Source organism: Bacillus sp. YH3-2-B2 (genome assembly GCF_053663335.1).
Window position 1 is genome coordinate 1 of sequence record NZ_JBSJQE010000002.1, and the last position, 57015, is coordinate 57015.

General features: G+C 44.8%; 57 protein-coding genes and 3 pseudogenes (1 of these 60 only partly in view). 37 read left to right on the forward strand and 23 right to left on the reverse strand.

Translation table 11 applies throughout. The features are described 5' to 3' along the window. Positions 1-349: 349 nt before the first annotated feature. The 7 genes from gyrA to dnaA all read right to left on the reverse strand — a co-directional run bounded on the left by gyrA (position 350) and on the right by dnaA (position 9403). Complete coding sequence (gene gyrA / locus ACWJJX_RS04905) at positions 350-2809, reverse strand: DNA gyrase subunit A (protein WP_004392898.1); 2460 nt, start codon at positions 2807-2809, stop codon at positions 350-352. Positions 2810-3024: 215 nt separating this feature from the next. Next, positions 3025-4941 (reverse strand): DNA topoisomerase (ATP-hydrolyzing) subunit B, encoded by a 1917-nt coding sequence (gene gyrB / locus ACWJJX_RS04910; RefSeq protein WP_004392900.1) that lies wholly within the window; start codon positions 4939-4941, stop codon positions 3025-3027. 59 nt (positions 4942-5000) lie between these two features. Further along, the gene (gene remB / locus ACWJJX_RS04915; RefSeq protein WP_004392908.1) at positions 5001-5246 is read right to left on the reverse strand and encodes an extracellular matrix regulator RemB; all 246 of its coding nucleotides are present in this window, start codon (positions 5244-5246) and stop codon (positions 5001-5003) included. 17 nt (positions 5247-5263) lie between these two features. After that, positions 5264-6376: a DNA replication/repair protein RecF gene (gene recF / locus ACWJJX_RS04920; RefSeq protein ID WP_024084783.1), complete on the reverse strand. Its 1113-nt coding sequence runs from the start codon at positions 6374-6376 to the stop codon at positions 5264-5266. Positions 6377-6391: 15 nt separating this feature from the next. Then, positions 6392-6607, reverse strand: a complete 216-nt coding sequence (rlbA, locus tag ACWJJX_RS04925; protein ID WP_004392910.1) for a ribosome maturation protein RlbA — start codon at positions 6605-6607, stop codon at positions 6392-6394. 134 nt (positions 6608-6741) lie between these two features. Next, a complete protein-coding gene (gene dnaN, locus ACWJJX_RS04930; protein WP_326374944.1) occupies positions 6742-7878 on the reverse strand; it encodes a DNA polymerase III subunit beta in 1137 nt (378 codons plus the stop codon). A gap of 184 nt (positions 7879-8062) precedes the next feature. Next, positions 8063-9403: a chromosomal replication initiator protein DnaA gene (gene dnaA, locus ACWJJX_RS04935; RefSeq protein ID WP_004392913.1), complete on the reverse strand. Its 1341-nt coding sequence runs from the start codon at positions 9401-9403 to the stop codon at positions 8063-8065. Positions 9404-10024: 621 nt separating this feature from the next. Here dnaA and rpmH point away from each other — a divergent pair. From rpmH to ACWJJX_RS04985, 10 genes are all read left to right on the forward strand, one after another. Next, complete coding sequence (gene rpmH, locus ACWJJX_RS04940; protein ID WP_003178075.1) at positions 10025-10159, forward strand: 50S ribosomal protein L34; 135 nt, start codon at positions 10025-10027, stop codon at positions 10157-10159. Between the two features lie 154 nt (positions 10160-10313). Next, positions 10314-10664 carry a ribonuclease P protein component gene (rnpA, locus tag ACWJJX_RS04945; RefSeq protein WP_146283888.1) on the forward strand — a complete coding sequence of 117 codons (351 nt, stop codon included), beginning with the start codon at positions 10314-10316 and terminating at the stop codon, positions 10662-10664. Positions 10665-10824: 160 nt separating this feature from the next. After that, a complete protein-coding gene (spoIIIJ, locus tag ACWJJX_RS04950; RefSeq protein ID WP_007409906.1) occupies positions 10825-11574 on the forward strand; it encodes a YidC family membrane integrase SpoIIIJ in 750 nt (249 codons plus the stop codon). Further along, positions 11571-12212, forward strand: a complete 642-nt coding sequence (gene jag / locus ACWJJX_RS04955) for an RNA-binding cell elongation regulator Jag/EloR (protein ID WP_017418434.1) — start codon at positions 11571-11573, stop codon at positions 12210-12212. The genes spoIIIJ and jag overlap by 4 nt, the downstream gene beginning before the upstream one ends. Before the next feature lie 289 nt (positions 12213-12501). Next, positions 12502-13881 carry a tRNA uridine-5-carboxymethylaminomethyl(34) synthesis GTPase MnmE gene (gene mnmE, locus ACWJJX_RS04960; RefSeq protein WP_004392954.1) on the forward strand — a complete coding sequence of 460 codons (1380 nt, stop codon included), beginning with the start codon at positions 12502-12504 and terminating at the stop codon, positions 13879-13881. Positions 13882-13897: 16 nt separating this feature from the next. Next, the gene (gene mnmG, locus ACWJJX_RS04965) at positions 13898-15784 is read left to right on the forward strand and encodes a tRNA uridine-5-carboxymethylaminomethyl(34) synthesis enzyme MnmG (protein ID WP_004392959.1); all 1887 of its coding nucleotides are present in this window, start codon (positions 13898-13900) and stop codon (positions 15782-15784) included. A gap of 13 nt (positions 15785-15797) precedes the next feature. After that, the gene (gene rsmG / locus ACWJJX_RS04970; protein ID WP_454022790.1) at positions 15798-16517 is read left to right on the forward strand and encodes a 16S rRNA (guanine(527)-N(7))-methyltransferase RsmG; all 720 of its coding nucleotides are present in this window, start codon (positions 15798-15800) and stop codon (positions 16515-16517) included. Between the two features lie 121 nt (positions 16518-16638). Then, entirely contained in the window at positions 16639-17490 is an 852-nt protein-coding gene (noc, locus tag ACWJJX_RS04975) for a nucleoid occlusion protein (protein WP_007409900.1), read from the forward strand. A 298-nt stretch (positions 17491-17788) separates the two neighbouring features. Then, a complete protein-coding gene (gene soj / locus ACWJJX_RS04980) occupies positions 17789-18550 on the forward strand; it encodes a sporulation initiation inhibitor protein Soj (protein ID WP_007409899.1) in 762 nt (253 codons plus the stop codon). Next, positions 18543-19394, forward strand: coding sequence for a ParB/RepB/Spo0J family partition protein (locus ACWJJX_RS04985; protein ID WP_004392966.1), 852 nt, complete (start codon positions 18543-18545; stop codon positions 19392-19394). The genes soj and ACWJJX_RS04985 overlap by 8 nt, the downstream gene beginning before the upstream one ends. Positions 19395-19423: 29 nt before the next feature. Here the strand turns inward: ACWJJX_RS04985 and yyaC are convergent, their stop codons facing one another. Beyond that, a complete protein-coding gene (gene yyaC, locus ACWJJX_RS04990) occupies positions 19424-20038 on the reverse strand; it encodes a spore protease YyaC (protein WP_278071479.1) in 615 nt (204 codons plus the stop codon). Positions 20039-20211: 173 nt separating this feature from the next. After that, positions 20212-20715, reverse strand: a complete 504-nt coding sequence (locus ACWJJX_RS04995) for an N-acetyltransferase family protein (RefSeq protein ID WP_454022791.1) — start codon at positions 20713-20715, stop codon at positions 20212-20214. 142 nt (positions 20716-20857) lie between these two features. On the opposite strand from ACWJJX_RS04995, the gene ACWJJX_RS05000 reads away from it, so the two are divergent. From ACWJJX_RS05000 to ACWJJX_RS05055, 12 genes are all read left to right on the forward strand, one after another. Next, the gene (locus ACWJJX_RS05000; protein ID WP_088005468.1) at positions 20858-21883 is read left to right on the forward strand and encodes a YkvI family membrane protein; all 1026 of its coding nucleotides are present in this window, start codon (positions 20858-20860) and stop codon (positions 21881-21883) included. Positions 21884-21968: 85 nt separating this feature from the next. Further along, positions 21969-22175 (forward strand): DUF951 domain-containing protein, encoded by a 207-nt coding sequence (locus ACWJJX_RS05005; RefSeq protein ID WP_004392973.1) that lies wholly within the window; start codon positions 21969-21971, stop codon positions 22173-22175. Between the two features lie 46 nt (positions 22176-22221). After that, complete coding sequence (locus ACWJJX_RS05010) at positions 22222-24225, forward strand: molybdopterin-dependent oxidoreductase (protein WP_146275982.1); 2004 nt, start codon at positions 22222-22224, stop codon at positions 24223-24225. Positions 24226-24351: 126 nt separating this feature from the next. After that, a complete protein-coding gene (ychF, locus tag ACWJJX_RS05015) occupies positions 24352-25452 on the forward strand; it encodes a redox-regulated ATPase YchF (protein WP_454022792.1) in 1101 nt (366 codons plus the stop codon). Positions 25453-25563: 111 nt separating this feature from the next. After that, the gene (gene rpsF / locus ACWJJX_RS05020; RefSeq protein WP_004392977.1) at positions 25564-25851 is read left to right on the forward strand and encodes a 30S ribosomal protein S6; all 288 of its coding nucleotides are present in this window, start codon (positions 25564-25566) and stop codon (positions 25849-25851) included. 39 nt (positions 25852-25890) lie between these two features. Continuing rightward, positions 25891-26409, forward strand: coding sequence for a single-stranded DNA-binding protein SsbA (ssbA, locus tag ACWJJX_RS05025; protein ID WP_004392979.1), 519 nt, complete (start codon positions 25891-25893; stop codon positions 26407-26409). Between the two features lie 43 nt (positions 26410-26452). Then, positions 26453-26692 (forward strand): 30S ribosomal protein S18, encoded by a 240-nt coding sequence (gene rpsR / locus ACWJJX_RS05030; protein ID WP_004392983.1) that lies wholly within the window; start codon positions 26453-26455, stop codon positions 26690-26692. 187 nt (positions 26693-26879) lie between these two features. After that, positions 26880-27461: a bifunctional transcriptional activator/DNA repair enzyme AdaA gene (locus tag ACWJJX_RS05035; protein WP_173612867.1), complete on the forward strand. Its 582-nt coding sequence runs from the start codon at positions 26880-26882 to the stop codon at positions 27459-27461. Further along, positions 27458-27985 (forward strand): methylated-DNA--[protein]-cysteine S-methyltransferase, encoded by a 528-nt coding sequence (locus ACWJJX_RS05040; protein ID WP_448197544.1) that lies wholly within the window; start codon positions 27458-27460, stop codon positions 27983-27985. Before ACWJJX_RS05035 ends, ACWJJX_RS05040 begins: the two co-directional genes overlap by 4 nt. 26 nt (positions 27986-28011) lie before the next feature. After that, the gene (gene xth, locus ACWJJX_RS05045; protein WP_448197543.1) at positions 28012-28770 is read left to right on the forward strand and encodes an exodeoxyribonuclease III; all 759 of its coding nucleotides are present in this window, start codon (positions 28012-28014) and stop codon (positions 28768-28770) included. Positions 28771-28832: 62 nt separating this feature from the next. Further along, positions 28833-29771 carry a LacI family DNA-binding transcriptional regulator gene (locus ACWJJX_RS05050; RefSeq protein WP_070082670.1) on the forward strand — a complete coding sequence of 313 codons (939 nt, stop codon included), beginning with the start codon at positions 28833-28835 and terminating at the stop codon, positions 29769-29771. A gap of 55 nt (positions 29772-29826) precedes the next feature. After that, a complete protein-coding gene (locus ACWJJX_RS05055; protein ID WP_004392999.1) occupies positions 29827-30207 on the forward strand; it encodes a VOC family protein in 381 nt (126 codons plus the stop codon). Positions 30208-30238: 31 nt separating this feature from the next. On the opposite strand, the gene ACWJJX_RS05060 is transcribed toward ACWJJX_RS05055, so the two are convergent. After that, complete coding sequence (locus ACWJJX_RS05060) at positions 30239-31570, reverse strand: MFS transporter (protein WP_004393001.1); 1332 nt, start codon at positions 31568-31570, stop codon at positions 30239-30241. Positions 31571-31784: 214 nt separating this feature from the next. Between ACWJJX_RS05060 and ACWJJX_RS05065 the strand changes: the two genes are divergently transcribed. Continuing rightward, the gene (locus tag ACWJJX_RS05065) at positions 31785-32681 is read left to right on the forward strand and encodes a CPBP family intramembrane glutamic endopeptidase (RefSeq protein WP_326374943.1); all 897 of its coding nucleotides are present in this window, start codon (positions 31785-31787) and stop codon (positions 32679-32681) included. On the opposite strand, the gene ACWJJX_RS05070 is transcribed toward ACWJJX_RS05065, so the two are convergent. The 6 genes and pseudogenes from ACWJJX_RS05070 to ACWJJX_RS05095 all read right to left on the reverse strand — a co-directional run bounded on the left by ACWJJX_RS05070 (position 32678) and on the right by ACWJJX_RS05095 (position 37855). Next, the gene (locus tag ACWJJX_RS05070) at positions 32678-34567 is read right to left on the reverse strand and encodes a thioredoxin domain-containing protein (protein ID WP_454022793.1); all 1890 of its coding nucleotides are present in this window, start codon (positions 34565-34567) and stop codon (positions 32678-32680) included. The two genes, ACWJJX_RS05065 and ACWJJX_RS05070, sit on opposite strands and share 4 nt — an antisense overlap. Before the next feature lie 35 nt (positions 34568-34602). Next, positions 34603-34758 (reverse strand): annotated as a pseudogene (locus tag ACWJJX_RS05075) (DUF255 domain-containing protein); the annotation flags it as partial. 146 nt (positions 34759-34904) lie between these two features. After that, positions 34905-35594, reverse strand: coding sequence for a DUF554 domain-containing protein (locus ACWJJX_RS05080; RefSeq protein ID WP_014306201.1), 690 nt, complete (start codon positions 35592-35594; stop codon positions 34905-34907). A 68-nt stretch (positions 35595-35662) separates the two neighbouring features. Then, complete coding sequence (locus ACWJJX_RS05085) at positions 35663-36475, reverse strand: MerR family transcriptional regulator (protein WP_014306200.1); 813 nt, start codon at positions 36473-36475, stop codon at positions 35663-35665. Positions 36476-36636: 161 nt separating this feature from the next. Continuing rightward, positions 36637-36794 (reverse strand): annotated as a pseudogene (locus tag ACWJJX_RS05090) (DUF255 domain-containing protein); the annotation flags it as partial. Positions 36795-36943: 149 nt separating this feature from the next. Next, positions 36944-37855 (reverse strand): DMT family transporter, encoded by a 912-nt coding sequence (locus ACWJJX_RS05095; protein WP_326374941.1) that lies wholly within the window; start codon positions 37853-37855, stop codon positions 36944-36946. A gap of 128 nt (positions 37856-37983) precedes the next feature. Between ACWJJX_RS05095 and pdxR the strand changes: the two genes are divergently transcribed. Then, positions 37984-39432, forward strand: coding sequence for a MocR-like pyridoxine biosynthesis transcription factor PdxR (pdxR, locus tag ACWJJX_RS05100; RefSeq protein ID WP_326374940.1), 1449 nt, complete (start codon positions 37984-37986; stop codon positions 39430-39432). Between the two features lie 205 nt (positions 39433-39637). On the opposite strand, the gene ACWJJX_RS05105 is transcribed toward pdxR, so the two are convergent. Next, the gene (locus tag ACWJJX_RS05105) at positions 39638-40072 is read right to left on the reverse strand and encodes a GNAT family N-acetyltransferase (RefSeq protein ID WP_166705967.1); all 435 of its coding nucleotides are present in this window, start codon (positions 40070-40072) and stop codon (positions 39638-39640) included. Positions 40073-40192: 120 nt separating this feature from the next. Here ACWJJX_RS05105 and ACWJJX_RS05110 point away from each other — a divergent pair, with 120 nt between their 5' ends. The 7 genes and pseudogenes from ACWJJX_RS05110 to ACWJJX_RS05140 all read left to right on the forward strand — a co-directional run. Then, positions 40193-40645: a MarR family winged helix-turn-helix transcriptional regulator gene (locus tag ACWJJX_RS05110; protein ID WP_014306189.1), complete on the forward strand. Its 453-nt coding sequence runs from the start codon at positions 40193-40195 to the stop codon at positions 40643-40645. Between the two features lie 181 nt (positions 40646-40826). After that, positions 40827-41705 (forward strand): YitT family protein, encoded by an 879-nt coding sequence (locus ACWJJX_RS05115; protein WP_014306188.1) that lies wholly within the window; start codon positions 40827-40829, stop codon positions 41703-41705. 137 nt (positions 41706-41842) lie between these two features. Next, the gene (locus ACWJJX_RS05120; protein WP_004393037.1) at positions 41843-42277 is read left to right on the forward strand and encodes a MarR family winged helix-turn-helix transcriptional regulator; all 435 of its coding nucleotides are present in this window, start codon (positions 41843-41845) and stop codon (positions 42275-42277) included. A gap of 13 nt (positions 42278-42290) precedes the next feature. Then, the gene (locus ACWJJX_RS05125; protein ID WP_004393039.1) at positions 42291-42929 is read left to right on the forward strand and encodes a nitroreductase family protein; all 639 of its coding nucleotides are present in this window, start codon (positions 42291-42293) and stop codon (positions 42927-42929) included. A gap of 30 nt (positions 42930-42959) precedes the next feature. After that, positions 42960-43328: a DUF1304 domain-containing protein gene (locus tag ACWJJX_RS05130; RefSeq protein WP_004393040.1), complete on the forward strand. Its 369-nt coding sequence runs from the start codon at positions 42960-42962 to the stop codon at positions 43326-43328. A gap of 347 nt (positions 43329-43675) precedes the next feature. After that, complete coding sequence (locus tag ACWJJX_RS05135) at positions 43676-44893, forward strand: MFS transporter (RefSeq protein WP_146283892.1); 1218 nt, start codon at positions 43676-43678, stop codon at positions 44891-44893. A gap of 30 nt (positions 44894-44923) precedes the next feature. Further along, positions 44924-45430 (forward strand): annotated as a pseudogene (locus tag ACWJJX_RS05140) (DinB family protein); the annotation flags it as partial. A gap of 77 nt (positions 45431-45507) precedes the next feature. Here the strand turns inward: ACWJJX_RS05140 and ACWJJX_RS05145 are convergent. The 5 genes from ACWJJX_RS05145 to ACWJJX_RS05165 all read right to left on the reverse strand — a co-directional run bounded on the left by ACWJJX_RS05145 (position 45508) and on the right by ACWJJX_RS05165 (position 51668). Continuing rightward, positions 45508-46170 (reverse strand): GntR family transcriptional regulator, encoded by a 663-nt coding sequence (locus ACWJJX_RS05145; protein WP_014306186.1) that lies wholly within the window; start codon positions 46168-46170, stop codon positions 45508-45510. 79 nt (positions 46171-46249) lie between these two features. Then, positions 46250-47806 carry a glycoside hydrolase family 32 protein gene (locus ACWJJX_RS05150; protein WP_454022794.1) on the reverse strand — a complete coding sequence of 519 codons (1557 nt, stop codon included), beginning with the start codon at positions 47804-47806 and terminating at the stop codon, positions 46250-46252. Positions 47807-47867: 61 nt separating this feature from the next. Beyond that, the gene (locus ACWJJX_RS05155) at positions 47868-49289 is read right to left on the reverse strand and encodes a glycoside hydrolase family 68 protein (RefSeq protein WP_326374938.1); all 1422 of its coding nucleotides are present in this window, start codon (positions 49287-49289) and stop codon (positions 47868-47870) included. Between the two features lie 347 nt (positions 49290-49636). After that, the gene (locus ACWJJX_RS05160) at positions 49637-50554 is read right to left on the reverse strand and encodes an EamA family transporter (RefSeq protein ID WP_326374937.1); all 918 of its coding nucleotides are present in this window, start codon (positions 50552-50554) and stop codon (positions 49637-49639) included. A 184-nt stretch (positions 50555-50738) separates the two neighbouring features. Then, positions 50739-51668: a manganese-dependent inorganic pyrophosphatase gene (locus ACWJJX_RS05165; protein ID WP_004393053.1), complete on the reverse strand. Its 930-nt coding sequence runs from the start codon at positions 51666-51668 to the stop codon at positions 50739-50741. Between the two features lie 206 nt (positions 51669-51874). Here ACWJJX_RS05165 and ACWJJX_RS05170 point away from each other — a divergent pair, with 206 nt between their 5' ends. Beyond that, positions 51875-52246 carry a winged helix-turn-helix transcriptional regulator gene (locus ACWJJX_RS05170; RefSeq protein ID WP_007615010.1) on the forward strand — a complete coding sequence of 124 codons (372 nt, stop codon included), beginning with the start codon at positions 51875-51877 and terminating at the stop codon, positions 52244-52246. Positions 52247-52282: 36 nt separating this feature from the next. Here ACWJJX_RS05170 and ACWJJX_RS05175 read toward each other — a convergent pair whose 3' ends face one another. Further along, positions 52283-52768, reverse strand: a complete 486-nt coding sequence (locus ACWJJX_RS05175) for a spore coat protein (protein WP_017418488.1) — start codon at positions 52766-52768, stop codon at positions 52283-52285. A gap of 133 nt (positions 52769-52901) precedes the next feature. Here ACWJJX_RS05175 and ACWJJX_RS05180 point away from each other — a divergent pair, with 133 nt between their 5' ends. From ACWJJX_RS05180 to ACWJJX_RS05200, 5 genes are all read left to right on the forward strand, one after another. Next, a complete protein-coding gene (locus ACWJJX_RS05180; protein ID WP_004393059.1) occupies positions 52902-53054 on the forward strand; it encodes a hypothetical protein in 153 nt (50 codons plus the stop codon). A 243-nt stretch (positions 53055-53297) separates the two neighbouring features. Continuing rightward, positions 53298-54233, forward strand: coding sequence for a YybS family protein (locus ACWJJX_RS05185; protein WP_070082661.1), 936 nt, complete (start codon positions 53298-53300; stop codon positions 54231-54233). 30 nt (positions 54234-54263) lie between these two features. Next, positions 54264-56243, forward strand: coding sequence for a DHH family phosphoesterase (locus tag ACWJJX_RS05190; protein ID WP_014306180.1), 1980 nt, complete (start codon positions 54264-54266; stop codon positions 56241-56243). Then, positions 56240-56689 carry a 50S ribosomal protein L9 gene (rplI, locus tag ACWJJX_RS05195; RefSeq protein ID WP_004393063.1) on the forward strand — a complete coding sequence of 150 codons (450 nt, stop codon included), beginning with the start codon at positions 56240-56242 and terminating at the stop codon, positions 56687-56689. The genes ACWJJX_RS05190 and rplI overlap by 4 nt, the downstream gene beginning before the upstream one ends. A gap of 142 nt (positions 56690-56831) precedes the next feature. Then, positions 56832-57015: the beginning of a protein kinase family protein gene (locus ACWJJX_RS05200; RefSeq protein ID WP_032858248.1), read on the forward strand. 380 nt of this gene lie beyond the right edge of the window; 184 of the gene's 564 nt are visible here — the first part of the coding sequence; the start codon lies at positions 56832-56834; its stop codon lies off the right edge, out of view.

A 57015-nucleotide genomic window follows, 5' to 3' on the forward strand; every position in this document is an offset into this window, starting at 1 on the left:
TTAGGCACGCCGCCAGCGTTCGTCCTGAGCCAGGATCAAACTCTCCGATAAAGTAGTTTGACTGACTACGCACATCGCTGTGCGATTTATTTAAAACTTTGAATTAACAGGTACGTTTTGTCTTGTTTAGTTTTCAAAGAACTTTTTCGCCTCTCTCGAAGCGACCTCTTAATCATAACATTTTCAGTTTGCTAGGTCAATACTTTTTTAAAAAATATTTTCGCTAGGCTTGCCTTTCTATTAAAAAGACAACAAAAAGAATTATATCAGCATCATCACTATGTGTCAAAGCTTTTTTTCATTTCTTTATATAGTAAAAGCGCAGCCTGTTGCAGCTGCGCTTTTACGTTTATACTTCTTCCGTTTCTTCCGGCTCTTCTTCATTCTTTTCCACAAGCGCCACAGTGGCTACATGCTCTTGATCAGACATGCGGATCAGACGGACGCCTTGAGTTACGCGTCCCGTAGTGGAGATATCATTAATATCCATTCTGATTAACACGCCGCTTGCCGTAATAATCATTAAGTCCTCTTCGCCTTTTGTTGCTTTCACGGTTACTAACGGACCGTTGCTGTCAGTGATTTTACATGTTTTAAGACCTTTTCCGCCCCGGCTTTGAACTCTGTATTCTGAAGCCGGTGTGCGTTTGCCGTAGCCGTTTTCTGTCACTATGAGGACATGGGAGTCTTCTTCAAGAATCTCCATACCTACAACGACATCATCGTCTGTCAGCGTGATGCCTTTAACACCCGCAGCTGTGCGTCCCATTTGTCTTACATCTTCTTCAGGGAAACGGATCAGTAAACCGTTCTTCGTTCCGATGATGATTTGTTTCTTGCCGTCAGTCAGGCGGACGGCCATCAGTTCATCGTCTTCCCGGAGACCTAGGGCGATCAGCCCGTTATTCCGTATATTCGCAAACTGGGACAGTGCCGTACGTTTCGACACCCCTTGTTTGGTCGTAAAGAAGAGGTATTGCTCCTCATCAAACGTGCTGACCGGAATAATGGCATTAATCCATTCGCCTTTTTCAACTTCCAGAAGGTTAATAATCGGAATGCCTTTTGCCGTTCGGCCGTATTCAGGGATTTCATATCCTTTAGAACGGTATACCTTCCCTTTATTAGAGAAGAACAGAATCGTATCGTGCGTTGATGTGGAAATTAAGTGTTCCACAAAGTCATCTTCATTCGTTCCCATTCCCTGTACGCCTTTTCCGCCCCGTTTTTGGCTGCGGTATGTGGACGCCGGGAGACGTTTAACATAGCCGTTATGGGTCAGTGTGATGACGATATTTTCTCTCTCGATAAGATCTTCATCTTCAATTGTTTCAAGACCGGACGTCACAATTTCAGTGCGTCTCTCATCATTGAAACGCTCTTTGATTTCATTAAGTTCTTCACGGATGATCTCAAGAACTCTTTCTTCATTGGCTAAAATATCTTTCAGCTCAGCGATAAGCGCAACAAGTGATTGATATTCCTCTTCAATCTTTTCGCGCTCCAGACCGGTTAATCGCTGAAGGCGCATATCCAGAATGGCTTGCGCTTGTTTTTCAGTCAGTGAGAATTGTTCGATCAAACCCGTTCTCGCAATTTCAGCCGTCTGGGAATTGCGGATAAGAGAAATAACGGCATCTAAATGATCGAGAGCAATTCTTAAACCTTCCAAAATGTGAGCTCTCGCTTCCGCTTTGCGGAGTTCGTAAGCCGTTCTGCGCCGGATCACAACCTTTTGGTGATCAAGATAATGCTCCAGACATTGTTTCAGGCTTAGTACCTTCGGCTGTCCGTCAACGAGCGCCAGCAGGTTGATTCCGAAAGACGTCTGCAGGGCCGTTTGTTTGTACAGGTTATTCAAAATGACGTGAGCATTGGCGTCACGGCGGATCTCAATGACAATTCTCATTCCGTTACGGTCGGATTCGTCTCGCAGATCGGTAATTCCTTCGATTTTTTTGTCCCGGACAAGATCCGCGATTTTTTCAATTAATCTCGCTTTGTTCACCTGATAAGGAAGTTCCGTGACAATAATTCTTTCTTTTCCCGATGAAGTCTCTTCGATTTCAGCCTTAGCCCGGATTGTGATTGATCCCCGTCCGGATTCATATGCCTTGCGGATGCCGCTCCGGCCCAAAATCTGACCTGCAGTCGGAAAATCCGGGCCCGGGATGTACTCCATCAGCTCCTGGTTTGTAATCTCAGGATTCTCACTTACGGCAAGCACGCCTTCAATGACTTCCCCAAGCTGATGCGGGGGAATGTTTGTCGCCATTCCGACCGCAATACCGGCAGCCCCGTTTACGAGCAGATTCGGAAATCTCGAAGGCATGACGGCAGGCTCTCTTTCTGAACCGTCATAGTTATCTTGATAGTCAATCGTGTCTTTCGTAATGTCACGCAGAATTTCCATTGCGATTTTTGACATTCTCGCTTCTGTGTAACGCATCGCGGCCGCTGAGTCGCCGTCAACCGAACCGAAGTTGCCGTGTCCGTCAACAAGCATGTAGCGGTAGTTAAAATCCTGCGCCATTCTGACCATTGATTCGTAAACCGCTGAGTCACCGTGCGGGTGGTACTTACCGATAACTTCACCGACGATACGGGCAGATTTTTTATATGGTTTGTCACTGGTCATGCCTAAATCATTCATTGCGTACAAAATCCGTCTGTGAACCGGCTTCAGACCGTCACGCACATCCGGAAGCGCCCGGGAAACGATAACGCTCATTGCATAGTCCAGGAAGGATGTCCGCATTTCCTGACTGATATTGACTTCACGTACTTGTGGTGTGTTTTGTTCACTCATTAAAAAAACCTCCCTGAAGTATCACATGAAATAATGTGGGAGTAGATTGTCCATTATGATCTTCAATACGATTTCACTATTCTCCATTATATCAATAAACTTGTGTTTATACACATTAATTTAGTAGAATATACGGGTTTTGCGGGTTTTCAGAGGCTTTAGAAGCCGCTTTGAGAAAAAAGCCTTATTTCTTAACGAAAATAAGGCTTTCTTGGTTAAATATCAAGATTTTTCACGTATCTGGCGTTTGCTTCTATGAAGTTTCTCCGCGGTTCTACTTTGTCACCCATCAGCATTTCAAAAGTCTCGTCAGCGTCCATTGCATCTTCAAGATTGACTTGCAGAAGCGTTCTGGTCGCAGGGTCCATTGTCGTTTCCCAAAGCTGAGTCGCGTTCATTTCTCCAAGACCTTTATAACGCTGGAGGCCGGGCTTAGGTGATTGCGGAAGCTCTTTTAACAGCTCATCAAGCTGCTTATCGTTATAAGCGTATTCCACCCGTTTTCCCTGCTGCACTTTATAAAGCGGCGGCTGGGCAATGTAGACATAGCCGTTTTCGATGATTTCCCGCATGTATCTGTAGAAGAACGTTAATAAAAGCGTTCTGATATGGGCGCCGTCAACATCGGCATCCGTCATGATGACCACTTTATGATAACGCGCTTTTTCAAGATTAAAATCTTCTCCGATCCCTGTTCCGAGGGCCGTGATCATTGATCTGACCTCATTGTTTGAGAGAATCTTATCAAGTCTGGCTTTCTCAACGTTCAGAATCTTACCGCGCAGCGGCAGAATGGCTTGGAAATGACGGTCCCGTCCCTGTTTCGCTGATCCGCCCGCAGAGTCACCCTCTACGATATACAGCTCGGAAATGCTCGGATCTTTAGAAGAACAGTCCGCCAGTTTGCCCGGCAGATTGGAAATCTCAAGCGCACTTTTGCGCCGGGTCAATTCCCGGGCTTTTTTCGCCGCCATCCGCGCTCTTGCGGCCATTAAACCTTTTTCAACGATTTTGCGGGCTGAGTCCGGATTTTCAAGAAGGAATGTTTCCAGCGCAGAAGAAAACAGCGTATCAGTGATCGTTCTCGCTTCGGAGTTGCCGAGCTTCGTTTTCGTCTGCCCTTCGAATTGCGGATCAGGGTGCTTAATTGAAATAATGGCAGTCAGCCCTTCTCTCACATCATCCCCGCTTAAATTCGGATCATTTTCTTTGAAAATCCCTTTTCTTCTTGCATAGTCGTTTATGACACGGGTCAGACCGGTTTTAAATCCGGCCTCGTGCGTGCCGCCTTCGTATGTGTTGATATTATTTGTGAAAGAATAAATATTGCTTGTATAGCTGTCGTTGTATTGCAATGCAACTTCAACCGTTATGCCGTCTTTCTCGCCTTCGATATAAATCGGCTCTTCATGAACGACTTCTTTGGAACGGTTTAAGTACTCAACATAGCTTTTGATTCCGCCTTCGTAGTGGTACTCGTTTTTCCGTTCTTGTCCTTCACGTTTGTCTTCAATCGTGATGTTTACGCCTTTTGTCAGGAAGGCCAATTCCCGGACACGGTTTGAAAGCAGATCATAGTCATATACGGTTGTTTCTTTGAAAATTTCCGGATCCGGAACGAAGTGCGTAATCGTTCCGGTCTTATCAGTTTCGCCGATCACTTCAAGATCAGCCACAGGTACACCGCGCTCGTACGCCTGATAGTGGATTTTCCCGTCACGATGAACCGTAACGTCAAGAGTGGTCGACAAGGCGTTTACGACGGACGCCCCTACACCGTGAAGACCGCCGGATACTTTATATCCGCTTCCGTCAAATTTACCGCCGGCGTGGAGAACGGTCATGATGACTTCAACCGCAGGGCGGCCCATCTTCTCCTGGATACCGACCGGAATTCCGCGCCCGTTGTCCTTAACGGTAATGCTGTTATCTTTTTCAATCTCGATGTTAATATCTGTACAATAACCGGCCAGGGCTTCGTCAATACTGTTGTCGACGATTTCCCACACCAAATGGTGAAGGCCTTTGCTGTTAGTTGATCCGATGTACATCCCCGGTCTCTTTCGAACAGCTTCCAAACCTTCTAATACCTGTATCTGATTCTCATCATAACTATTTTGCTGCTGTTCCATAGCCATGCACATTCACCTACACTTTTCTTAAACGATAATATATTCATTGTAAAGATCCGCTAAGAATCTATTTCTAACATAAATTGCGCACGTTTCTTCAGTGTGCCGGAAGATAAGGGAGAGTAATATATATTCTCAGTCGTGACTACGATAGACTTTGGCGTGCCGTTTACGGACGGCACTACTTTTTCTTTCTGTCTGTCCAGAAATTCTTCAACGATCGGCGATACATTGACCTTGCAGTCAAAAATGCCGACGATATCGCGGGTTGAAACGACAAAGTCGTCACCTAAATGAATATACAATCGCTCACCTCATTTCTTCACTTCACTAACGCACCGTTTTCCACACGGAACATTCCTGCTTGATGTAAGGTATCGTGGTCAATGCCATCCACGCTCGTCGTGGTGACAAATGTCTGCACACGGCCTTGGATCGTATGAAGCAAATGGGACTGTCGGTAATCATCCAGCTCGCTTAGTACATCATCCAAAAGTAAAATGGGGTATTCTCCGATTTCTTCATGAATCAAATCTATTTCAGCCAGCTTCAGAGACAAAGCCGTGGTACGCTGCTGTCCCTGCGAACCGTAAGTCTGCACATCGCGTCCGTTCACATAAAAAAGGACATCATCCCGATGCGGTCCGAATAATGTGACGCCTCGTTCTATTTCTTTTTCTTTTAATTTCGAAAAAGACTCCTGGTAGCTGTTACCTATTTTCGACAAATCTTTGGGATCTGATACATCAAGCGCCGTGTGATACTTAAGCGTCAGTTCTTCAAGTCCCCGGGAAATGCCGGAATGGATCGGCTGCGCCCATTTTTCAAGCTGCGCCGTAAACTGCAGACGTCTGGCGACAACTTTTGCGGCTGCTTCAATCAGCTGATCAGTGAGAACGTCAAGCATGGTCCGGTCAGTCTGTTTCCGGCTTTGCAGCTGTTTCAGAAAATGATTCCGCTGTGAAAGGATTTTTTGATAAAGAGATAAATCATACAGATAAACGGCAGAAACCTGCCCGATCTCCATATCGAGAAATCTTCTCCTCACCTGAGGGCTTCCTTTGACGAGATTTAAATCCTCAGGGGCAAACATAATGGTGTTCAGCGCTCCGACATACTGACTGAGTTTTTGCTGCTCTATATGATTGACCTTGCCCTTTTTACCTTTTTTGGAGATGACAAGCTGCATCGGGATGTCCCCGTTGCGCTTCATCACTCTTCCTTCTATTTTAGCATAGTCTTCGTCCCACCGTATAAGTTCTTTGTCATTTGAGGTGCGGTGTGATTTTGCCATCGAAAGGACATAGATAGCTTCCATCAGATTGGTTTTGCCCTGGGCATTTTCCCCGATGATCACATTCACCTTGTTTTCGAATTGAAGCTCAGCGCGCTCATAATTACGGTAGGATGTTAATTCTAAATTTTGGATATACAACCGCTGTCACCCGCTTTAATTGACGACTTGAAATGAACCAAATCCTTCAATCGCGACCACGTCTCCAACGTAAAGCTTTCTGCCGCGGCGATTGTCAGGTTCATTGTTGACAGTCACCTCATGCTCGCTCAGAAACCACTTCGCCATGCCGCCGGACTGAATCACATCAGCTAATTTTAAAAACTGGCCAAGCGTAATCATTTCTGTATCAATCGAAATCGGATTTGCCATAATATCGACCTCTTTCAAATATCACTAATATCTAATTGTACTAAAAAATCCTGAAATAAGGAAAGGGAAAACTTGAGGGAGCGGCTGATGAATAGAAAAGCTGCCGAACTAAGCCGGCAGCACATTCTGTTTGATTAATACGTTCTGACCGGAAGGATGAGCTGAACGATGGTCTCATCATTCGGCGTACGGATAAGAAACGGTCTCATCGCTCCCGTAAAGCTGATACGGATGTCCGCTCCTTCAAGTACTTTCAGTGCGTCCATCATATATTTTGGACTGAATGAAATATTTAATTCCTCGCCGTCAATCTTGTCTGCCAGCACAGCTTCGACCACTTTCCCGATTTCCGGAGAATTTGATGAAATCTCAAGCGAATCCGCCGGTTTGGCAGAAAGTTTTACAACGTTGTTGCGGCCTTCTCTCGCCAATAAAGAAGCACGGTCTATCGCCTGTAAAAATTCCTTCGTGTTCACGACGATTTCCGTTTTGCTTTCCTGCGGAATTAAGCTGGTCGTGTCCGGATAGTTTCCGTCAAGCAATCTTGAGAAGAACAATACGTTTTTCGCTTTGAACAGAACTTGGGTTTCTGTAATGACGATATCCACCAGCTCTTGGCTGTCATCAAGAATTTTGCTTAGCTCGGTTAAGCTTTTCCCGGGAATGACCACGTTATAAGTACTGTCTTCCGGAATATCAAGCTTCGCCTTTCTTAAAGCGAGTCGGTGGCTATCCGTGGCAGTGCATAATAATTCACCGTTTTCAACTTTCCAGTTTACACCTGTCAAGATAGGGCGTGTTTCTGAGGCGGACACAGCGAACACGGTTTGGCGGATCAGGTTTTTCAAAAGATCCGTCGGAATCTGAATGGCGTGATGCTCTTCGATTTGCGGTAGATGCGGATATTCATCTGCATCAAGGCCGTTTAAATTAAATTCGGCTTTTCCGGAACGGATAATCGTTAAATATTGATTTTGAACTTCGATTTCAACAGTCGCCATCGGCAGTTTTTTAACGATTTCGCTGAAGAAACGCGCTTGCAGCACGATACTTCCCGGCTGATCGATCGTCACGATTTCTTTATCATCTTCTTCTTTCGGAATGAATGACTCGATTGAAATATCAGAGTCACTTCCTGTGAAAGATACTCCTTCATCTGAGGCGACGATCTTAATACCGGTGAGAATGGGAATTGTGGTTCTGGATGAAACGGCTTTTAGAACGTCTTGTACACTTTCGACTAACCGATCTTTTTGAATCGTAAATTTCATGTTTATCCTCCTAACGGATAATATAATTAATATATTTTAAAAATAGCAGTAGTAATAGTAGGGCCTGTGGATTTGTGGATAAGTTGTGAAAAAGACAGGAAACACAGCCTATCCACATGTGGACAGACTGTGTATGGCTATGAAAAAGTTATTCACACTTTCCCCGATTCATCCGAGGACACTATTATTTAAGCAGTTCTTTTATTTCTTTCACCTGCTGCTGAAGCTGCTCGTCATCAATCAGCAGTTTTGAAATCTTTTCGTGGGCGTGAATGACGGTTGTATGGTCTCTCCCGCCAAATTCTTCCCCGATTTTAGGCAAAGAAGAATCCGTCATTTCTCTTGAAAGATACATTGCAATTTGTCTTGGGAAAGCCACTGATTTCGTACGCTTTTTCGCTTTGAAATCTTCAAGCTTAATGTTGAACTGCTGTCCGACAATCCGCTGAATCTCTTTTATCGTAATGACCTTCGGCTTAGAAGACGGAATAATATCTTTCAATGCTTCTGCTGCCAGGTCTGCGTTAATGTCTTTATTGATTAAGGATGAATAGGCGACAACCCGGATCAATGCCCCTTCCAGTTCGCGGATGTTGCTGTCAATCTGATTGGCGATGTAAAGCATGACCTCGTTCGGAATATCAAGGCCCTCCGCCTTCGCTTTCTTTCTCAGAATGGCAATCCGCGTTTCCAGATCCGGCGGTGTGATATCTGTAATCAATCCCCATTCGAACCGCGAACGCAGGCGGTCTTCAAGAGTCGGGATCTCTTTCGGCGGTCTGTCACTGGAAATCACGATTTGTTTGCTTTCTTCATGAAGCGTGTTGAATGTATGGAAAAACTCTTCCTGTGTTTGTTCTTTTCCGGCTAAAAATTGAATATCATCTATCAAAAGTACATCAACGTTCCGGTAGCGGTTGCGGAAATCAACGGCTTTATTATCGCGGATTGAGTTGATGAATTCATTTGTGAATTTTTCAGAAGACAGGTACACCACTTTGGCTGAAGGATTATGATCAATGACATAATGGCCGATCGCGTGCATTAAGTGGGTTTTTCCTAAACCGACTCCCCCGTATATAAATAAAGGGTTGTACGCTTTAGCGGGTGCTTCCGCCACAGCCAGTGATGCTGCATGGGCGAATCGGTTTCCCGATCCGATGACGAATGTGTCGAATGTATATTTCGGGTTGAGCATGCTTTGGGGAAAATCAGACGGTTCCTCTTTTGCCGCTTTTTTCACTTGCGGTTTCGGCAAAAAGTCTTCTTCGTCCTGATTTTGAGGAATGACAAATTTGACGCTCAATTCTTCCCCGGTTAATTCATATATGGTATCTGCAATGAGATGTAAGTACCTGGACTCCAGCCAGTCTCTGGCAAATTCATTGGGAGCGGTGATGGTTAAGGTATCTCCTTGCAGCGAATGGGCTTTCGTCGACTTCATCCAAGTTTCGAAACTCGGTTTGCTTAGCTTTTTCTCAATTTGAGCTAGAGCTTGATTCCAAAGATCCAATATATTCTCCATTATCCGGCACAGCCCTCCTTTTCTTTAAAAATCAGCGCCCTTCCCCTGTTATAGAACACAAAAAAAGAGCATATGGCTCTGACCATTCGTACACACGAAATGTTGAAAACATATAGTATAGTAGAAAAATAGCTTTTCGACAAATTCCACAAGTTGTGGACAACAATCTACACAAGCTGTGTGAAAACAATCCACAACTTATCCACAATTTGTGGATAAAGAGAATGGACTGGATAAGTAATTAAGAGTTAAAACACAAATATAATATCAAATTAAGCGAGGACTTGCAATGGTTCTCGTAATCTTATCCACAAACCTGACAACTTGTTGAAAAATCTTTGTCCACAGGGGTTAGCAATGTGAAAATGTTGTCGATAACGATTGTGGATATTAAAAAAAGACCGAAAAATTATCCACATGTCGTTTTTTCGGGGGAGCGCGGCTTTTTTTGTGCGTTAAAAAAAGGAATATGAAAAATAAGGTTTCTAATCTGGTTAAGGTATGTTATCCTATTATGGTTGTAAGAAATAAAAGCACTGCTGAAGTTGACAATGAATAGGCAGCACAAATATAATAAGTAAGACTGTCTTTAACAGCTATTCCTCGAGGGAGGTGTCATAAATGAAAAGAACATTCCAACCGAATAACCGTAAACGCAGTAAAGTTCATGGCTTCAGAAGCCGTATGAGTTCAAAAAACGGTCGTCTAGTATTAGCACGCCGTCGCCGCAAAGGCAGAAAAGTATTATCAGCTTAGGCCACTGAATAATGTCAGTGGTCTTTTTTCACATTAAGAGAAAAGAGATGTCATGCGTCGCCCGGTACTGGAGAAATTTCTTCAGTATTCCGGCGGCCCGTTTTTTTTAGATAGAAATAAAAGTTTCTGCGAGTGAATATCGGAGTGAATTAAAGTGAAGAAGCGAAATCGGTTAAAGAAAAATGAAGATTTTCAAAAAGTGTTTAAACGCGGAACGTCTATGGCAAACCGCCAGTTCGTGCTGTATACGCTTGATCAGCCGAAACAGGAAGAGCTCCGGGTAGGGCTTTCTGTCAGTAAAAAAATCGGCAATGCCGTCGTGCGCAATCGGGTGAAGCGGTTAATCAGGCAGGCGGTTCAGGAGGAAAAAGAGCTGCTCAAGCCGAAAGATTTTATTATTATCGCAAGAAAACCCGCCGGCGACCTCAGTTTTGAAGAAACAAAAAAGAGTCTGCAGCACTTATTCAGAAAAACCTCATTATATAAGAAATCTTCGTTAAAATAGCTCATATTTTGTTTTCTTCACGTTTTTAAAAGCGCTTCCTTTTATTTGGCGAAAAATGAACGCCATTTGAAACTGAAAGATGCTAAAATACATACAAGGTTTATAAAGATTGGTATAGGAGGAAACGTTCTTGAAAAGGAGAATATGGTTACTACTGAGTATGGTCGGTATGCTCGTGCTGCTGGCCGGGTGCTCGAGTGTGAAAGAGCCGATTACGGCGAATAGTCCGCATTTCTGGGACAAATATGTTGTGTATCCATTGTCAGAAGTCATTACGTACGTAGCGAAACTGACGGGCGATAACTATGGTTTGTCGATCATCATCGTTACGATTTTAATTCGTCTGCTGATTCTGCCGCTGATGATCAAGCAGCTTCGAAGCTCAAAAGCGATGCAGGCGCTGCAGCCTGAAATGCAGAAGCTCAGAGAAAAATACAGCTCTAAAGATCAAAAAACGCAGCAGAAGCTTCAGCAGGAAACAATGGCCCTGTTTTCAAAGCACGGGGTAAACCCGCTGGCGGGATGTTTCCCGATCCTGATTCAAATGCCGATTTTGATCGGATTCTACCACGCCATTATGCGTACGCAAGCCATTTCACAGCACAGCTTTTTATGGTTTGATTTAGGAGAGAAGGATCCTTACTATATTCTTCCTATCGTTGCCGGTGTGGCCACTTTTGTCCAGCAGAAGCTGATGATGGCGGGAAATCCGACTCAGAATCCTCAAATGGCAATGATGGTATGGATTATGCCGATCATGATCATCGTATTTGCGATCAACTTCCCGAGCGCGCTTTCTCTGTATTGGGTAGTCGGAAACCTGTTTATGATTGCTCAGACATTCCTTATTAAAGGACCTGACATTAAACACGATCCGGAAACGCAGAAAGCCGGAGGAAAGAAAAAGTGAAGAAGGTGACTGCTGCGGGACGGAATGTCGAAGAAGCAGTTCAATCAGGCCTTCAGGAACTTCAACTGACGAAAGATCAAGTAGAAATAACGGTGGTGCAAGAAGAATATAAAGGGTTTTTGGGTATTTTCGGAAAAAAGAATGCGATCGTAGAACTGGAAGAGAAAAGAAATCCTGTTCAGGAAGCGAAAGCGTATTTAGAAGAAATCATCCATTCCATTGCCGGGCCTTCTGAGATTGTTACGGAAGAAAACAAGAAAACAGTCTGTTTTCATATTAAAGGTGAAAAAGCGGCGCTGCTTATTGGCAAAAGAGGACAAACACTCAATGCCCTGGAAACATTGACGCAGCTTGTTTTGAACCGCGGCTCCGGCCAGTATCGCCAAGCCGTTGTCGACGCTGAGAATTATCGGCGGAAAAGAAGAGAAATTCTGGATCAGCTGGCAAACAGGCTGGCCAAGCAAGTGTCGAAAACGAAAAAAGATGTGCATTTAGAACCGATGCCGTCAGGTGAAAGAAAAATCATCCATGACGCGCTGTCAAAGCATCCAAATATCAAAACGTTTTCTACCGGTGAAGGCCGGTACCGCCATCTCGTTATTTCCCATAAAGATAGCAGAAAACCGAAGTCCGGGTAAAATCGGAACTTCGGTTTTTTTATTGGTAAAAATGGCTCTATTCCTAAGCAGAATCGCATTTTTTGCGTTTAAGTTTTTTCTTTTTCGGTCTATGCTGTTGATAAAAAAGGTTTTAGGAAATAAAATTAATTGTTATTCACATGTGGATAAGTTAAAGTAATAAGGGATGAATTTCTGCCTTTGTGGATAACGTATCTTCCACTTCAAACCAAACTATGTTATCTTTTAATTTTGGCGTAAATAAAATTTTTTATATAGATGGAAACAGAGATAAAGAGAGGTGAACAGCATGGATACAATTGCAGCGATTTCAACTCCGATGGGTGAAGGCGCGATTGCGATCGTTCGGCTGAGCGGCCCGGAAGCCGTAAAGATCGCCGACAAAATGTACAAGGGTCCGAAAGGCAAAACGCTCAGTTCGGCAGAATCGCATACCATTCATTACGGGCATATCGCGGACAGTACGACGGGACGGATTATTGAGGAAGTCATGGTGTCTGTTTTAAGAGCGCCCAGAACATTCACAAGGGAAGATGTCATTGAAATCAACTGTCACGGGGGTATTGTGACGGTTAATCAGGTGCTCCAGCTTGCTTTAAGAGAAGGTGCGAGACTGGCAGAACCCGGTGAGTTTACGAAGCGCGCATTTTTAAACGGACGGATTGACCTTTCACAGGCGGAAGCGGTGATGGATCTGATCAGGGCCAAAACGGACCGTGCCATGAATGTCGCCATGAACCAGATGGAAGGACGGCTTTCCGCGCTTGTCCGCCGTCTGCGTGATGAGTTGTTAGAAACACTTGCCCATGTTGAGGTGAATATAGATTATCCGGAATATGATGACGTCGAAGAAATGACGCATCAGCTTTTAGTGGAGAAGGCAAGCGGCGTGAAGAAAGAAATCGAGGCGCTGCTCCGTACGTCTGAGCAGGGGAAAATTTTGCGTGAGGGACTGTCTACCGTGATCATCGGCCGTCCGAACGTCGGGAAATCCTCTCTGCTTAACAGCCTTGTCCATGAAACGAAGGCGATTGTAACCGATATTCCGGGAACGACGCGTGATGTGATAGAGGAATATGTCAACGTGCGAGGCGTGCCGCTTCGGCTTGTCGATACCGCCGGAATCCGCGAGACAGAAGACATCGTCGAAAGAATCGGTGTGGAACGGTCACGGCAGGTTCTGAAGGAAGCGGATCTCATTTTGCTTGTGCTTAACCACAGCGAAGCGCTTTCTGAAGAAGATGTTAAATTGTTTGAAGCGGTTGAGGGAATGGACGTCATTGTCATTATGAATAAGACGGACCTTGAGGCTAAGATTGACGCTGAGCGCGTCAAGGAACTGGCGAAAGGCCGGCCTGTCGTCACGACCTCATTGCTGAAAGAAGAAGGCATTCAAGATTTAGAGGAAGCGATTCAGTCGCTATTTTATACAGGAGCGATCGAAAGCGGAGATCTCACCTATGTCAGCAACACCCGTCATATCTCGATTCTGCATCAGGCCAAGCAAGCGATTGATGATGCGCTGAACGGAATTGAACAGGATGTTCCGATTGATATGGTGCAAATTGATTTGACAAGGTGCTGGGAACTGCTGGGCGAAATCATCGGTGATGCCGTCCACGAAAGCTTAATTGATCAGCTCTTTTCACAATTTTGTTTAGGTAAATAAAAGGGAGGAAAAAACCATGGGGTATGAAGCAGGCCAATACGACGTGATTGTCATCGGCGCCGGGCATGCCGGTGTTGAGGCTGCCCTCGCATCCGCGCGCCAGGGAGCCAAAACGCTTGTTTTGACGATTAATCTTGATATGGTTGCGTTTATGCCATGTAATCCGTCTGTCGGCGGCCCCGCGAAAGGGATTGTCGTCCGCGAAATTGACGCGCTCGGCGGAGAAATGGCTAGAAATATAGATAAAACTCATATTCAAATGAGAATGCTGAATACAGGAAAAGGTCCGGCCGTACGGGCGCTGCGTGCGCAGGCGGATAAATTCCAATATCAGCACGAAATGAAGCATACGCTGGAAAAAACACCGAATTTGACACTTCTTCAAGGGATTGCCGAGCGTTTAATCATTGAAGACGGAGAGTGCCGCGGTGTCATTACGCAAACCGGTGCTGAATATAAGGCAAAAACGGTCGTGCTGACAACCGGAACGTATTTAAGAGGGCGGATCATTCTCGGTGATCTGTCTTACTCAAGCGGCCCGAATAACCAGCAGCCGTCTATTAAACTTTCTGAGCACTTAGAGGAGCTCGGTTTTGATCTCGTCCGTTTTAAAACGGGCACGCCTCCTCGTGTCTCAAGCGATTCCATTGATTACAGCAAAACAGAAATCCAGCCGGGGGACCCGGTTCCGCGCGCTTTCTCATATGAAACGGTTGAATACATTACCGATCAGCTGCCTTGCTGGCTGACTTACACGAGTCCTGAGACTCATGAGATCATCGACAGCAACCTGCATCGTTCGCCGATGTATTCCGGTATGATTAAAGGAACGGGACCGAGATACTGCCCTTCGATTGAAGATAAAGTCGTTCGGTTTAATGATAAACCGCGCCATCAGATTTTCCTTGAGCCGGAAGGCAGAAATACGCAGGAAGTATACGTTCAAGGTTTATCCACGAGTCTTCCTGAGGACGTGCAGCAGCGTATGCTGGCGACCATTCCGGGACTGGAAAAGGTGCAGATGATGAGAGCCGGATACGCGATTGAGTATGACGCGATTGTACCGACGCAGCTCTGGCCTACACTGGAGACGAAAAAAATCCCTAACCTGTACACAGCCGGTCAAATTAACGGTACATCAGGTTATGAGGAAGCAGCCGGGCAAGGAATTATGGCAGGGATCAACGCAGGCCGCAAAGCGCTTGGAAAAGAAGAAGTGATCCTCAGCCGTTCCGATGCTTATATCGGTGTATTGATTGATGATTTGGTAACGAAAGGAACCAATGAACCGTATCGTCTGCTGACTTCACGGGCGGAATACAGACTGCTGCTCCGTCACGATAACGCGGATCTTCGCCTGACGGAAATCGGCCACGAGATCGGCTTAATTTCTGATGAACGCTATGAAGCGTTTGAGAAGAAAAAAGCGGCGATCGAGGCAGAGAAAAAACGTCTCTGGTCTGTTATTATCAAGCCGTCTCCTGAGAATCAGGAATATATCCGTTCACTCGGCGGAAGCGAGCTGAAAGACGGAGTGCGCGGCACAGATTTAATGAAACGTCCGGAAATGAACTATGAAACAGTGACAAAACTTGCGCCTGCAGATTCTCCGGTTCCGCAAGATGTGGCGGAACAAGTGGAAATCCAAGTGAAATATGAAGGATATATCGAAAAATCCTTGCAGCAAGTGGAAAAGCTGAAGAAAATGGAAAACAAAAAAATCCCTGATCGGATTGATTATGACGCCATTAAAGGAATTGCTACTGAAGCCCGTCAAAAGCTGAAAGAAGTGCGTCCTTTATCAGTTGCTCAAGCGTCCCGTATTTCCGGCGTCAATCCGGCAGACATTTCAATCCTGCTGGTATACCTGGAGCAGGGCCGTATTGCCAAGGTAGCTGAATAGAAAGGATGACGGCATGAATATAGAGGAATTTACATCCAGTTTAGCGGAGAAAGGGATTTCCCTTTCTGACCGCCAGCTGGAGCAATTCGAGTTGTATTATCGGATGCTCGTGGAATGGAACGAAAAAATGAATCTGACATCCATCACTGAGAAAAAGGAAGTTTATCTCAAGCATTTTTATGATTCGATAACGGCGGCATTTTATATTGATTTTGAAAAGGTCACCACTCTTTGTGATGTCGGCGCCGGCGCCGGTTTTCCAAGCCTGCCCGTCAAAATCTGCTTCTCGCATCTGCATGTCACCATCGTCGATTCACTGAATAAGCGGATTACGTTTTTGGAAACTCTCTCTGATGCTTTACAATTAGAGCATACGACATTTGTCCATGACAGAGCGGAGACATTCGGACAGCGGAAAGACGTCCGGGAAAGCTTCGATCTCGTGACGGCCCGTGCGGTGGCGCGTCTGTCGGTCCTGAGTGAGCTTTGTCTGCCGCTGGCCAAGAAAAACGGTATATTTGCGGCACTAAAAGCTGCAGCCGCTGATGAAGAGCTGAAAGCGGGGCAAAAGGCGATTAAAGTATTGGGAGGAGAGCTTGAACAAGTTCATTCCTTTACACTTCCCGTTGAAGAAAGTGAACGGAACATTATGATCATTCGCAAGACGAAAAGCACTCCGAAAAAATATCCGAGAAAACCGGGTACTCCAAATAAATCGCCAATTGAAGGGTAATTTAGACAGCCTGATGTGACAATTCCATCATATTTTCTGCAAAATTGATGAAGATACAGCAGGAAAAACCATGAGAAAATAGAATTATAAAAATGGCAGTTTTTAAAGGTGGTGTAGGTAAATGAAGCATTCATTCTCTCGTTTCTTCGGGTTTGGTGAGAAGGAAGAGGAACCGGAGATAGCTGAGCATGATACAAACAAAGAAGAGATACTCGAAATACCGGTACATGCTATCGTTCCCAACCGTTTTCAGCCACGCACCATTTTCTCAGATGAAAAAATCAAAGAGTTAGCAATGACTATCCATACACACGGCATCATTCAGCCGATTGTTGTCAGACATACAGAAGATGAAGGACAATATGAGCTCATTGCGGGTGAAAGGCGCTGGAGAGCGGTACAGACGCTTGAATGGGAGAAGATTCCCGCAATTATTAAAGATTTTTCTGATACGGAAACAGCATCTGTCGCTTTGATTGAAAACCTGCAAAGGGAAGAATTGTCCTCCATTGAGGAAGCTCATGCGTACGCAAGGCTGTTAGAACTTCATGATTTAACACAGGAAGCCTTGGCGCAGCGCTTAGGAAAAGGCCAGTCAACGATTGCGAACAAGCTCCGATTGTTAAAGCTCCCGGAACCCGTCCAGGATGCGATTATGGAGAAAAAAATTACGGAACGTCATGCAAGAGCACTGATTCCGCTCAAACAGCCGGAGTTTCAGGTCACATTGCTTGCGGAAATCATTGAGAAAAGCTTAAACGTCAAGCAGACGGAAGACAGAGTGGTGAAAATGCTTGAACAGAATAAGCAGAAACCAAAGCCGAGACGCAAAGCGTTCAGCAGGGATACAAGAATTGCGATGAATACGATTCGTCAGTCACTGTCGATGGTAGAAGACAGTGGCGTCAGGCTGAACACTGAAGAAGAAGAATTCGAAGAGTACATCCAGCTTACCATTCGGATACCTAAATAAAAACTCTCCTGATCAGCAGGGGAGTTTTTATTTTAATCAAAAAACTATTTTGAGATAATGATAGATTTATTGTGCACTATACATTATATATGTAAAATTTTATCTTTTTGTGTCGTGAATTGTCTTTTTACAGTCAAAAAAGTCACTTTATCGGAGAACTTATATTAGAAAGTGTCTTTTTCGTTTACATTTTTTTCACTTGCTGATAAACAAATTATGAAAAAAATAAAACGCTTTACTCTTTTTTTGATAAGATAGAAACAAGACAGTACATGTTCATGTGAAGGTAGGTGACATCGTGGGAAAAATCATAGCAATTACGAACCAAAAAGGCGGAGTCGGGAAGACGACGACTTCTGTTAATCTGGGGGCTTGCTTGGCTTACATAGGTAAAAGGGTTCTTCTTGTTGATATTGATCCGCAGGGCAATGCAACGAGCGGATTAGGGATTGAAAAAGCCGATGTGGATCATTGTGTGTACGACATTTTAGTAGATGATGCAGATGTTACAGATATTATTAAACCGACTTCAGTAGAGAACTTAGATGTCATTCCGGCCACGATCCAGCTTGCGGGAGCGGAAATCGAATTGGTTCCGACGATCTCACGGGAGGTCAGGCTGAAAAGAGCATTAGAATCTGTGAAACAAAATTACGATTACATGATTATTGATTGTCCTCCGTCTCTCGGGTTATTAACGATTAATGCGCTTACCGCTTCAGATTCAGTCGTTATCCCGGTTCAGTGCGAATACTACGCTCTTGAAGGATTGAGTCAATTATTAAATACAGTTCGGCTTGTGCAAAAACATTTAAATACCGACTTAATGATAGAAGGAGTGCTTCTGACGATGCTTGACGCCAGAACGAACCTCGGCATTCAAGTGATAGAGGAGGTAAAGAAATACTTTAGAGATAAAGTGTATCAAACCATTATCCCTCGCAATGTCCGTTTAAGTGAGGCGCCGAGTCACGGCAAGCCGATCATATTATACGATCCGCGTTCGAGAGGTGCGGAAGTATATTTAGATTTAGCAAAGGAAGTGGCAGCGAATGGCTAAAGGCGGGCTCGGAAAAGGGATTAACGCGTTGTTTAATCAGGTTGATTTGTCTGAAGAGACAGTGGAAGAGATTAAAATCAGTGATTTACGCCCCAATCCTTATCAGCCAAGAAAACAATTTGATGATGAGTCATTAGCTGAACTGAAGGAATCCATCATTCAGCATGGCATTCTTCAGCCCATTATCGTGAGAAAATCATTGAAGGGCTATGATATTGTAGCCGGCGAACGCCGTTACCGCGCCGCAAAACTTGCCGGTAAAGAGACAGTGCCGGCTATCGTGCGGGATTTATCTGAATCGCTGATGCGGGAAATCGCTCTTTTGGAAAACCTTCAGCGTGAAGACTTATCACCGCTTGAAGAAGCTCTGGCATATGACTCACTGCTGAAGCATTTGGATTTAACCCAGGAACAGCTCGCTAAACGGCTCGGGAAAAGCAGGCCTCATATTGCCAACCATTTAAGACTGCTGACGCTGCCGGAAAGCATCCAGAACCTCATTGCAGAAGGTACGTTATCCATGGGACACGGCAGAACCTTGCTTGGCTTGAAAAATAAAAACAAGCTTGAACCGCTTGTGAAGAAAGTGGTTGAAGAACAGCTGAACGTCCGCCAGCTTGAGCAGCTGATTCAGCAGTTAAACAACAATGTTCCACGTGAAACAAAGAAAAAAGAACCTGTTCAAGATGTTGTGTTAAAAGAGCGGGAATCGTATTTGCAAAATTACTTCGGAACAACAGTCAATATTAAGAGACAAAAGAAAAAAGGGAAGATTGAGATTGAGTTTTTCTCAAATGAAGATCTTGAACGTATCCTGGAACTATTGTCCGAAAGAGAAGCGTAAAAACCATCTTTTTAAAAAAAGATGGTTTTTTATATACGTCTTGTCAGCTTATGAAACGGACTGAGCCGTTCCTGCCGGCCTTCTGATTTATCTGTCAGCTGTAACCCCTCTGCTAAAACATTTGCCATGCTCATAACAAGATGAAGCCTCGTATTCTGCAGGACAAAATACTCCATAAACCCGCTGACATTGACGATTCCATTGATATGGACGTCACCGATTTCAGGAAGGTCTTTTTGAACACCTGCTCCGGGCTTCAGCGGCCCATCGCCGATTTGAAATGACCCTACGCTTTTGACGCGGCCTAAACAAGCATCAACCGCTATAATAAACGGATTTTTATGTAGATGTTGAATATCTTTCAGCTTGTCTTTCATATTGACGGCGTGAACAGGATCTGACAGCGTGCCGTAAACGTGCAATCTGCCTAAATTCATTTTTTCTAACCTTGTTCCTACGAGCGGACCTAATGAATCTCCGGTCGACCGATCTGTACCGATACACACGGTGACTAACGGTCTGCCGGCTGCTTTACGTAAAGATGAAGTAAGGATCGCTTGTATTTGATTCGCAGCAGAAGAATCCGTATGAGAAACATATTGTTTTGCCCGTTCTTGAGAAAAAAGCCCGCCTTTTCGATTCATAAGGTTCACTTCCTTGTCATGTCATACGAGTAATACATTGTTGTTTTTGGAGTTGTATGGTTGTTTACAGTATATCCAGCGCTGCCTTTTTTTATGCTTATGTCATGATGAGCATGCCGGTTGTTTGAAAAGAGCGGATAGAAAAAAGAACTCAGAGCAGTTATTCTCTAAGTTCATGAAAGAAATAAGACCATTTGATCTACGTCGACATATTGCTGATGATCCAATTTCAGCGCTCTTTTTTCTGTAGAGAAGAGGATAAATCCTAATTGAGCGTAGAGTTTTTTTGCGGGTTCATTTGTTGAAGTAACAGAGAGATGGAGCTGTTCTGTGTCTTTCATCTTTTTTGCCCGGCTGATGGCTTCTGTCATTAAAGCTTTTCCCGCGCCTGATCCTCGGTGTTTGGGGGAAATATACATAGAACCGATAACCGCAATGTGTCTTAGTTTAAACAGCGGATGCTTGGAGATCTTGAGGATTCCTATCAGTCTGTCTTGTTCAAAGGCGCCAAGCACGATGGCATTGCCGGCTTCAAGCCTGGCTTTGAATTTTTCGGACGGCCATTCTTTCTCCTCCTCATAGCTGACGGCGAATGCGTCGGGGTGATCTTTTAAAGCTTTGAGCCTGATATCGGAGTAAGGCTGGGTATCACTTGCGGTTAAACGCCTGATGTACATGATTTGAGCTCCTTATATAAAAAAATTTTCTGAATAGTTAATCGTCGCTATCATACCATATTTGTCCCATTTGTATGAATGTTTGCCGCTGTCACTCAATATAGTAGCAATATGCGGAGATGATCAGAAATTTTATGAGGTGATGAGGGTGTGGAGAGCCGGGATGAAGTGGATGCTGCTCATATTAAGCAGCCAGATTGGGGCTGGATATGCAAGCGGGCAGGAAATATGGCAGTTTTTCGGCGTCGAAAGCGGACTGGCTATTGTATTGTTTACAGTCATGTTTACGATTTCGGCTTATATTGTGTTGAAGATCAGCTATCGGGTTCAATCAACGCACTTTTTACCTGTGCTTGAGCATTTGATGGGGCCGGCTCTTGCTAAAGTCTATGATGTGCTTATTATGTTTTATTTGTTTTCAATGACGATGGTTATGATTGCCGGCGGCGGTGTGACGCTGCAAATGTACAAGCTGCCGTTTTGGATCGGTATTTTTCTTCTTTGCATTGTGACCGTCGGTTTATTCTTTTGGGATATAAAAGGAATATTATCTCTGAATAGTATTTTGATACCGATTCTTGTAGCGGGGCTGTTATATGCATTGGTCTTTTTTCAGACAACCCATCATTACACGTGGACGATAGATTTGACCCGCCAGTATAATTGGCCGGCAAGCATTACCTTCACGTCCTTAAACATCCTTTCTGTTGTCGCTGTTCTTTCTTCAATCGGGAAAGATATGAAGGGACTGGGAGAAGCGAAAATCGCAAGCGTTGCAAGCGGGCTGATTTTCGGTATGATTTCATTTGTTTACAATGAAACGCTTGTACAGCTTTCAGGCAGTCTTACACAATATGAGATTCCTCTTTTCGCCGTCCTTGAAGGCGCTCCTTATCCGTTATTTCTTTGTATGGCCGCCGTGCTTTTTTTAGCCATCTATACGACAACGGTGACCGGTCTTTTCGGGCTGTCCAGCCGCATGCTTGCATTTGTGAAATTGCCGAGATGGACGCTCGTATCTCTTCTTTTAGCTGTGATGGTGCCTTTTACGACAATCGGTTTTTCAGATTTGATCGCCATTTTATATCCCATTTACGGGCTTTTAAGTCTTTATTTGCTGGTATGTCTTCTTCTTTACCCTATTTTAGGGAGATGGAAAAAAGTATAATGCTCATTTTGAGTGCGGCCGTTGCTCTTATCCTGTTTTTTTTTGTACAATAAATAAAGCAGTCTATGGAGAGAGGTGAAGGGTCTTGGCGGATAAAGACTTTGGCCTGAATGATATTGTTGAAATGAAGAAGCCGCATCCTTGCGGTGAAAACAGGTGGAAAATCATTCGGATGGGGATGGATATTCGGATCAAATGCACGGGTTGTTCCCACAGTGTCATGATTCCGAGAAGAGATTTTGAGAGAAAGCTGAAAAAAGTACTCGTCAAGCATGAGGAGCCTACATCATAAGGGCTGGCGCTCATGCTTTTTCATATAGAGGAGAGGAAGAGGCCCGATGAGCAAAGTGCATCAGTCAGCGTGCCCGCTGAATTGCTGGGACAGCTGCGGCTTTTTGGTGACAGTTGAGGATGGAAAGGTGACGAAAGTAGACGGAGACCCGAATCATCCCATTACGGAAGGGAAAATTTGCGGCCGGGGCAGAATGCTGGAGACGAAAACGAATGCGCCGGAACGGCTTCGTTTCCCTTTAAAAAAGAAAGACGGCGAATTTGTCCGCATTTCCTGGGAGCAGGCGTTAGATGAAATTGCTGAAAAAATGGCGGTGATTAAGGAGACGTTGGGCACTGCCGCAGTGCTGCACAGTCATGACTACGCCAATAACGGTCTTTTGAAGGCGCTCGACCAGCGTTTTTTCAATGGATACGGCGGTGTAACCGAGATTGCGGGCAGCATTTGCTGGGGTTCCGGCATTGAAGCGCAGCGCTGGGATTTCGGGCGTTCTTACGGGCATGGACCGCTTGATATTTATCACAGCAAGCATGTGATCGTATGGGGCAGAAACGTGTCCCGGACGAATATGCACCTCTATCATCATCTGCAGCAGGTGAAGAAAAAAGGAGCGACACTGACGGTCATTGATCCTATTTTTAACCCGACTGCAAAGCTTGCCGACCGGTATATATCCGTCAAACCCGGCATGGATGGCTGGCTTGCGGCGGGTGTTTTAAAAATATTATGCCAAACCGGCAGAACCGATTCTGATTTTATTCAAAAGCATTCGGTCGGTTTTGAGGAAATAGACAAGCTTCTGCAGACGATTTCTTTTGAGGAGATCATTGAGAAAACAGAAACGTCTTTAGAAGTGCTTGAATATCTTGCCGATTTATATGCTGACGGTCCCGCCTCCACTTTTATGGGTCTTGGGATGCAGAGATATAAAAACGGGGGCGGGACGATACGGTGGATTGACGCTCTAGCTGCGGCGAGCGGAAATGTCGGTATCAAAGGCGGCGGCGCAAACTTCGGAAATGTGCAAGTCGGTGAAAGCTTTGCAAAGGCCGAGCTCACTCGTCCTGATTTGAAGAAAAGTTCGAGAACGTTTTCGATGATGACTCAAGCTGAAGAGGCGCTGAATGCAGCCGACCCGCCGATTGAGATGATCATCGTGACGTGCGGCAATCCGCTGACACAGGTGCCGAATACAAAAAAAGTGAAGGAAGCGTTTGAAAAAACATCGGTCACAGTGGCCATTGATTCGGTCATGACCGATACGGCGAAGCTCTGTGACTATGTGCTGCCGACGGCCGTTGTTTTCGAAGAGGAAGATATTTATTATTCCAGCATGTATCATCACTATGTTCAATATGGCAAGAAGCTTGCGGAACCGCAGGGAGAGGCAAAATCAGACCGCTGGATCTGGACGGAACTCGCAAAGCGTCTCGGATTCGGGGAGCTGTTTGATTACAGTACGGAAGATTTCTTAAAAATGGGGCTCTCTTCTTTGGAGAAAGAAGGAATCACCCTTGAGCAATTAAAGGAAAAAGGACATATGCCGCTTCCGGTTAAACAGGTTCCATGGAGTGATTTTCAATTTTTAACCCCGAGCGGAAAATTTGAATTCGTCTCGTCACTGGCAGAAGAGAAAGGATACAGCGGCCTCCCTCAATTGGAAGTGCCGGAGGAGTCTGTTTATCACGACGCCGGACTGGCCGGGAAATATCCGTATACGCTGCTGTCCATTCACCCGCAGCGCTCCAATCATTCACAGCACGTGCCGTTTATTGAAAAGCTTCAGCAGATTCAGGTGGACCTGTCGCCGGATATCGCGGAAGAGCTTTCTCTTCAAGACGGAGATACGGCAGAGGTTTACAATGACCGCGGCCGTCTGCGCGGCAGGGTGAAAATCATGAAGCAGGCTCACCCGAAGACGGTGAATATAGATGAGGGCATGTGGGCGGCATTCGGAGGCTCCGTCAACATGCTCACAAAGGATTCAAATTCCGATAATGGAATGGGAAGTACGCTTTTTGACTGTCTGGTAGCGGTTAAAAAAGGATAATCTAAGGAGAGAGAGGGCGGGAAATGCTTTTTTCTCAGCTTGTCTTTTCCTATGAACCTCCTTATAATTGCTCTAGGTTTACAATACGTTTATACGATGATGGTTTGATATAGAGGAGATGAAAGAATGGCTTTAACTGCTGGAATTGTCGGTTTGCCGAATGTCGGAAAATCGACGTTATTTAATGCAATTACTCAGGCTGGTGCCGAATCAGCCAACTACCCGTTCTGTACAATCGATCCGAACGTGGGAATCGTGGAAGTGCCGGATGAACGTCTGCAAAAGCTGACTGAATTGGTGAACCCGAAAAAAACGGTGCCGACTGCGTTTGAATTCACTGATATCGCGGGGATCGTAAAAGGCGCATCTAAAGGTGAAGGACTCGGAAATAAGTTTCTTTCTCATATCCGTCAGGTTGATGCGATCTGCCACGTTGTACGTGCATTCGCTGATGACAATATTACGCACGTGTCAGGGAAAGTCGATCCGATTGACGATATTGAAACGATCAATCTTGAATTGATTCTTGCCGACATGGAGACAGTCGAAAAACGCATCACGCGTGTAAGCAAGCTTGCGAAGCAAAAAGACAAAGAAGCGGTTTTTGAATTTGACATTCTGTCTAAATTGAAAGAAGCTTTCGAACAAGAAAAGCCAGCCCGTTCCGTTGAATTTACGGAAGAACAGCAAAAGCTTGTGAAGCAGCTTCATCTGCTTACGTCAAAACCCGTGCTTTATGTGGCGAATGTAAGCGAGGATGAAGTGGCTGATCCTTCAGACAATGAATACGTTGCGAAAATCCGTGAGTACGCCGCGGGTGGAAATGCCGAAGTCATCGTCGTCTGCGCGAAAATTGAGTCTGAAATTGCTGAATTGGAAGGCGAAGAAAAGCAAATGTTCCTTGAGGAGCTCGGCATCGAAGAATCAGGTCTTGATCAGCTGATTAAAGCGTCATACTCTCTTCTCGGCCTTGCGACATACTTTACGGCGGGCGAACAGGAAGTGCGCGCATGGACATTCAGAAAAGGCATGAAAGCTCCTGAGTGTGCGGGTATCATCCACACTGACTTTGAACGCGGCTTTATCCGCGCTGAAACGGTTGCTTATGAAGACCTTTTGGCAGGCGGCGGAATGTCCGGAGCGAAAGAAGCCGGAAAAGTGCGTCTGGAAGGTAAGGAATATGTAGTCCAAGACGGAGATGTCATTCATTTCCGATTTAATGTATAGGACACAGTTGTAAAGGGACAAGAGCTTTGGTATAATATAAACTTGTGAGTAATAGAATTATTGCTCCTTGCCCATTATAGGGCCGCTTAGACCAAAAGGAGGTGCAAACAGATGAAAAAGTACGAAGTTATGTACATTATCCGTCCGAACATTGACGAAGAGTCAAAGAAGGCAGTTATCGAGCGTTTCAACAACGTATTGACTTCTAACGGAGCGGAGATCACTGGAACAAAAGATTGGGGTAAACGTCGTCTTGCTTACGAAATCAACGATTTCCGTGACGGTTTCTACCAAATCTTAAACGTTCAGTCTGAAGCTGCAGCGGTTGCTGAATTCGACCGTTTAGCTAAGATCAGTGACGATATCATTCGCCACATCGTTGTTAAAGAAGAAGAATAAGCAATTTGAAATATATAATGTTAAAAGGTGGTCTTTCATATGCTTAACCGAGTTGTATTAGTCGGAAGACTGACAAAAGACCCAGAGCTTCGTTATACGCCAAGCGGTGCGGCTGTCGCCACGTTTACTCTTGCTGTGAATCGTACATTCACGAACCAGTCCGGAGAACGTGAAGCCGATTTCATTAATTGTGTCACTTGGAGAAGACAAGCCGAAAACGTTGCAAACTTTCTTAAAAAAGGAAGCCTTGCCGGCGTAGACGGCCGACTCCAGACAAGAAATTATGAAAATCAGCAGGGACAGCGTGTCTTCGTGACAGAAGTCCAAGCTGAAAGTGTTCAATTTCTTGAGCCTAAAAACAGCGGCGGTTCTGGATCAGGCGGATACAACGAAGGAAACAGCGGCGGAGGCCAATACTTTGGCGGAGGCCAAAATGATAATCCGTTCGGCGGAAATCAGAACAACCAGAGACGAAATCAAGGGAACAGCTTTAATGATGATCCATTTGCCAACGACGGCAAGCCGATTGACATCTCGGATGATGATCTTCCGTTCTAATAGATTATCGCTATATTCATAACGAGAAAGGTGGGAAATGACAATGGCAGGAGGACGCAGAGGCGGTCGTGCGAAACGCCGTAAGGTTTGTTACTTCACTTCTAACGGCATTACGCACATCGATTACAAAGATGTAGATCTTCTTAGAAAGTTTGTTTCTGAGCGTGGTAAAATCTTACCTCGCCGTGTAACTGGAACAAATGCGAAATACCAACGTAAATTGACTATCGCGATCAAACGCGCACGTCAAATGGCTTTACTTCCATACGTAACTGGCGAGTAAGCCGAAAGAAAAGAGCAAGAGCCTGCGGGCTCCTGCTCTTTTTTTATATCAGTCCTCCTCCATCCTGCCGAAATGTTTCACATGAAACATGGAAGTGCTTCTTACTCCTTTGTTATCTTGCTCCTCTATTCAAATACGCGTACTTATGCAATGAATTTGTTTATACTGAAGAACAGGGGGTGGTGAGATGGAGACAGACAGAAATATCCTGACTGATGAAAAGTGGGGCGCAATCATACGCAATGATGCTTCTTATGACGGGGCATTTTATTATGCAGTAAAAACGACGGGGATTTTCTGCCGGCCTTCTTGTAAATCGAGAGTTCCGAATAAAGAAAACGTGCTGGTGTTTGATACGGCTGATGCAGCGCTTGATAAACATTTTCGTCCCTGTAAAAGGTGCCGGCCGAACGGTCTTCGTCTTCCTGATGAAGAATGGATTGCTCAAATCATTGAGTACATTGACCGCCATTATCACGAATCTCTGACTCTGAGTGTACTGGCCGAAATGTGTCACGGCAGCCCCTATCATTTACAGCGGACATTTAAAAAAATCAGGGGAATATCCCCGATTGAGTATATACAGAAAAGAAGATTGTCGAAGGCGGAACACCTTTTAAAGCATACTGATATGACAGTCATGGAGATCGCTCTGACGGTCGGAATTCCAAACACAGCGCATTTCGCCACTCTTTTTAAAAAGAGAACCGGAAATTCGCCCACAGAATACCGAAAAACTGCCGGAATGGGAAAGGGAGGTTCAATATGAGTAAAGAGACAATGGTCTATTGGACACTTTTCACACGGAATGATTGGAGCCTGTATACAGCCGCCACATCTAAGGGGCTATGCTTTATAGGTTCAAATCATGGAAGCTTTGAAGAGCTTGAGCAGTGGGCAAAAAAATCACTGCCGCAATACCGATTGGCACGTGATGATGAGAAGCTGGCGTCTTACACGGCAGAGCTGTCCGAGTACATCGAAAATGGCAGATCAGCTTTTTCAGTGCCGGTGGATCTTTACGGGACAGAATTTCAGCTTGCTGTATGGAAAGCGCTTATGGACATACCGTACGGCGAGACATACTCCTATTCGGATATAGCAAAAATGATTCAGAAACCGGCAGCCGTAAGAGCCGTGGGCGCCGCGATTGGAAAAAATCCGGTATTGATTACGGTTCCGTGCCATCGCGTCATCGGAAAAAACGGAAAACTGACCGGATTCAGAGGCGGTTTAGAAATGAAAAAGCAGCTGCTGGCATTAGAGGGCGGAAACATTGAAACACTGGAATGACGGCTGAGCCGGACAGGAGGGAACACATGAAACTGATTTCTTGGAATGTAAACGGCTTGCGTGCCGTGATGAAAAAGATAGATATCAATACTTACGTTCAGGAAACGGCAGCGGATATTTTATGTCTGCAAGAAACGAAAGTACAGGACGGACAAGTATCATTACAGCTTGAAGGATATCACGGCTATTGGAACTATGCGGTGAAAAAAGGCTACTCAGGCACGGCTGTTTTTTCGAAAGAAAAACCGCTTCACGTGTTTTATGGATTGGGAATTGATGATCATGATCAAGAAGGACGGGTGATCACACTTGAATTTGAGAACGTGTTCGTCGTCAACTGTTATACGCCGAATGCCAAACGCGGATTAGAGCGAATTGATTACCGTCTTCAATGGGAAGCCGATTTTAAGGAGTATCTGCAGAAGCTTGACCGGAAGAAGCCCGTGATATTATGCGGCGATCTGAATGTTGCACACAGGGAGATAGACTTGAAAAATCCGAAAGCCAACCGGAAGAACGCCGGTTTCTCAGATCAAGAGCGGGAAGCGTTCAGCGCCCTGCTGAACACCGGATTTACCGACTCATTCCGCTATTTATATCCTGATCGGGAAGGCGCCTATTCCTGGTGGTCTTACAGGACGAACGCACGTGAGAAAAACATCGGCTGGCGGCTTGATTACGTCATTGTTTCAGACAGACTGAAGCCGCGGATCAGCGAAGCGGCCATTTGTGCCGATATCATGGGTTCTGACCATTGCCCTGTTGAAATGACAGTGGATTTATGATGAGATAGCAGTAAGAGAAATCCACTCTTGCTGCTTTTTTATCACCGAAAATGGAGGAGCACATGGCAAATATAAAAGAGATTGCGAAACTGGCGAATGTGTCCGTGGCCACCGTATCACGCGTATTAAACCGACACCCGTACGTATCTGAGGAGAAAAGGCGTCTTGTGAATCAAGTGATGAAGGAGCTGGATTATACCCCTAATCGAACCGCCATTGATCTGATTCGCGGAAAGACCAATACGATCGGCGTGATATTGCCGTACAGTGACCATCCCTGCTTTGACAAAATTGTAAACGGTATCACGAAGGAAGCGTTTGCCCATGATTACGTGACAACCCTTCTCCCCACCAACTATGACCCCGCTATAGAGATGACCTATTTCGAACTGCTGAAAATGAAAAAGATTGACGGACTGATTGTCACGTCCCGCGCGAATGAATGGGAAACCGCCGTGCCTTACCTGGAATACGGTCCCATTGTCGCTTGTGAATATACGCAGCATCAAGAGATTCCCTGCGCTTATAATGACAGGCAGGCAGCTTACAGAGAAAGCTTTTTGTATTTGAAAAACCGCGGACATCAAGACGTTGCTTTTACATGTGTGCGGGAAGCGGAAAAAAGCCCGAGTACGGCCGACAAGGTAACCGCATATAAGGCGGTTTTCGGCTCTCTTGATGAAACCCGCATTCTGGTCGGATGCCATGATATGGACGACGGAAAGCGGGCAGGTGAACACTTCTGGGGTTTCGACAAGGCGCCGACGGCCATCTATGCGCACAGTGATGACGTGGCTGCCGGCTTGTACCAGTTTGCGAAAGAACAGAAATGGGACGCGGAGATCATCGGCGAGGGAAATCTGAGCGTCAGCCGGGCATTGAATATCCCATCTCTGGAACTTCATTTGGAACGGGTCGGAAGGGAAGCATTTTTGCTGTTTTTGCACGGAGAAACGGCTAAAAAACAAATTATGCATCAATTTCAGCGGAAAAAGTCTTGAGCTGAAATGGGTTTCATGCTTTATAACTAGATTGAGAAAAAAAGGAGGCGGACATATGCGAATTGAACATGCGGCCATATGGGTGAAAGATTTAGAACGGATGAAAGAATTTTATGAGAAATACTTCGGCGCCAAGGCCAATGACCTTTATCATAATGAGAAAAAAGATTTCAAATCGTACTTTCTTTCGTTTGACTCCGGATGCAGGCTGGAACTTATGAAAAAAGGCGGCATTGATGAAGCTCCGTCACAGAATATGACCGGATGGGCGCATCTCGCATTTTCTACAGGCAGCAAGGAGCGGGTGAATGAATTGACGGAGACGTTTAAAAATGACGGATTTCAGGTTGTAAGCGGCCCGCGCGTGACGGGTGACGGATATTATGAGAGCGTGATAGAGGATGGGGAAGGCAATTTGATAGAAATCACAGTGTAACAGTGCGGGGGAACCCGCACTGTTTTATTGATTAAATTTGCTGAGCATTAGTTTTCGGACCGAAGAGAATTAACAAAACGGAACATAGAAGCCAGCAGCCGCCGATGAACAAAAAGACGCTGATGTAGCCGAGCTTAACGGCAATAAATCCGACGAGCAGGGAGCCGAATATATTGGAAAAACGGCCGAGCCCGTATGCCAGCCCGCTCCCGGCCGAGCGATATTCCGTAGGATACGGCTCCGATGTATATGCGTATAAGTTTGAGGTGAAAACCCGTTCCGTGACGTTGACGACAAATCCAAACACAATAATCATGACGGGAATAAACGTCATGCCGTATAACAGTCCGGCAATGGCAGTCAGAAAAGCGCTTGCGGCCAGAATCCATTTCCTTTGGAACGTCTCGGATATCATGGAACCGAGCAATGCGCCAAGCGGTGCGCCGACAGAGTGAAGCACATTGTACCACAGCGTTTTTTCCATGGTGATGCCGTTGCTTTTCAGCAGGCTGGGCACCCATGAAGCAAAGCCGTAAAAGCCAAAGGTTTCAAGAATCCATACCGCTGACAGGATGATGGTGATCTTTAAATTCCTGCCCTGAAACAGCCCTAAGTAGCCTGCGTGCTTCACTGTATGTACTTCTGCCGCCTCTTTTGGCGCGGGAAGCGGGCCTTTTTCTTTCTCTATACGTGCTTCAAGACGGTTCATAATGGCGTTTGCCTGATCATATGCGCCCCGATTTTCGTGCCATCGCGGCGATTCCTCAAGCCGGCGGATAAAAAAGAAATAAATGAGACCGGCCGCCCCCCATACGAATACGAGCCGCCACCCCCATGAGCCTAAAGGAATGACAAAAGCGGAAACAACGTTTGTGACGGGAACGCCGATTAGTCCGATCATGGCGCAAAAGGAGATGTATTTTCCCCGTACGGATGATGGGAAAAATTCCGCCAAATAGCTGTTCGTCACAATCATGGCGGCCGCGACGCCGAGCCCGGTCAAGAAGCGAAAAATCATTAAGGACGGAATGTCCCATGCCAGCGCATTCAGAAAAGATGAGATCGAAAAGACAAGGACAAAACAATTCAGCGCTTTTTTCCTGCCGATCCGATCGGACAGCCTTCCGCCGATGGAGGCGCCTAAAAACATGCCCAGGAAGGATGCAGCCGTGATGTCGGCAATGACGGACAGCTTCACGCCCCAATGCTCAATCAGCGCCGGAGCCACGTTGCTGAGCGTAAACAGGTCAGCGAGATCGAAAAAATAGATGATTCCGAGAGCGGTTAATACTTGATAGTGCACACGCGAAATGGGGAGACGGTCTAATCGGTTCGCTACATTTGAGAATGTCTGATGTTTCATAAAAAACCCCCTGACTTAGCAATTGTAATCAGAAAATACTGTAAATTTATCTGACGAATACATTATAAAGGTCTTTTTTTGGCAAAAACAGAGTGTAAATAACCAGAGCCAAAGGAAACGGCATAGCGCTTTCTTCTTAAAATATATAACATTTCCTATATCTGTTTCTGTTTATATTGTAAAATGTTGAAGGAAAGGAAGTTGATGCATAAATATGAATACATTTGTACGGCCCGCAGAGGGAAGAAATAGTGTATCGAGATATCTTCTTTCTCTGTTGCTCATTGTGGGTTTGTTCTTTTTCGGAAGCATACTGACCGTGTTTTATATGTTTCTCACGTCCGCTTTCAATCCTTCACTGACGATAAATTGGGATGAGGCGGCATTAAGTGACCCGCTGGCGGATATTTATTTACAGCATATCGTCTATTTCATAGCGATTCCGGGCATTTGGATAGCGGTTCGTTTCATTATGAAGCGGCGGTTTTTATCCATCATTACACCGAATCAGTCGCTGAACTGGAAGAGAATTTTCTTTGGATTCGGCACATATGTTGTGCTGATGTTTGTCGCGGGGCTGATTGATTTTTTAATTCATCCGGATCGTTTCACGCTTCAGGAATTCCATGCTTCACGTTTTCTGCTGCTGTTAGCGGCGGCCGTCTTGTTGGTTCCGATTCAAACCTCTGCGGAGGAATTTCTCTTTCGCGGTTTTCTGCTACAGTTTGCCGGAAAATTGACGGCAAACGCGGTGGTTCTGACGATCATTATCGGCGGATTATTCGGCGCACTTCATTTCGGAAATCCGGAGATGGAAAATGGAGCTCTCTGGGCGGGAATCGGATATGTTACCATCGGCATGATCTGGACCTTTATCACGGTTAAAACGGGCAGTCTGGAGATGTCCCTTGGCGGTCACGCTGCCAATAATATGTTTTTATTTATCTTTCTCACAGAGGATCATTCGGTATACGGCGGCATTCCGTCGGTATTTACAACAGCAGCCGGGGGCTATGAAATATACGATTGCATATCGACTCTGGTGATCAATATCATCTTCGCATGGCTCGCGTTCCGTTTTGTGAAAAAAGAAAAGCAGCAGGCCGCCTAGGATCTGCTGCTGATTTGTAAGGTGTTCATCGCTTCATCAATATCCGTCGTCGGCCTCCGGCAGGCGAAATTCTCACAAATGTAGACCGTTGTCTTCCCATCGATCATTTGATAACCCGCGGCAAAGTCAGAAATGCCAGCAAGATCATCCGGATGTTCTGCGGCGAGAATCGTATAGGCGGGAGTGAAATGCTCCTGAAGCGCCTCAATGAAACGTTTTCTGTCCGGGTCATCTTTCCTTCCGAACACAACGATTTCTTTTTGGGGCATTGTGTGTGCCAGTACGCTTTGCATGAAGAAAGCGCTGCTGCTCGGATAGGCCTCTATTTCCCGTTTGAACACGGAAAACATCACTTCGGCTTTTTCAATCAGTGATACATCACCCGTCAGGCGGCCGAGACGAAGCAGCTGTACGGCAGCCGCGCTGTTTCCGGAAGGCACGGCCCCGTCATAAACCTCTTTTTCCCTGACAAGAAGGGTCTCAGCATCATTCCCCGTAAAGAAGAAACCCCCGTGCCGTTCATCCCAGAACAGCTCCAGCATGCTTGTACATAACGTTTTCGCTTTCTGCAGATAAGACGGATGAAAACCCGCTTCATACAGTTCAAGATAAGCCCAGATGAGAAAAGCGTAATCATCGATAAACCCTTTGTTTTTCACTTCGCCCTCGCGATAGCGGACCATGACGCGCCCGTCCGGCATGAGGTGCCGTTCGAGAAAGCGGATGGCTGTTTCCGCCATGCTGAGATAGTCAGGCTCGTGAAATACCTTTGCGGCTTTTGCCAGCCCGGCAATCATGAGCGCGTTCCATGAGGTCAGCACTTTGTCATCTGTATGCGGATAGCTTCTGTTTTCACGGGCCTCCAGCAATTTTGTTCTTGCCTCTTCAAGACGTTCGGCCAGCTCACGTTCGGTGAGGCCGGTCTCTTCGAGGATAGCCTCACGCCGCGTGAAAATGAGGTGCGGGATGTTTTCGCCTTCAAAATTGCCTTGATCTGTGATGTTATACACCTTGCAATAAAGCGGGCCGAGTTCATCACCGAGAAGATTCATGATTTCTTTTTTGGACCATATGTAATATTTCCCCTCACGGCCTTCGGTATCAGCGTCTAAAGCTGAGAAAAAGCTGCCGTCTTCATGCATCATTTCCCGCTGAATAAACGTTACGATCTGCATCGCAATCTGTTTGTAGCGCTCATTACCTGTGACTTGATAGGCTTCCGTATATGCAGTCAGGAGAAGGGCGTTGTCATACAGCATTTTCTCAAAATGCGGCACGAGCCATTCATTATCAGTCGAGTAGCGGGCAAAGCCAAATCCGATATGGTCAAAAATTCCGCCGTTCGCCATGCCGTCGAGTGTCTTGGTTACGCCGGCCAAAGCCTGTTCCTTGCCCGTATAGCTGTAGTAGCGAAGCAGAAACATGAGCATATGCGGCATCGGAAATTTCGGAGCCTGGCCGAACCCGCCGTACACCGTATCAAACCCGCCGGCCAGCTGGCGATACGTGTCATGAACCGCCTGTTCGCCAAGCATGCCCTCAGCCGGGTGAATCTTGACTTCAAGATGAGCGGCGGCGTTTTCGGCGATATCCTCGACATGCTGCCGGTCATTCGCAAACGTTTCGGACAGATGTTCAAGCACATCGATAAAGCCCGGACGGTTAAATTTGCTCGTCTTCGGAAAATACGTCCCCGCATAAAATGGCTTCTGATCTGGTGTGACGAACACGTTCAGCGGCCACCCGCCCTGCCCCGTCATCAGCTGGCAGATTCTCATATACACGGAATCCACATCAGGGCGCTCCTCACGATCAACCTTGATGGCTATGAATTTATCGTTTAACATACCGGCGATCTCTTCGTCCTCAAAGGACTCGTGAGCCATTACGTGACACCAGTGGCAAGTTCGCTAAGCTACCCGTACCCAATAGATAAGAGAACAGGTTTATTCTCTCGTTTCGCTTTTTCAAATGCTTCATCGCACCAAGGATACCAATCCACGGGATTATAAGCATGTTGGAGTAAGTACGGTGACTTCTCGTCGATTAATCTATTGGGTACTTTTTTATTTGGCATGGGATCACCTTCTTTCGTTCGTATTACCGTTGATATATCTTTACTGTACCATAAAGATGTGCAGTCTATTCTTTATTTGTTTCTGTCTAAAGAAAACTAGTCTGTAGTTGACAGAATGGACAAGGTGCCTGACAACTGATATAGAGCTATGCGCCTAATCCAAAAGCTTTCATAACAAAGATAACAACAGGCGGAATGATAAGTGATGGCAGAAGATTTAAGGTTTTACATTTTTTAATTCCCAAAATGCTTAACCCCGAGCTTAGTATCAGTATTCCGCCCACAATTGTTATTTCATTAATCATGTCTGCACTTAATGCACTCTCCATTACTTTTGCAAATAAATAGAGTGAGCCTTGCCAGGCAAATAACACAACAGCAGATAAGGCTATTCCAAAGCCAAACGCTGATGCGAGAACAATAGAAGTGATGCCATCCAACATACCGTTTGTAAGAAGATAAGTGGAATCACCATGGATCGCGGATTCAATAGGCCCTAATATCGACAATGATCCCATGCAAAACAATAAGATTGCAGTTGATAAGCCTTCAGCTAAGTTATTTTTAGAGAACTTGCTGACTAGATGGTTGAATCTAAGTTCCAAATTTACAAACTGTCCAAGTAGTCCGCCAACAGCTAAACTTACAATAAAAAGAATAGGGTATTTACTATCCGATAAATGCTGTGTAATGGCGTTTATTCCTAATCCAACTGCAACAAACCCCATCGCTTGCATAAGAATATCTTGATATTCACCTTTCATTCCTTTCTTGAATAGCCCTCCGAGTAAACATCCTGCGAAGATCATAAATGTGTTAAAAATTGTTCCAATCATGTGCTTTCTCCCCCAATAAAGTGTGCTTTTAAAAAAATAAACTCTCCAGTAACTAGAGAGTCAAGGGATTATTTAATGGGCAGCATGATTTCGGTCACATAATGATCCGGATTATTAGTAACACCATAATCAATTAACGTTATCTCAATGGAGTCGGCCGCTAACTCCAGATGATGCTTTTTCATATATGTCAGTAACTTTTTATAATATTGTTTGGCCTCTTTATGCGACCCCTTAAACCTGATTTGTAAATATTCATTTGATGGTAAGGTGATTACTGATGGGGGCAAATTATGCTCGTCTTCTAAGATCATAAAAATACTGGAGTAACGATCAAACTTATGCGCTTTTAGGTTTGACACTGAAATCGATAATCCAATCTTTCCTAAAAATATGTCTTCTTTAATAGTAAGATCATTTCTCAATTCTGTTAGAGAGTGTTCAATATCATGACCTAGAATATACTCATGCTGTAAATAAGCGACACGCAACTCCGGAAGTTTGATTTTTGTAATTTTGTCTAACGGTTTATTAACGGCATCTTCTATTTTGTTTAAACGGCGGGTGATCTTTTTTTCAATAAGCTCTAATTCCCTTTTTTTACGATCGATTTCGGTTTTTTGGTTTTTCAGTAATTGAATTAAGGTATCTGCATTGTGGGAATTATAAAAATCTAGGAGTTTGTTTATTGGCAAGCCTAAAGCCCGCAAATATTTGATTGTATCCAGTCTCTCAAACTGCTCTGTGGAATAGTATCTGTAGTTATTTTGCTTGTCTTTGTATGCAGGTTTCAAAAGACCGATCTCATCATAATATCTGAGAGTGGATATTTTGACGTGAAATAACCTGGATACCTCTCCAATAGAGAAAAAATTCTTCATGATCATAATCCTTCTGCTTTCATTTGTCTTAATAAACCTGTAAAAAATGGTTTTATCAACATTATAATATTCAGCAATTTAAAGATAAAGCATCCCCTCTGGATCGAAAAATTTTAATGGAGGGAATTGGAGAGGATTATATGGTAATCTGCGTGGCGTCAGTGACAAGTCGAATAGCCGATGCTGACAAGAACCGGCTTGTTTAAGTTTAAGCGTTTCGCTTTTTCGAAGGGTGCCAGTTTACGGGGTTGTGGGCGTGTTGGAGCAGATAGGGGGACTTCTCCGTGATTAAACTGTTGGGTTTACTATTGTTTGGCATGGGCTCACCTGCTTTCTATTCATATTTGTATGTTTAACATACCACAATCCTCTAAAAAAATTCATACACTCAACTTTGTGATCCAAACCCAAGTCATTAAAAAGGAGAACGGCTTACGACTCTATTTTCAGGGTTAAATGTCATCCACTTTATTGCTTTTTAGATAAGAAATAAGGATTTAAAATCTTTATCATTTTATTTACTGTTAGATAAGTGAAACACACCCCGGCGACTGTAACTGCGCCGCCCAGAAGAGAAATAAACGCAGGTACTTCACCTAACCACACCCAAGAAATGACCAAGGTTATGGCTGGTGTTAAATAAAGTGAAATGGCTGCTTCTGAAGCACCGACGAGTGAAGTGACATACGCAAGTGCAAAGTAAGGCACAACTGTTGGTAATAAGCCTAAGTAAACGATAGACAATGTTGAGTTCATTGAAGCGTGAACAACTTCTCCCCATAATCCCGGAAGAAACATCAGCATAGGCAATGTTGCACCCCAAATGGTGAATGTCACAAATGGAATAAAACCATATTTTTTTATATAGCGGGCTTGAAAAACGAAATAAATACTCTCCGAAAAAGCTGCCAGCAGGATTAACAAAATGCCGTTCACTGAATTTGTATAGTTTCCTGCCCCGAAAGAAATGATCGACACACCCAATAAACTTATGATAGAGCCAATCCATTTATAAAGCCCAAAATGTTCACCAAAAAACAGACGAGATAACATTGCAGAAAAAATAGGTGTCATGCTCACGAGTAAGCTCGCAACTCCAGCGCTGACTGTTTTTTCTCCGATATTCAGCAAAATGTGATATAGTGCAAAACCTAAAAATCCTAAAGATAAAATAGCAGGGATATCCTTCATGTCAGGTAAACGCATATGAGTCAAAACAGCAAAAACAACCAATGCCATTGACCCAATCAACAAGCGAAACAAAGCGAGGTGTTCCGGTGTGTAACTCTCCAAACCCGCGCGAATTCCCGGGAAAGCTGATGCCCACAACCCAATCATCAGACTGTAAGATATGCCGATTCGAACTGTTTTCTTTCTCATCTTTCTCACTCCTCTTTACAAAAACCAACCAGTTATTTAATGTGTTTCTATATTAATAAAGATTTGATGAGATGACTTCAACCAGTTAAATAGATTTTGACCCAACCACTTTAAGGGGGATCCTTTTTATGAGCGCTCCAGAAGAAAAAAAGATGAGAAAGCTTCCTAAGTACATACAAATCATTCAATTTATAAAAGAGAAAATAGGAAATGGAGAATGGCCGATCGGAAGTAAGATTCCAAGCCAGCGCACGCTTGCCAAACACTTTGAGGTGAACAGGAGCACAGTCATTACAGCTTTAGAGGAATTGACGGCGGATGGATTAATCGAAGGCAGAATGGGCAAAGGGACAGTTGTTACGAACAATACATGGACACTTTTGGCTAAGAATTCCGCTCCCGATTGGGATCAGTATGTAACCTCCGGAATCCAGCAGCCAAGCCAAAAAATTGTTCAAGAGATCAATAAATCAGAATCAAATTCTGATCTTATACAGCTCAGTAAAGGAGAACTTTCACATGAGATTTTTCCTTTAGCTGTTATGAAAGAGATCATGGGAAAGGTATCTCAAAACATAGAGGCATTCGGATATGAGGAACCAAAAGGATATTTACCTTTGAGAGAGGCATTAAGCGGCTATTTAAGAACAATCGGCATTCAAGCTTCTCCTTCTTCCATTCTTATTGTTTCTGGAGCGCTGCAAGCCTTACAGCTTATATCAATGGGGCTTTTACAAAGAGGATCGACCGTTTATCTTGATCAGCCTTCCTATCTTTATTCATTACACGTCTTTCAATCAGCCGGGATGAAGCTGACTGGAGTTCCTATGGATCATGATGGACTTTTGCCGGAACATATCCGCATGGCAAGGGGGGAGCGGGGGAGGGCTATCTTATATACAAATCCTTGTTTTCATAACCCGACAGGTATTTTAATGTCAAAAAAGAGACGAGAAGAAATCCTTGCGGCAAGTGAGAATGCACAGCTTCCCATTATTGAAGATGACATTTATCGTGAGTTATGGATCGATGAGATTCCTCCAGATCCTATTAAAACAATAGATAAAAATGGGCATGTGCTTTACATAGGCAGCTTATCGAAAACATTAAGTCCGGGCTTGAGGATTGGATGGATCGTCGGGCCGGAACCAGTGATTGAACGTTTATCCGACATAAAAATGCAAACAGATTACGGCTCCAGTTCGTTATCCCAGAGAGTAGCGGCAGAGTGGTTTACATCCGGTGAATACCAGCAGCATCTAGAACAGGTGAGAAGTCAATTAAAGGTGAGAAGAGAATTGGCCTTGAGTGTTTTAGAAACTCATTTGAAAGATGTGGCGACATGGAATATCCCAAAGGGAGGATTCTTTGTCTGGGTAAAAATATTGCCTTCCATATCCATGAAATTACTTTATACCAAAGCCTTATCAAAAGGGATACTTCTCAATCTCGGCAGTATCTATGCTCAAGAAAAAGGGAATTATATTCGCTTATCATATGCTTATGCATCTCTTGAAGACCTTCAAAAGGGAATTTATGAATTGGGTTTGATGATTAAGGAATTGGCAAGCAGATAAATTTAAAAGACAGCGGCATACCGGAATTCAAACTGCATGGTTCGTTTTAAACTTGGCGAATCGGGATGCAGTGAGTGACAAGGCAGGGATAGATAAGAAAGTTAAAGGAGGTCAGAATATTCTAATCTCCTTTAACTTCGGTCAACCTTGCATCCTTAATATACTAAAGATTAAAAAGGAAGAAGTCCGGCCGTTTGTTATTCGGTTAAGCCAGCTCTTTTGTCATTAAGACATGCGGGATGCCGTCTTCCATAAATTCCGGTGAATCTGTCTGATAGCCCAGTTTGTGATAAAAGCCTTCCGCATGTGTTTGTCCATGCAGTTTACATTGGGTGATGCCTTTTTCTTTTACCATGTTTTCTAATTCTCTTATGATTACTTTGCCTAACCCGTATTTGCGGTAAGGTTTCAGGATGCAGATTCGTTCGAGCTTGCCTGTATGGTTTACGATGCGGACCCGTCCTGTGCCGGCAGGCTGATTTTCATGATAAACCAAGACATGCCCGCACTGTTCCTCAAGCGTATCGAACTGATCAAATTCATCGGATTCAGGTACATGCTGTTCCTCAATGAATACTGCTTTTCTAATCTCAAGCGCTGCTTGCAAATCAATTTCCGTTGTTATTCTTTTTATCCTCATGATCAATCAATCCTTTTCACATATTAATCTGGACTGCACGGCTTGCTTGTGGTCTTATAGAAGTAACGATAAAACAATTATATTGCAAATGCAACAAAAATATGAAAGGTTTGAAAAGATATGACTGATATTTTGCGGGAAATCGGCATGATCGCACGGGCATTGGATTCCATCAGCAATATTGAATTTAAAGAATTAGACTTAACAAAAGGGCAGTATCTCTATCTTGTGCGTATATGTGAAAACCCGGGAGTGATACAGGAAAAACTGGCGGAAATGATTAAAGTTGACCGAACAACAGCGGCGAGAGCGATCAAGAAACTGGAAATACAAGGATTTGTTGAAAAGCGTCCTGATGATCAAAATAAAAAAATAAAAAAACTGTTCCCGACCGAAAAAGGGAGAAAGGTTTATCCGTTATTGCAAAGAGAAGGAGAGCACTCTGCGGAAGTAGCCCTGTCCGGCTTTACGTCTGAGGAAAAAGAAACCATTTTCAGCCTTCTTCAGCGGGTGAGAAAAAATATAGAGCATGATTGGGAATATGTGAAGAAGGGAAACAAAAGAGACTATTAATGGATGATAATCCCTTTTACTGAATGATTGCGTTGTGAATGATTAAAGTCATAAATGGATACGTTATCTGTGAAATCTCCTCCCCGGTTCCTGCTTCAACTAGCCGATAGGCTTATTTTTAACGAAAAGTATCAATTATGGTATATTTAAATAAGACAAAATAATTGAAGCGGGGAATGATATGAGTACAATCGAAAAACAAAGACGTAAGAAATTCAGAGCGAAATCAATCGTACGGGCCATCATGGTCATCATCGGCGGAATTATTGCCGCGTATGGACTGGAAACCGTACTGATTCCGAATAGTGTATCTGACGGCGGTGTAACCGGACTCAGCATTGTCGGTTCACAGCTCTTTCATTTGCCTCTTGGGATCTTGATTGCGGTGATCAATATACCGTTTGTCTGGTTAGGATATAAGCAAATCGGGAAAGGTTTTGCGTTTCTATCAATTATCGGTATTGTCTCACTTGCCGCGGGCACGAGTTTTTTCCACCACACGCCGGCTATCATTGAGGGAGATACCCTGTTAATCACCGTTGTCGGCGGGATTATTCTCGGCTTGGGAATGGGATTGGCATTGCGCAACGGCGGCGCCTTAGATGGTATTGATATGCTGGCTGTGCTGCTGTCACGGAAACTGCCGTTTGGCACGAGCGATCTCATTTTATTTTTAAACATTTTTGTGTTTATTTTTGTTTCTTTTGTATTCGGGCTGCAAGGCGCATTGCTTTCCGTCATTGCTTACTACATCGCATCCAAGGTGATCCATGTGGTTGAGGAAGGCTTAAGCGGTTCTAAAACATTTCAGATTATCACCAATGAGCCTGCATTAATGGTGGAGACCATTCGTGAAGAATTGGGCCGGAGCGCTACTTATAAAGAAGCATACGGCGGTTTTTCTCATGAAAAATTCAAAGAAATCACATGTGTCATCAACCGTTTGGAAGAAACCAAACTGAAGGAAATTATTAATGACATTGATAATCAAGCCTTTGTGACGGTATATGATGTCGCTGAAGTAAAAGGCAGTAATTTCAGAAAAATCCATAATCATTAAGAAGGAGCTGCCGTTCACCGGCAGCTTTTTTTAAAAAAGGAGAAAACACTTGCAAAAAAAGAATAACGGATGTATATTATTGATATATCAAACATTGACTGGTCAATTAATTGCGCAAAAGAAAGTAGGGATGGGTTTTGACAGCATGTTGTTCAGAGGAAGGCGAGATTTTGTATCAGCTCCAATCACTGCACAAAGTGATCGGCACGAAGTTTGAAGCGTGCACCGGAATCAGCCAATCCCGCCTTGAGCTTCTCGCCGTGCTTTTTTACGTCGATGAGATCAGCCAAAGCGATCTTCAGAAAAAGGTGAATATTGACGGCGCAGCCGTGACAAGACACTTGAAACAGCTTGAAGCCAAAGAAATGGTCACAAGAAGGCGGAAGCCCGAGGACAACCGAATTATACTTGTCCGGCTTACTGATCAGGGGCGGGAGAGAATTGAGGCTTCCAAAAAGGAGAAAGAGCGTTTCATAAAGGAAATGCTTGCCGGTGTCAGCGAGGAAGAACGCAGTATGTTAAAAAACGTATTGTCGCAGATGCAGAATAATATAGAAAATATGAAAGCATAGGAGTGTATTACACATGAAAACAGAACTGAAAACAAACGATTTTATGGACATTATGAAAGGCCGCCGTTCCATTCGGAATTACGATCCGGCCGTAAAAATCAGCAAAGAAGAAATGACTCAAATTCTTGAAGAAGCAACGACAGCGCCGTCTTCAGTCAACGCGCAGCCATGGCGTTTCCTCGTCATTGACAGCCCTGAAGGAAAAGAAAAACTCGCGCCGCTTGCCAGCTTTAACCAAACACAAGTCAGCACATCATCTGCGGTGATCGCGGTTTTCGCAGATATGAACAGTGATGACTATTTAGAAGAAATTTATTCTAAAGCAGTCGAACTGGGCTACATGCCGCAGGAAGTAAAAGACAGACAAATCGCTGCTTTGACGGCGCATTTTGAAAAACTGCCGGAGCAAGTGAACCGTGAAACGATTCTGATCGACGGAGGTCTCGTTTCCATGCAGCTGATGCTTACAGCACGTGCGCACGGCTATGATACAAACCCGATCGGCGGCTATGATAAAGAAAAGATTGCCGAGGTTTTCGGAATGGATAAAGAGCGTTATGTACCGGTCATGCTGTTATCAATCGGAAAAGCGGCAGACGAAGGATATGCTTCCTACCGTCTTCCTATCGAAACAATCGCACAATGGAAATAAGGTTGAAGTGAAGCTGAGAGGAGAGGGACAGTGGACATAATTGCGGCTGTTTTCGTCGGAATTGTAGCTTTAGAACATATATTTATCATGATACTTGAAATGTTTTTTATCAATTCGAAGGCTGCCAAGCGGTCTTTCAAATTGCCGAAGCATTTAGAAGGTGACCGGAATGTAGCGGTCATGTTTGCAAATCAGGGTCTGTATAATGGATTTCTGGCTGCCGGCCTCATTTGGGGACTGATCCTCGGAGCTGATCCGATTGGCCATATGATTCAAATGTTTTTCGTTATTTGTGTGGTCATCGCGGCCATTTTCGGAGGCTTTACTTCAAACAAATCAATTATCGTAAAACAAGGACTTCCGGCTGTTTTAGCGCTTATTTTTCTTTTATTGGCGTAGCAGACGGAGTGAGGGCTTCCGGAAAGGAAGCCCTCTTTTTTTATTCTGTTTTGAAAATCATTTCTTATATACATCACTATAGATTGGGGAATGTCAAATCAGCGGGGGCAAGCAATGGATTGCAGTCGCTTGGAATGAGTATGGTTCCGGATGTGATCAGCTCGTTTCAACACATATATCCTTATGTCAATTTTCAGTTGAACCAAGCGTCAAATCAGCTGTCACTCCTTCTTAATTGTTATTTGCTGAAATAGATGGACGGACTCCATGTCAATCTGTTTTTTTAAAAAAAAGCTGATCGGCAAATATGGTATGATTTACATAATCAGGGAGTGGGGTTGCAGAGGATGAATATGAAGAGAGCGTATTACGCTATTTTATACAGCCAGACCGCTATCAACTTGGGGTTTTCACTTTATACGATGGCCGTCATCTTGTTTTTGTTTACAAAAACCGGTTCGACGGCGATGGCCTCTCTTATGACGCTCGTCAGCATTGTATGCCGCGTATTGGGCAGCGCCGTTTTGCCGCTGGTCACCGGCCGGTTCACGCTTCGTTCTTTGTTAATCAGTTCTCAATTGATACAGATCACACTGTTAGTCTGTTTGTTTTTTGTCATCCAAACCGGTTCATCCGCATTCTTTTTTCTGCTGTTTTGTCTGATCGGAGGCATTTCTTTTTGCAACGGATGGTTTGCTCCGATAAAAAGCGCGCTGATTGGGGAAATCATTCCTCCTGATCGAAGGGCGAAAGCGAACAGTTTATTATCGGCGGCGGATCAGACCGTTCAGTTTGCGGGGTGGTCTCTGGGCGGCGTCATCATAGCGTTCCTGGGAGAGAGCGATACAATGATCGTCACTGTCATGTTATTGGTTTCTTCGGTGTTGGGCATTATTCTGTTTCTTCAAGTACGCATGTGTGCGCCGGCAGCAGTCAGGAAACGTTCGCTTTTTGCAGATGCGGCAAGCGGCTGGGTGTATTTATTTCAGCAAAAGCAGCTCAGGGTTCTCATTGTGATGGATGTGATCGAATCGTGGGCAGGCATGATATGGATCGGGTCTGTGTCCTTGACTTATGTGCATGACGTCCTTCATAAAGGAGAGGCCTGGTGGGGGTATGTCAACGGAGTCTATTATGCAGGGACGATGATCGGCGGACTGATCATCTATAAGTTATCCGGTAAGTTTGAGCATCATCTCATTCCGCTTATGCTGACGGGAGCCTTGGCATATGGAATGTTCACGTTTATTTACGGGCTGATCACAAGCGCCGTTACGGCCCTTTTTCTGGTGCTGTGTATGGGGCCGGCTTGTGTATTACGAGATCTCACGCAGGAAACATTACTTCAAAACATCACGACCGAAAAGACACGGGTCCATATATTAGCGGCGAGATCAGCTTTAGTTCAGTTCATTTTTATGTTTTCCATTATCGGAACGGGGATTATCTCAGATGTATTCGGCGTGCGGTTTATTTATATTGGCGCAGGCCTTCTCTTATTAATTTCGGCTTTTATCGGATTTTCTCAGCTGCGAATGAAGAAAATGGTACAGAGCGGCATGTAGCCTTAAACATAATGGAGGAGAGGTTCTGAGGGATATTCAGCACTACTATTCTATGATTATCAGCTTAGAGCAAATCAGTAAGTATTCACTCGGCTCAAAGAGCTTCCGGAGGATGTGTACCGTAAGGAGATTCAAAGTGTCTTTCCGTCGATAGCCGGTGTATTGACTCATGTGTATCTGTCCGATAAGGGGTGGTTTGATGTGTTCTCCGGAGAGCGTCTGGAGGATACGCTGAAATCAGCTGAACAGCAAAAAGGGGACATCTTGTCTAAAGAGATAGAAGAGCTGGAAGATCTATTTTTGGAATTATCAGACCGGTATCAACTATTTTTGCAGAAGGAGGAAAATATCAGTCTCCCCCTTGAAATAGAGCATCCGTCAGGTGACATCATGAAAACCGCAGCTGCCGATATGATCCTACATGTTGTGAACCACGGAACGTATCATCGCGGGAATATAACAGCCATGCTCAGACAGATGGGGTATGCTTCTGTGCCGACGGATTACGGTATTTATTTATATATAAACAAAAAGTAAACAAGACAGCCCGCGCGGCTGTCTTGTGATATCCGTAAAAAAGCCAAATCATATGAGTGATTTGGCTTTTTCGTTTGCTATGCCATGTTTTGCAGCCGTTCTAAACTGTTTTTCCAATTCGCTTCAAGCGCTGTAAAAGCAGCGGCGGCATCTTGCTGTTCTAATGCGTGAATGATATCAGAGTGTTCATTATATGATCTGTTTAAAGCGCCGTTTTCACTGAAATAGCGGATTTCCAGTCTCTGAATTTTGACTTTCAGGCTTACAAGCAATTTGTGAAGTTCAGCGTTGTCCGCAAGCAGAATGATGCGATGGTGAAATGCATTATCCGCTTCCAGAACGGCCATTTTATCGCCGTCTTTCATCGTTTGAAGAAGATTTTCATTCAGCTGTTTCAATTCTTGAATCACGGCATCGTCCATACGCGGGAGGGCTTGCTGCAATGCGAGTTTCTCAAGCGTCCAGACGATGGAATACAAGTTTTCCGCTTCTTTTAACTCAATCGGAGCGACAAGCGTCCATCTGTTCGCTTTTGTTATCACCAAGCCGTCATCTTCCAGCCGCAATAAGGCTTCCCGTATCGGGGTGCGGCTGATTCCCAATGTTTCCGACAAATCCTTGTCCTTTAACTTTGTTTCCGGTTTGAGCTTGCCCGTTATGATCCAGTTTCTGAGTGTGCGATACACTTCGTCCCGCATGATGGTTCTTTTCAGCACAGGTTCTTTGTTTTGATTATCCAATGGAACACCTCATGAATCGTAGTATACATATTTGCATTTTACCACAGTCCGGGCGCCGGTTAGAAATGAAGAGGGACGTCTAAGGATGAATCGAACCGAGATGCTTCATCTCAATATGCTGAAAGTCAGCGGAGCCGCCTTCAGAAAAGAGCGTGATTCCCTGATCTTCGTGTTTTGGGAACACTTCATTTGTCAAAACGGTTTTTCCGTCGTCTGCAAATACTTCAATACTGGTTTTATCTACGAGAATTTTCAGATGGACGCGTCCTTTGTTTCCGTCAAATGGGGCTTTGCTTTCGACGTATGCGCCGGTTTTATCAGGCTGGTCTGTAAACGATCTGTTCACATAGGCACAGCCGTCTTCTGCTGAAATACCGACATCAATATGCCGGCTTTGGTCTGCTGATTCTCTGAGTCTGACGCCTGCATTTTTGATATCTGACCAAGCGATATCCATATCAAGCTGATATGTGTCACCTTTGATCGACAGTGTCTCTGAACCGTTCACCTGTTTGTGTTCTATGCTGTCAGTTGAAGAGGTTAATTGGTTCAATGCTTCAACCGGCTCTGACACAAGGCTGTATGTGCCGCCGTCCTGCTGCTGAAGACGGATTTCACGGACGATAGAATCCGTGCCGTTAAAGCCGTTTTTTAGTGTCGGTGTTTCATTCGGATAATCCCAATTGTTCATCCATGCCAGCGCATAGCGTTTTGTCAGCGGATCTTCGCTATTACCGTCTTCAAATGTGACGCCGCCGTACCAGTCAAAGCCGTAATCGAGCCATTGCGGTTCTTCTTGATCGGCGGTAAATTCCTTCCCGTCAAAGTTTCCGGTCCAATACGCGTACGTATTCGGTTTGCCTGCGGGTTTGCCGTTTGCGCTTGCGCCCAGAACCCATTTGGCTGTTCCGTCATCTGCACGCATCATATAAAGGTCGGGGCATTCGACGAGGCCGATCTGCTGAGTGATAAAGCCGCCCGTATATTTCCAATTTTTTAAATCGGGTGATTCATAAAAACCGATTTTTTCTCCTTCGGCCATGGCCATCACCCATTTGTCATCCTGTTCATCCCAGATTACTTTCGGGTCCCGGAAATCCTTAGTTCCCGGGTTTTTCATAACGGGCTGATCACTATAGGAAGTAAACGTTTTTCCCTTATCCGTGCTGTACCATAAATATTGTTCCTGGGCTTTTGTTTTGGCAGTCGGCTGCGTTGTGACGGCGACCAGCGCGTTTTTGCCGAAGCCCGCCGTGTTGTGTTTATCAATGACGACAGAACCGGACCATATATCGCCGTTTTCGTTGGTGTATTTCGGAATAGCCGTGCCTTCGTCCGTCCAGTGCACCAAGTCCTCTGATACGGCGTGCCGCCATTCTGTGCCGTTGCCGTTCGGGTAATCCCGATTATAAAGATAGTAGTAATGATATTTCCCCTCGAAAAAAATGGGCTTTTGAGGGTCGTTTTTCCATTTGTCCGGGGTCGTAAAATGATACGCCGCCCGGTAATCCTTCTTATGCTCCGTGTTTGTGTCAGAGGAATTGTGGGTTTTGTTCGGCAGTAAGCCGACAAACAGGAACGCACCCAAAAAGATCAATATTACAACGGGCCATTTTCGAGCCATGATTGAGTTCACCATCTTGTTGAGAAATAAAAGAAAATGCCAATGAAGTATCGGCATTTTCTTTTTGTTGTTATTAGTTGTTAACCGTAAGCTGTCCTTGTTCAAGGATGCTGTTTTTAACAACGGATGTTTTCTTGCCTTTGATGTTCATTAAGAAGCTTGGCGCAAATGTTGCCTTTTTATCCTCAAAGAAGCCTCTGTTTGTCATGTAGCTTGTGATCACGACATTGTTGCCTTTGGCTTGCGGCACTGCGAAGTGAGAGTAAGTGAACGTTACATCGTTAGGATCAAGACCCATTTGCAGGACAAGACCAGTTTTGTTCAGCGGCTTGTAAGGCCCTGTTAAAGAGTTTGATACATAACCAAGCATGTAAATATCGTTTGAGTTAATGCCGTCGATCGTCATTTTTGAACCGCGTGAATCAGTGAACAGGTACCATTTGCCGTTCATTTTGAAAACATTCGCGCGCTCAATTTCATCAGTTACCGTGTTTGAAGTGATCAGCGGCTTCATGACTTTTTTCAATGTGTAATCATCGTTTAACTCTACCATACCGAGGGCGCCGTTCGCTAATTCAGCATCGCGTTTTTTAGCGCTTTGCTGAAGCTTCTGACTTTCTTTACGGAAGAAGTTTGTGCTGCCGCCGTAGTACGCTTTGTTAAATAAAGATTCTTCGCCTTGGTATCCGTTTTCTGTTCCCGTGTTGGCTTCGAATACAAGGTATTTATGGCCTTTGTCTTCAACGTAGTGAGGGTCTCTCAGCGTATGGTTGTCGCCGGATGTATAGTTCCCTTCATCGATAAACTGCTGAACGTTTTGATATGTTTTTCCGTCGCCGTCAAAAATCGTTTTATGATCTTCCACTCCGTTGATCTTGAGCGTGTCATCAGATTTTGACACATTTACCTGCGCCGTTGTCAGGCTTTGTTTGCCGTAATGTTTACCGGAAAAGTCAGTGTAGAATAAACGGATTTTTCCGTCAGATGTAAAGGTTGCAGAACCGGACCATTCTTGTGTCTGTTCTTTCAGGATTTCATCGTTGGCGTCGAACTTATCGCTGTCTTTAAAGACACGGCCCGCGTTTTTCCAGCTGTCGATCGAGTTGTCGCCGACTTTTTGGTAAAACATGTAGATGGATGTGTCATCAGCGTCTTTCGGGCTTCCCGCAAGAGCAAACACGACGTGATAGCCGTTGTAGTCAGCTACTGTTCCGTCAGCGTTTTGGAGCGGCCAGCTGTCCCACACATCCAGTCCTTTCGCGGACTCGATATTTTTAATTGTTGATGGGTCGAATTGAGGCACTTGGTATTTTTCACTTTGCTGCTGTTTAGGGATCTGCAGCATATCATGGCGTGTGATATGAGAGACGCCGTACGTTTCTTTGTAAGGCTTTTGGGTATTTTCTTTCGCGAAGGCTTGAGTCGCTCCCCCTGCCAGAAGTGCAGTCGTAAAAGTTAGAACTGTGGCTCGTTTTGCAAATTTTTTGATGTTCATGTTCATGTCTCCTTTTGTATGTACCTTTTTTTGCGATCTGCCGATTCGATCCTCCTGCATTCATGGATGGCAGGTTTGTTACAGAAAAAAAGACCTAAAATATGTATGGGGTGACGCCAAAGAATACACTTTGCCCTTAACACATTTTAGGTCTTGCCTGCTTTATCAGTAACAATCCTGCATGATTTACTTGTCGACATCATTCTATTAGACTCTGATTCTATTGACAACTGGTCTATTTTCCTCTTTTGGATGATAGTAAAATGAAAAAAGGCCTTTTAATATATGGGTAATTGAGACTAAGGGGTGCTCTGGGCCTAGGAAAAAACCTCTCTAAAAAAGAGAGGTTATTTTTTCTTGATAGATAATAAAACGATGGTGGCTAAAATCAGCAAAGTACCCAGCCATTCTGATATTCCGAAGGGAACATGCAGCCAGATAACAGCTAAAAAAGCTGCCGACAGCGGCTCTGCACAGGCAAGCAGGCTGGTTTCAGAGGCACTCAGATATTTCAGGCTTTCCAAGTAGCAATAAAAAGCGATGAGCGTTCCGAAAATGATGATAAACACAATCGCGGCATATGCAGGAAAGGACCACTCGCCTTCAAATGTCCAGGGCGGGCGGATCAAGCTGAGGGCGGCTCCGCCGATCAGCATGCCCCATCCGACAACAATGGCGGATCCCCATTTCTTCAGCAGACGATGCGGCTGAAGGGTGTAAAACGCCAGTGCAAACGCCGAACTGATTCCCCAAAAGACGGCCAGACCGGATATGGACAGGCTTCCGGCATTCCCGTGCGTGACCAAAATGAATGTGCCGGCAACCGCCAATAAGACGGCGAGCAGTTCTTTTCCCGAAGGAATTCTCTTTGCGCGAATCGCTAAAAAGCATGTAATGATCGCCGGCCCTAAATACTGAAGAACGGTAGCAGTTGCCGCGTTGCCGTACTCAATTGCCGCGAAGTAGGTGTATTGAACGCCTAACATTCCGAAAATCCCGAATAAAAGAAGGGGAATTCTGTCCCGTCTGTCTTTCCAAACAGCCCATATCCGTCCTTTTTCTTTGCGGTACGCGATTCCGAGCAGAAGCGCCCCTGACACCAGAAGGCGCACCGAAGTCAGCCATTCTGTATTAAAATGGCGGTGCTGGAACAGATACTGGGCAACCGTTCCCGAGACCCCCCATAAGATAGCTCCTGTAAGCACAAGCCAAATGCCTGTTGTTCGTGAATAAGAAAGAGCAGCGTGTTTTTCCAGGATAGACACCCCCGATTCTGATGTTGTGATAGCAACTTACAATAATTAGGAAAACGAACGCCTTACATGTGATATATTATATATTGTATATTAACAGGAGTCAAAATAATTTCAAAGTAAGCGCTTACTAAATGGCCGTCTGATGAACGAGCTGTAAAAAAAAACACCCCGGCTGGTTTCCGGGGTGTGTTGGTTATTCTGCAATCGCGTCTGTTAAAACAGGAACGACTTGTTTCTTTCTGGATACGACGCCTTTTAAAAGAGCCGTGTTGTTTTCTAAAGTTACGTTGAATGCTTTTTCAACTTTTGACGCCTGATCGCCGATGGCGAGCGCAAGGGAATCGTTTTCCAAAATGTCCGTAATCACGAGAAGGAACAGATCAAGGTTTTTCTCAGCAATTACTTTTGAAAGAGCCGCTTCTAATTCCGGCTGCCGCTTTTTGACATCTTCAATATCAACTGTGTTGACTTGGGCGATTTCGACTTTTTTGCTGCCGAGCGTGAACTCTTTCGCATCAAGAGAAATCAGTTCTTCCACAGTTTTTTTGCTTAAGTCGGCGCCCGCTTTCAGCATGTTTAAGCCGTACTCTTCCGCATCTACGCCGGCAATTTCAGCAAGCTCTTTTGCCGCTGCGATATCCTGCTCCGTGCAAGTCGGAGATTTAAATAACAGAGAGTCGGAAATAATTGCTGAGAGCATGAGGCCCGCAATTTCTTTCTCGATTTTCACGTTATTTTCTTTGTACATTTTGTTTAAGATCGTAGCCGTACAGCCGACCGGCTCAGCACGATAGTAAAGAGGTTCCGCTGTTTCGAAGTTGGCGATACGGTGGTGGTCGATCACTTCAAGAACCTGAACGTCTTCGATATCCTTGATGCTTTGCTGGCGTTCATTGTGGTCAACAAGGATGACGCCGTTTACTTCGTTTGCGGCAGTTTCCACCAAACGCGGGCTTTCCTGCTTGAAATAATCAAGCGCGTATTGTGTTTCGCCGTTGACTTGTCCAAGGCGGACGGGCTCAGCATTGAAGCCGAGTTTATTTTTTAGATCAGCGTAGGCAATGGCAGAGCAAATGGTATCTGTGTCTGGGTTTTGATGTCCGAAAATAAGAATTTTTTCCATAATAACTCCTTGTCCTTTTTTGTAGTGTAAACAATCTTTTTATAGTTTAACACGTCTTGCGGAGGGTGTAATCTTCAAAACCTTAAAAATTGATGTGAAAAAGAAGCATTTTTGTTGAGCGGTGAGGAGGATTGCGAGTAAAATACTGGGTAAGTCAGATGCTAATCAGCATATAGTATCAAAAAAGGTACTATGGAGGATGAAAAATGAACATATATCCGAATAAAGAAGGTTGCCCGGTTGAACTGACGCTTTCCGTTATCGGCGGAAAGTGGAAGGGTATTTTGTTTTATCATATGATCGGCGGAAAAAAGCGGTTTAATGAGTTTCGGCGCATTTGCCCCAGCATTACGCAGCGTATGCTGACGCTTCAGCTTCGCGAGCTTGAGGCGGACGGCATCGTGCATCGCGAGGTATATCAGCAGGTGCCTCCAAAGGTGGAGTATTCTCTTACCGAATTCGGCAGGTCGCTGGAACCGATCGTTTTGCAAATGAAGAAATGGGGAGATGCCAACCGGGAGTTTCTCGAGGCATACCGGGAAAAAACGTCGCCTCAAGATCAGTCCGCTCAAAAATAAGAAGCAGCAAAGGATTAAATTCCTTGCTGCTTTTTTTTATTTCATCGCGATGGCCTTTCTGGCGTTGCGCACGTCATTCTTCAGCAATTCGCTCAGGTTGTAAGCCGGATATTGACCGCGTTCTTCCATATACTCAAAGACCATTTGATGCCACTTGATAGCCGCGTTTAAGTGCTTGACGAAAACATGTCTTAATTGGGGTGTGGCCGTCTCTGTAATGGCTCCGGCGTAATTGCGGACAGACGTTTTGGCCATGATCAGCAGGCCGCCGCTGTAAAAGGAGGAATCAGCGCGCTCTTCTGTTTCATCCTCACGAAAAGCGGGAGCTTCAGGGAAGAAAGGAAGCAGTTCACGCAGATTTTGTTCCAGCGAATGGATGGAAAATCTGTAAAGCTGTTTTAATCTGGCATCGCTTACGTCCCGCTCTGTTCTTTTTAATTTCACAAGTCCGTTTGCCTGGAAAGCCACTAACTCATGCAGTTCTAACGTTTCATGCCATGCTAATGTTCTCCGCTCGGTCATGGTGTAAGAATCTCCTTTATCCTTCATTTTCACTTTCAGCATATGCCCCGGTCCCGATGTTGTTCCTGATGTTTTGAAGTTTCCAGAAAGGGAAACTCAATGTAAAGGAAATACGAAATAGAGGTGAAACTATATGTGGGACATGATAAAGAACTTCTTCCTTTTCAGCAGCGGGGTTTTACAGGCGACCACTCTCTTACTTATCGTTATCGTCTTGTTATATGTACGAAAAACCAAAAAGAAAAACAGAGATACTTCTGGTTTCATGGATGATCAGGATCACTGATACAACGGGCATTCTTTCACTGGGATGTCCGTTTGTCTGTTTTCATGTTTCACATGGAACATTGCGGGTGTCCGCGCTCATTTTACTTGCGATTTCGACTTATGTTAAAATATATACGTGTATTTTGGAGAGTTTATGGAAAATTCAGGTCTTGAAAGAGACATTGCGGCGTCAAAAGAGCAGTCGTCTAAGCTGCTCTTTTCTATTCGTATGTTCGAATGATACAAGGTTTGAGGTGAGTAAGTGAAAAATACAAGGGCTCTAATAGAAGGCGCCATTTTGATCAGTATTTTTGCAATCATTTCCCTTTTGGTCGTGTACCTCCCTTTACTGGGGGCAATTCTTCTCTTTGCTTTGCCGCTGCCGATCATTCTTTACACCATTCGGCATGGTCTGAAGCCCGGGGTATGGATGGGGCTTGCCAGCCTTCCTGTCAGCTTTATTGTAAGTTCGTTTACCGGGCTTACAGGCGCTTTTACGGCTGCCTGTACGGGAATCGCCATGGGATATTATTTTAAAAAGAAACAGCCCGGCTATGCGGTTGCTGCCGGCGCTATGGCGTATGTGCTGTGCGGCGTCGTTTTTTTTGTGGTCAGCATCGTGTTTCTTAATATGAATGTGATCGATACCACCATGTCCCAGCTTCGGGAGTCGCTGTCTTTAGCAGAAACCATGTCAAAGCAGCTCGGTTACGGAGATCAGTTCGGGAAGCAGATCAAGCTGATGGAAAGTCAGCTGAGCACGGTTCAATATCTTTTTCCGACAGTGCTCGTATTGACCGGCATCGTTTTTTCTTTCCTCAGTTATGCTATGGTAAGGCCGCTTTTACGGCGATTTTCCCCTGATCTTCCGAAGATGAAGCCTTTTAGAGAGCTCAAACTCCCGCAAAGCGTTGTCATTCTGTATTTTATTGTGACGATATTAGGGTTTCTGCCTTTAGAAAAAGGGCATATGCTGTATTCGGTTTCATTGAATGGGGGATTTATTCTCAGCTTGCTGATTTGTATTCAAGGATTAGCGTTTATTTTTTTCTATTGCCGCGAAATGGAGATGCCGAAAGCCGTTCCTGTTTTAGCAATTGTGCTGGGTGTGCTTTTTCCGCTCATCTTGTCCGTGTATCTCCTCTTAGGCATCATTGACATAGGCTTTAACATAAGAAATAAGGTGACGCGAAATTGAGTGTGACTTACAGGTGGGGAGTTGATAGAAATGCCTAGTTTTTATGAAAAACCGTTGTTTCGGTATCCCATCTATGCATTGATTGCATTGTCAATCATCATAATCCTCATCAGCATTTACTTTAACTGGCTGATAGGAGCCATCGGCGTTGTGCTGCTCGCCGTGATCCTGTTTTTCATTAAGCGTGCGGATTCTCTGATCAGAAAAGAAATTGACGATTATATCTCCACGTTATCGTATAGATTGAAAAAAGTAGGCGAAGAGGCATTAATGGAAATGCCTATCGGGATTATGCTGTTTAATGATCAATATTACATTGAGTGGGCGAATCCGTTTTTGTCTTCCTGTTTTAATGAAAGCACACTCGTCGGGCGCTCGCTGTATGACACATGCGAGGCCGTCGTGCCGCTGATCAAGCAGGAGGTCGATTCGGAAACGATCACCTTGAATGAGCGGAAGTTTAAAGTAGTGATTAAAAGAGATGAGCGCCTGCTCTATTTCTTTGATGTGACAGAACAGATTCAGATTGAAAAGCAGTACGAAAATGAGAGAACCGTGCTGGCATATATCTTTTTAGATAACTATGATGACGTCACACAGGGGCTGGATGACCAAACGAGAAGCACGATGAACAGCCAGGTCACCTCATTATTAAATGCGTGGGCGCAGGAGTACGGCATTTTCCTGAAACGGACGTCCTCGGAGCGGTTTATCGCGGTGTTAAATGAACACATTTTAACGGAGCTTGAAAACGCGAAATTTTCGATTTTGGATGAAATCCGAGAAAAAACATCCGTTCACACTGTATCTTTGACCCTCAGCATCGGGATCGGCGCATCGGTTTCTTCCTTGAAGGAGCTTGGAGATCTGGCGCAGTCCAGCCTCGATTTGGCTCTCGGCCGCGGAGGCGACCAAGTGGCGATCAAAATGCCGAACGGCAAGGTGAAATTTTACGGCGGCAAAACAAATCCGATGGAGAAACGCACAAGGGTGCGCGCCCGGGTGATTTCTCACGCGCTCAAGGAGATTGTCTCAGAAAGCAGCAATGTCATTATCATGGGGCACAAGTTTCCTGATATGGACGCAGTCGGAGCCGCAATCGGAATATTGAAGGTGGCGCAGGCCAACGGCAAAGAAGGCTACATCGTCATTGATCCGAACCAGATCGGATCAAGCGTTCAGCGCCTGATTGAAGAAATTAAAAAATATGAAGAGCTGTGGTCGCGGTTCATCACGCCGGAAGAGGCGATGGAAATTTCAAATGACGACACGCTGCTTGTCGTCGTTGATACACATAAACCGTCCCTTGTGATGGAAGAGCGTCTCATGAACAAAATCGAGCACATCGTTGTGATTGACCACCACCGCAGAGGCGAGGAATTTATTAAAGACCCGCTGCTCGTTTATATGGAGCCATACGCTTCATCCACCGCAGAACTCGTGACGGAGCTGCTTGAATACCAGCCGAAGCGGCTCAAAATCAATATGATTGAAGCGACGGCCCTGTTAGCTGGTATAATAGTGGATACGAAGAGTTTTTCCCTTCGCACGGGCTCGCGGACGTTCGACGCCGCTTCTTATTTGAGAGCGAAAGGCGCAGATACGGTTCTGGTGCAGAAAGTTCTCAAAGAATCCGTCGGTTCTTACATCAAGCGGGCGAAACTGATCCAGCATACGGCTCTTTATAAAGAACATATCGCGATTGCTTCTCTGCCTGAGAACGAAGAGGAGTACTTTGACCAGGTGCTGATTGCGCAGGCGGCTGATTCCCTCTTATCGATGAGTGAAGTGGAAGCTTCATTTGCGGTAGCCAGACGGGATGAGCATACGGTGTGCATCAGTGCGAGATCGCTGGGCGAGGTCAATGTGCAGATTATTATGGAGGCGCTGGATGGCGGAGGGCATTTAACCAATGCGGCAACCCAGTTATCGGGCATTTCTGTCTCAGAAGCGCTCGTCCGGCTGAAGGAAGCCATTGATGAATATTTTGAGGGAGGCGTTCAGAGATGAAGGTTATTTTCTTACAAGATGTAAAAGGTAAAGGAAAAAAAGGCGAAATGAAAAACGTAGCAGACGGTTATGCACATAACTTTCTCATTAAAAAAGGCCTCGCTGTCGAAGCAAATGCGACAAACATCAGCGCATTGAAAGGACAGAAAGAAAAAGAGAAAAAAGAAGCGATTGCCGAGCTTGAAAGAGCGAAAGATTTGAAAGAAACGCTTGAACAGCTGACTGTTGAGCTGAGTGCCAAATCCGGTGAAGGCGGCCGCCTGTTCGGGTCTGTCACAAGCAAGCAGATTGCAGAAGCGCTGCAAAAAACGCATAAGATTAAAGTGGATAAACGGAAACTGGAGCTCCAAGACGGTATCCGCACACTGGGATATACAAACGTTCCTGTAAAGCTGCACCCTGAAGTTCAGGCTGTGCTGAAGGTTCACGTAAAAGAAGAAGCGTAATACACAATGAAAAACCCGCCGATCCGGCGGGTTTTTTTTTATGTCAGCAGACGGCGCAGCGCAAGAAAATGATGAGATTGTTTCATTTCCGATCGCTACCAGATTGCATATTATATTACATCATAACGAAGGATGTGTCGGTATGAAACGATTTTTTTCTGAAACATATTTTAATAATCCGGAGAATAAAAAGGCGCTGGAGCACTATCCGCTGATCGGAGACGGAAAAGACGGGGAAGTCTACCGCTTAACACACAACAAATGCATAAAATACTTCTTTGAAAAAGGGACATGCAAGAAGGAATTGGCGGCTTTAAAGACCGGAC

What these genes read in the sequence shown, in the direction of transcription:
- gyrB (WP_004392900.1), bottom strand. Translation starts at nt 4,941, where the DNA reads ATGGAACAGCAGCAAAATAGTTATGATGAGAATCAGATACAGGTATTA.
- ACWJJX_RS04985 (WP_004392966.1), top strand. Translation starts at nt 18,543, where the DNA reads ATGGCTAAAGGCGGGCTCGGAAAAGGGATTAACGCGTTGTTTAATCAG.
- ychF (WP_454022792.1), top strand. Translation starts at nt 24,352, where the DNA reads ATGGCTTTAACTGCTGGAATTGTCGGTTTGCCGAATGTCGGAAAATCG.
- rpsR (WP_004392983.1), top strand. Translation starts at nt 26,453, where the DNA reads ATGGCAGGAGGACGCAGAGGCGGTCGTGCGAAACGCCGTAAGGTTTGT.
- rlbA (WP_004392910.1), bottom strand. Translation starts at nt 6,607, where the DNA reads ATGGCAAATCCGATTTCGATTGATACAGAAATGATTACGCTTGGCCAG.
- mnmE (WP_004392954.1), top strand. Translation starts at nt 12,502, where the DNA reads ATGGATACAATTGCAGCGATTTCAACTCCGATGGGTGAAGGCGCGATT.
- ACWJJX_RS05065 (WP_326374943.1), top strand. Translation starts at nt 31,785, where the DNA reads ATGAATACATTTGTACGGCCCGCAGAGGGAAGAAATAGTGTATCGAGA.
- ACWJJX_RS05050 (WP_070082670.1), top strand. Translation starts at nt 28,833, where the DNA reads ATGGCAAATATAAAAGAGATTGCGAAACTGGCGAATGTGTCCGTGGCC.
- spoIIIJ (WP_007409906.1), top strand. Translation starts at nt 10,825, where the DNA reads ATGGTCGGTATGCTCGTGCTGCTGGCCGGGTGCTCGAGTGTGAAAGAG.
- dnaN (WP_326374944.1), bottom strand. Translation starts at nt 7,878, where the DNA reads ATGAAATTTACGATTCAAAAAGATCGGTTAGTCGAAAGTGTACAAGAC.
- ACWJJX_RS05175 (WP_017418488.1), bottom strand. Translation starts at nt 52,768, where the DNA reads ATGACCGAGCGGAGAACATTAGCATGGCATGAAACGTTAGAACTGCAT.
- ACWJJX_RS05010 (WP_146275982.1), top strand. Translation starts at nt 22,222, where the DNA reads ATGAGCAAAGTGCATCAGTCAGCGTGCCCGCTGAATTGCTGGGACAGC.
- ACWJJX_RS05060 (WP_004393001.1), bottom strand. Translation starts at nt 31,570, where the DNA reads ATGAAACATCAGACATTCTCAAATGTAGCGAACCGATTAGACCGTCTC.
- xth (WP_448197543.1), top strand. Translation starts at nt 28,012, where the DNA reads ATGAAACTGATTTCTTGGAATGTAAACGGCTTGCGTGCCGTGATGAAA.
- gyrA (WP_004392898.1), bottom strand. Translation starts at nt 2,809, where the DNA reads ATGAGTGAACAAAACACACCACAAGTACGTGAAGTCAATATCAGTCAG.
- ACWJJX_RS05035 (WP_173612867.1), top strand. Translation starts at nt 26,880, where the DNA reads ATGGAGACAGACAGAAATATCCTGACTGATGAAAAGTGGGGCGCAATC.
- ACWJJX_RS05055 (WP_004392999.1), top strand. Translation starts at nt 29,827, where the DNA reads ATGCGAATTGAACATGCGGCCATATGGGTGAAAGATTTAGAACGGATG.
- ACWJJX_RS05155 (WP_326374938.1), bottom strand. Translation starts at nt 49,289, where the DNA reads ATGAACATCAAAAAATTTGCAAAACGAGCCACAGTTCTAACTTTTACG.
- ACWJJX_RS05105 (WP_166705967.1), bottom strand. Translation starts at nt 40,072, where the DNA reads ATGAGGATAAAAAGAATAACAACGGAAATTGATTTGCAAGCAGCGCTT.
- rpsF (WP_004392977.1), top strand. Translation starts at nt 25,564, where the DNA reads ATGAAAAAGTACGAAGTTATGTACATTATCCGTCCGAACATTGACGAA.
- ACWJJX_RS05180 (WP_004393059.1), top strand. Translation starts at nt 52,902, where the DNA reads ATGTGGGACATGATAAAGAACTTCTTCCTTTTCAGCAGCGGGGTTTTA.
- ACWJJX_RS05000 (WP_088005468.1), top strand. Translation starts at nt 20,858, where the DNA reads ATGAGGGTGTGGAGAGCCGGGATGAAGTGGATGCTGCTCATATTAAGC.
- ACWJJX_RS05170 (WP_007615010.1), top strand. Translation starts at nt 51,875, where the DNA reads ATGAACATATATCCGAATAAAGAAGGTTGCCCGGTTGAACTGACGCTT.
- mnmG (WP_004392959.1), top strand. Translation starts at nt 13,898, where the DNA reads ATGGGGTATGAAGCAGGCCAATACGACGTGATTGTCATCGGCGCCGGG.
- ACWJJX_RS05125 (WP_004393039.1), top strand. Translation starts at nt 42,291, where the DNA reads ATGAAAACAGAACTGAAAACAAACGATTTTATGGACATTATGAAAGGC.
- rsmG (WP_454022790.1), top strand. Translation starts at nt 15,798, where the DNA reads ATGAATATAGAGGAATTTACATCCAGTTTAGCGGAGAAAGGGATTTCC.
- ACWJJX_RS05085 (WP_014306200.1), bottom strand. Translation starts at nt 36,475, where the DNA reads ATGAAGAATTTTTTCTCTATTGGAGAGGTATCCAGGTTATTTCACGTC.
- ACWJJX_RS05165 (WP_004393053.1), bottom strand. Translation starts at nt 51,668, where the DNA reads ATGGAAAAAATTCTTATTTTCGGACATCAAAACCCAGACACAGATACC.
- noc (WP_007409900.1), top strand. Translation starts at nt 16,639, where the DNA reads ATGAAGCATTCATTCTCTCGTTTCTTCGGGTTTGGTGAGAAGGAAGAG.
- ACWJJX_RS05040 (WP_448197544.1), top strand. Translation starts at nt 27,458, where the DNA reads ATGAGTAAAGAGACAATGGTCTATTGGACACTTTTCACACGGAATGAT.
- ACWJJX_RS05070 (WP_454022793.1), bottom strand. Translation starts at nt 34,567, where the DNA reads ATGGCTCACGAGTCCTTTGAGGACGAAGAGATCGCCGGTATGTTAAAC.
- ACWJJX_RS05190 (WP_014306180.1), top strand. Translation starts at nt 54,264, where the DNA reads ATGCCTAGTTTTTATGAAAAACCGTTGTTTCGGTATCCCATCTATGCA.
- ACWJJX_RS05110 (WP_014306189.1), top strand. Translation starts at nt 40,193, where the DNA reads ATGACTGATATTTTGCGGGAAATCGGCATGATCGCACGGGCATTGGAT.
- dnaA (WP_004392913.1), bottom strand. Translation starts at nt 9,403, where the DNA reads ATGGAGAATATATTGGATCTTTGGAATCAAGCTCTAGCTCAAATTGAG.
- rpmH (WP_003178075.1), top strand. Translation starts at nt 10,025, where the DNA reads ATGAAAAGAACATTCCAACCGAATAACCGTAAACGCAGTAAAGTTCAT.
- ACWJJX_RS05095 (WP_326374941.1), bottom strand. Translation starts at nt 37,855, where the DNA reads ATGAGAAAGAAAACAGTTCGAATCGGCATATCTTACAGTCTGATGATT.
- ACWJJX_RS05135 (WP_146283892.1), top strand. Translation starts at nt 43,676, where the DNA reads ATGAATATGAAGAGAGCGTATTACGCTATTTTATACAGCCAGACCGCT.
- ACWJJX_RS05080 (WP_014306201.1), bottom strand. Translation starts at nt 35,594, where the DNA reads ATGATTGGAACAATTTTTAACACATTTATGATCTTCGCAGGATGTTTA.
- ACWJJX_RS04995 (WP_454022791.1), bottom strand. Translation starts at nt 20,715, where the DNA reads ATGTACATCAGGCGTTTAACCGCAAGTGATACCCAGCCTTACTCCGAT.
- ACWJJX_RS05115 (WP_014306188.1), top strand. Translation starts at nt 40,827, where the DNA reads ATGAGTACAATCGAAAAACAAAGACGTAAGAAATTCAGAGCGAAATCA.
- rplI (WP_004393063.1), top strand. Translation starts at nt 56,240, where the DNA reads ATGAAGGTTATTTTCTTACAAGATGTAAAAGGTAAAGGAAAAAAAGGC.
- ssbA (WP_004392979.1), top strand. Translation starts at nt 25,891, where the DNA reads ATGCTTAACCGAGTTGTATTAGTCGGAAGACTGACAAAAGACCCAGAG.
- yyaC (WP_278071479.1), bottom strand. Translation starts at nt 20,038, where the DNA reads ATGAATCGAAAAGGCGGGCTTTTTTCTCAAGAACGGGCAAAACAATAT.
- pdxR (WP_326374940.1), top strand. Translation starts at nt 37,984, where the DNA reads ATGAGCGCTCCAGAAGAAAAAAAGATGAGAAAGCTTCCTAAGTACATA.